This is a genomic window from Rhodovarius lipocyclicus (assembly GCF_009900765.1).
Classification (GTDB): domain Bacteria; phylum Pseudomonadota; class Alphaproteobacteria; order Acetobacterales; family Acetobacteraceae; genus Rhodovarius; species Rhodovarius lipocyclicus.
Window position 1 is genome coordinate 1 of record NZ_JAAABL010000031.1, and the last position, 47,638, is coordinate 47,638.

Genomic DNA, 47,638 nt, shown 5'->3' on the forward strand with positions numbered 1-47,638 from the left:
TTCTTCGCCAAACTCAAGGAATTCAAACGGATCGCACTGCGTAGCGACAAAACAGACAGCTCATTCGCCGCCATGATCTATCTCGCCGCAGCCGTCATACGGTCACGATGAATCTCAACAAGCCCTAAAAAAAGGCGCCCAACCTGCCAGGATGGGCGCCCACTGCTCGGGGTCCAGGGCCGCTACGGTCCTGGCGGGGATGCAAGGGGCAGAGCCCCTTGCTTGGGGGTGCAGGGGGCAACGCCCCCGCCTTCCCCCTTTACCGGAACCTCACGCCCGCGCCCTTCGGCGCCCCCTGCACCTCGTCTTCGCGCATCGCCACCTGCCCGCGGATGATCGTGGCCACCGGCCAGCCATGGCAGGTGTAGCCGGCGAAGGGCGTCCAGCCGCAGGGGCTGGCGATCCAGCTTTCCTCGATGGTGCGGGTCTTCTTCATGTCCACCACGGTGAAGTCCGCGTCGTAGCCCATGGCGATGCGGCCCTTGCCCACCGCGCCATAGACGCGCGCGGGCCCGGCCGCCATCACATCGGCCAGGCGGGACAGGGACAGCCGCCCGGCGCTGACGTGGTCGAGCATGATGGGCAGGATGGTCTGCACGCCGGTCAGCCCGGCGGCGGTGGCGGGCCAGGGGCGTTCCTTGGCGGCGCGGGAATGGGGCGCGTGGTCGCTGCCCACCACGTCGATGGTGCCGTTGGCCATGGCGGCCCAGGCCGCGTCCTTGTGGCGCGCGTCGCGGATGGGCGGGTTCATCACGGCATAGCCGCCCAGGCGGTCATAGGCCTCGTCGGTCTGGGTCAGGTGGTTCAGCAGCACCTCGACCGTCGCGATCTCCCGCGCCTGGCCCAGGAAATCCAGCTCCTCGGCGGTGGACACGTGCAGGATATGGCAGGGCCGGCCGGTCTTGCGGGCCAGCGCCACGATGCGCCGGGTGCCCAGCGCCGCGCATTCCACATCGCGCCATTCGGCGTGCAGGCGGTGCGGGCCGCCGGCCTCATAGGCGGGCTTGCGGGCCTGCAGGCGGAACTCGTCCTCGGAGTGATACGCGATCGGCCGGCGGCCGCTGCGCATCGCGCGCTCCAGGCTGGCATCGTCGGCCACCAGCAGGTCGCCGGTGGAGGAACCGGCGAAGATCTTCACCGCGCAGACATTCTCCTCGGTCTCCAGCCGGCCGAGGTCGTCCAGGTTCTTCATGCTGCCGCCGACATAGAAGCCGATATCGGCGTAGCTGCGGCCCTGGATGTAGTCGCGCTTCCAGGCCAGCTGCTCGGTGCTGGTGATGGAGGGGGTGGTGTTCGGCATGTCGAACACGGTGCACACGCCGCCCAGGATCGCCGCCTTGGTACCGGTGGCGATGGTCTCCACGGCCGGGTCGCCGGGGTCGCGCAGGTGCACATGGGCGTCGATGATGCCGGGCAGCACCGTCAGGCCGGTGACATCCACCACCTCATCGGCGCTGGCGCCCGCCAGCCCGCCGATGGCGGCGATGCGGCCATGGGTCACGCCCACATCGGCCAGGGTCTCACCCCAGGGCAGCACCAGGCTGCCGCCCTTCAGGATCATGTCGAAATGCGGCATCGGCTCACCCCTGCTCTCTGAATTCGGGGCGGAAATTGCGCCGGGTGGGGCGGAAAATCCAGCCACCGGACAGGGAAAACCCGCCATCCCGGCGAAGGGATGGCGGGTGCGGGGCCCGGCGGCCGGAACCGGATGGGGGGTGGGGAGTGCGGGAGCCCCCGGGGAGCGGGCCTCGGGCCCCGCGCTTTCCCCCGCCTGGCGGGGCCCCGGCCGGCGGTGTCGCCATTGCCGGCCGCCACGCGGGGGCGCGCGGTCGCGGCGCCCCGATAGGCGGGGCCGCCGTGAAGCCGGAGTTCACCGCATGGCGGCGATGTCGATCACCTCGGCCCCGCGCGGCAGGTTCATCACCGGGCCCAGCGTGGCCATGGCGCCGCTTTCCAGGTTCAGGGTGTGCAGCGCCCCGCTCGAGAAGACGAAGCCCGTATTGGCGGTGCCTTCGGCCAGGATGTCGAAGGCGAAGGCGGTGGGCAGGGGCATGGACAGCGCCGCGCGCCGGGCCTGCACGCCGTCATTGGGTGGGTTCTGCACGTTCAGCGCGTTGGCCGCGGCGTCCAGCGTCAGCAGCATGGTCGCGGTCGCACCCGGCTGGGAGTTGGTGTAGGCGCCGGCCAGCACGCGCGGCGCGGCATCCTGGGTGGGGCCCGGCGCGTTCTTCAGGCGGCCGTCCACCACGGCCTCACCGGTTTCCACGTTCACGCGCAGGTTCTGGCCATCCAGCCCCATCACCCGCAGGCGGTTGGCGACCGGGTTGAAATCCACGATGGCGCGGCCGGCGGGCTGGAAGGCGGTGTTGAGCTGGCTGACGCGGGTGGCGCGGCCAGTGGCGGGGTCGATCATCACGATCTGGCCGCTGTCGGTCACACCATACAGGCGGCCGTCCTGCGGGCGCTGGTCGATGCCCACCACGGCGCCGGCGGCCCCGGTGATGCGCACCGGCGCGCTGGCGCGGCGGGTGGCGCTGTCGATGCGGACCAGGCGGCTGTCGCTGGTCAGGGCCACCAGCGTGGCGGCCTCGGCGGCCGTGCCCATGGTGGCGAGGGCGGCGATGCCGGCGAGAAGCATGTTGCGGAAGCTGTTCATCTGTCTGGCTCTCCTGCTGCGCGGGGCGCGCGCGTCGCCCCGATGCGGGAATGACGGCGCGCGCGGGGCCATGGATGCAGGCGGGCGGGAATTATTCGGGCGGGGGCTGGCCGATCACCCCGGCCTCCAGCTCCGCCTCCACCAAGCTCGCGCATTCCAGCAGCAGGGCGGGCAGCAGCAGGGTGCCCTCGGCGAGCGACATGCCGGGAATGCCGGACAGACGAATGGAATCGAGTAATGCTTCGAGTTCGTCACGCAGGCGGGCGGCATAGGAGTAAGGATCGAGGGAGGCAGCGGCAGTCTCACGCATCGCGCAGAGCAGAATATCCCGGATGCGTTGAGACAGTTCTGGATCCTGCTCCGTCACATGGTCCTCTTTCCCGCTGGCGCTCAGCGTCATTCCCCATTGTGCAGCAATACGTGCCGCCAGCCCGGGAGAATGATTTCAAGGAACAATGAAGATCGGCCGAAGTTCTGCCCAGCCCGAATAGATGTCAATCGGATTTAAATGCGACTTGAATGAGTCACATTGCCGCGATCACGGTTATTACAACACGCTCACCCGCCGGCCATCACCAACCGCGGGGAGACGAAGCCCTGGGTGACAAAGACGGTGTTGCCGTAATCGCGCACCGGCGGATACCAGACCCGCACCCGGGACCAGTCATTGGCGGCCGAGACATCCAGCACCGGCTGGTCCTCCGCCACCCGCCCGCGCGAACCGCCGCCGGCCTCGGCCCAATTGGCGTGGTCCACCCGGATCTCGCGGTCCGAGATCACGCGCCGCACGACGGACAGATGCCCCGATGGCAGGCGCCGGGTGCGGGCGAAGACCAGCACGTTGCGGGGCTGGGGCTGGCGCCCGCGCAGATAGCGGCCGGAGGCGGCCTCCCACCACTGCCAGGCATCGCCGCGCAGCTCGATACCGCTGCGCGCGCGGGCATAGGGCACGCAGGAGAGGTAGCCATCGCCGTAATCGGGCACGCCCGCGATGGTGGGGGCGCGGCGCACCGGCCCGGGCCCGCCGCAGGCCGTCAGCCCCCCCGTCAGCCCCAACGTGACAAGCAGCCCCGGCATCGCCAGGGACCGGCGCGAAACCTGATCCATGCACATCCCCCGATGGCACCGCCCGCCCTTTCCCCGGCGGGTGGCGCCATGCGCTTACCCATGGCTTCCCCCGAAGCCACCGGCCCTTCCTTAGCATGCCGCGCGCGGATGATCAGGCCGTTTGTCGCGCGGGAAGCAGCAAATCCATGATGCGTTCGGCCAGCACCTCGGGCGCCACCGGCTTGCGCAGCACCTGGATGGGGCCGGTGCCGGAGGCATGGTGCAACTCATCCTCCGCCTCGGCCACGAAGCCCGTGACCAGCACGGCCGGCAGGCCGGGGCGCTGGCGCCGCGCCTCCTCGATCAGCTTCACGCCATCCATGCCGGGCATGGACAGGTCCGTCACCAGCACATCCACCCTGGGGTCGGCCGAGAGCGCGCCCACCGCCTCCAGCGCGCCAACCGCCGTGACGACCATATGGCCCCGGTCCCGCAACCCGGCGGCCAGCACCGCCAGCACTTCCGGCTCATCGTCCACCAACAGGATGTGGCAGCGCCGCTCCTGGCGGGAGGGCATCGAGCCGAGCGGGCGCGTAACGGAGCTGATGGCTGCCGCGCGCGGCAGCCACAGGGTCACGCGCGTGCCCTCGCCGGGGGCGGAATGGATTTCCATGGCCCCGCCCGACTGCTCGCAGAAGCCCTGCGCCATGGCCAGGCCCAGCCCGGTGCCCTGGCCCTTCTGCTTGGTGGTGAAGAAGGGCTCGGTGGCGCGGCGCAGCGTTTCGGCATCCATGCCGGCGCCATTGTCCGCCACCTCCAGCCGCACATAGTGGCCCGGGGCGAGGCCCTGGCGGTTGTCTTCCTCCATGATGACGGCGGCGGCGGAAAGCCGCAGCTCTCCCCCGAAGCTGGCCATCGCGTCCCGCGCGTTGATCGCCAGGTTCAGCAGCACGGTTTCCAGCTGCGAGCGGTCCGCCAGCAGCGCCGGCAGCCCGGGCGGCATGGAGACGGCGACCTTGATCGAGGCGCCCAGCGAATGGGCCAGCACCTCCCGCACGCCCTCCAGCAAGGCGGGCACGGGCACGGGCTCGGCTTCCAGATTGTCGCGCCGGGCGAAGGCGAGCAGCCGCCGGGTCACGGCGCCGCCGCGCTCCGCGGCCTCCGAGATCAGCTGCGCCAGGCGGTGCAGCGCCGGGTCCTGGCTGCGCTTGATGATCAGCCGCGCGCCGCCGAGCACCGCCTGCAGCACATTGTTGATGTCATGCGCGACACCGCCTGCCAGCCGGCCCAGCGCCTCCATCCGCTGGCCCTGGGCCAGGGTTTCCAGGGCTGCCTCATTCTCCGCCCGCGCGGCGTCCAGCGCCTCCAGCGTGCGCCAGCGCTCGGCGAACAGGACGCCGAGCAGCAGGGCGGCGGCCGACAGCAGCATGATGACCAGCGCCGCGACATAGGCCGCGCGGCGCAGCCCATCCACGGCCGCCAGCTCGGTTTCCGTGTCTAGCGCCACCACCAGCACCAGCGGCGCCTGGCGCATGACGCGATAGCCGATCAGCTGCGGGCGGCCGCCTTCCAGCGGCTCCGACACCTCCAGCTGCCCGCCGCGCGCCAGGCGGATGGCCCCCAGCACCGGATGGGCGGAGCCGATGCGCCCGGTGCGGCCCGGCTCGCGCTCCCGCGAATCGGCCAGGATGGCGCCGTCGCGCCGCAGCAGCAGCCCCACGCCCCCCTGCCCCAGATTGATCGCGGCCAGCCGGCGGGAGACCAGCAGCGGGTTCATCGAGACCATGGCGACACCGATGATCTCCCCGGCGCTGTCGCGCAGCGGGCGGGAGAAGATCAGCGCCCAGCGGTTGGTCACCCGGCTGAAGAAGGTCTCGGAGACATACAGTTCATTCACCCCCGCGCGCGGGACGCGGAAATGCTCGGCATCGCCCACGAAGGCGTTGCCCGGCCCCACGGGGGGGGTCGCGGTCCAGCGCACCACCCCGTCCAGCCCCGCGATCGCCACCTGGTTCATCGCCAGGTCCCGCCGGTGGGCCAGGTTCAGCACCTGCTGTTCCAGCGCCAGCCGGCCGGCCTGGTCGCCCGCCTCGATCATGCGCTGGCGGGCCACCAGCAGCTCGAACAGCCCCTCCACCTGGTCCACGACGCGGGACATGGACTGTTCCAGCGTCTCGGCACCCAGATTGGCGCGGGCCAGCGCGATGCTGATCGCCGAGCGTTCCTCCCGCTGGACCCAGGCCAGGGTGGCCCACCAGACAGCCACGGCCACGCCGAGCGCCGCGGCGACGGCCGGGACCAGAAGGGCAAGGCGGCGGAAAGCGGTTCTCACGCCTGCGTGTATGCCATGCCACCGGGCACAACTGCCAGGGCATCATGACGGTGAAGTCATGGCGCGGGCGCGATTGGCATGGCAAAAGAGCGGCATGCCCGAAGAAGTCGACCCCGAAGACAATTTCGTCACCGACGATGCCTACGCCGCTGGCCGCCGCGCCTTCACGGAGGGCCTGTCGGTGCTGCAGAACCCCATGGCCCAGACCGGCGACTGGGGCAAAGCCTGGTTCGCCGGCTGGCTGGACGCGCTGGCCGACGCCACCACGGGCCACGACCGGTCCCAGCACGCCTTCCGGCGGCTGCTGCGCAAGGACCGGGCGGATCCGTTCTGAAGCGCTGGCGGGGAAAGCGGGGGCTTTGCCCCCACCCCGCCATGCCCGCTCTGGTCAGCGCCTCGCCGCTGCGTCATATGCACCGCCATGCGCCGCTGGCTGAATGCTTTGTTCGTGGACCATGCCCTGTTCCGCCTGGTCTGGCGCAACTGGGGGGTGGTGGAGGCCGGGCGGCTCTACCGCTCCAACCACCCGTTGCCCTGGCAGATCCGCGCGGCGGTGCGCCGGCACGGCATCCGCACCATCATCAACCTGCGCGGCCACCGCCAGGATTGCGGGGCTGACGCGCTGAGCCGCGCCGAGGCCGCGCGGCTGGGTGTCACGCTGATCGACGCGCCCTTCGAAAGCCGGGGCGCGCCGCACCGGGACCGCATCGAGCGCCTGGTGGCGCTGCTGCCCAGCCTGCGGGAACCCATCCTGATCCATTGCAAATCGGGTGCCGACCGCACCGGGCTGATCGCCGCGGTGTGGCTGCTGCTGCAGGGCCGCCCGCCAGCCGAGGCGATGCGCCAGCTCTCCCTGCGCTATGGCCATGTCGCCGCCGCGCGCACGGGCATCCTGGATGCCTTCGTGGCGCTGTATGCCAAGGCCTGGCCCAAGCCCTTCCTGCAATGGCTGCGCGAGGATTACGACGAGGCCGCGCTGCGCCGGGATTTCCGCAGCCGCAGATGGGCGGACGCGATCACCGACGGGCTGCTGCGGCGGGAATAACCCCGGCGCACGCGCCTCAGTCCCCGCCGCCGGGCCCGCGCCCCCGGCTGCGCATGATCTCGGCGAAGCCGAACAGCAGCAGCAACTGCCCGGTCACCATCTGGATGGCGGCCAGGATGCGGATGCCGTCATCCACCGGCAGGAAATCGCCATAGCCCACCGTGGTCAGCGTCACGACCGAGAAGTGCAGCGCCTCGGAAAAGGTGAGCCAGGCGGCCTCTCCATGGCGCTGGAACAGGGGCTGACGCGAGAGGCCGTCGGCGATGCGGTAGAAGCAGCCGAAGGCCACCGCGATCATGGTGAACAGGCTGACATAGGTGGCCATCGGCACCATCAGGAAGCGCAGGCGCTTGGCCACCAGCGTCAGGATGGCGGCCACATCCACCATCAGCCGCACCACGTCGCGCACCGAGACGATGGAGATGGCCGAGATCACGCCCATCGCCAGGAACAGCGTGGCGGTCTGCACCGCCGGGCTTTCGCGGTTGAAGGGGGAGGACAGCGACAGCACCCCCACCACCCCGCACAGCAGGAACCAGCGCAGGAAGCGCGGCAGATGGGTGATGTCGGCCTCGTTCAACCCCTCCGACGCCAGGCGCACCAGGGATTGCCGCCAGTACAGGCAGGCGCCGAGAAAGGCCGCCACCGGCATCACGAACCCCACCGGGCGGGACCAGGGCAGCGCATCCGGAAAGGCGCTGCGGCCGATCACGACATACAGGCACATGTACACGGCCATGCCATTGGCCACGCCGAGCGCGAACAACATGCCCTGCGGAAAGACGAGATAGAGGGCCAGCACCGTGCCCACGGCCACCCCCAAGGCGGCCACGCTGAACAGCCAGCCCTGGTCGCCCGCGGCGGCCGCGACCAGCAGCATCAGGGAGGCCGTGACCACCCCATTCATCAGCGCCGTGCGGCGGCGCCGGCGGCGTTGGTGCCTGGCGTCAGCCACCCTGGCCCACATCGGCGGCGGGCACGGCCGGCATGGGCGCCGGGATGGCCGCGATGCCCGTGATCTCGACCTTCCAGGCCGGGTCCACCAGGGGCGCCTGGATGGTCATGCGGGCGGGCTTGTTCGCCTTGTCCATCCAACGGTCCCAGGCGCGGTTCATCAGGGGGGCGTCCTTGATGTCCGCCAGCACGCAGGTGATGGACAGCAGGCGGGACTTGTCGGTGCCGGCCCCGGCCAGCAGCGCGTCGATCTGGGCCAGGATGTCGGCGGTCTGGCCCTCGGTATCCAGCGTCGCGTCATCGGCCACCTGGCCGGCGAGGTAGAGCACTCCGTTATGGGCAACGGCGCCCGACAGGCGGGCTTCCTCGGCGAAACGCTGGATGGTCATGCGGCGCGATCCTCTGGATGGTGATGCGCCGGTTTAAGCCAGTGGGCCCACGCCCCGCCAGGGGGCCGGAAAGCAAAAAGGCCGCGCGCACCGGGGGTTGCCCGGTGCCGCGGCCCGTTCCGCAGGCAGTTGCCTGGCTTCAGCCGACGATCTCGGAGCCGGCGAAGAAGTAGGCGATCTCGATGCCGGCGTTCTCCAGGCTGTCGGAGCCATGCACGGAGTTGGCCTCGATGCTCTCGGCGAACAGCTTGCGGATGGTGCCCTCGGCGGCGTTGGCCGGGTTGGTGGCGCCCATCAGCTCACGGTTCTTGGCCACGGCGTTCTCGCCTTCCAGCACCTGCACCACCACGGGGCCGGAGATCATGAAGGAGACCAGGTCCTTGAAGAAGGGGCGCTCCTTGTGGACGCCGTAGAAGGACTCGGCCATCGCCTGCGTCATCTGGATGCGCTTCTGCGCCACGATGCGCAGGCCGTTCTTCTCGAACACGGCGTTGATGGCGCCGGTCAGGTTGCGGCGGGTCGCGTCGGGCTTGATGATGCTGAAGGTCTGCTCGATGGCCATGGTCTAGTCCTCGGTTTTCGGGGCGGGGCATAGCGGCAGGGCCGGGTTCCGGCAAGCCCGGAGGTGGGGTTTCACGTGAAACACTGAAGAAGGCTGGGGGCTTTGCCCGTTTTGGCGGCTAATGCGCCGGCGCCACAGCCCCCATCAGCTGCGTCTTCACCAGCGCCGCGAAGCGCCCGTCGGCGGCCACCAGATCCTCAAAGGTGCCGCGTTCCACCACCCGCCCGTTCTCGAACACCAGGATGGTGTTGGCCTCGCGCACGGTGGACAGCCGGTGGGCGATGATGAAGGTCGTGCGCCCCTGCATCAGGTTGCGCAGCGCGATCTGCACCCGGGCCTCGGTGGCGGCGTCCAGCGCGCTGGTCGCCTCGTCCAGGATCAGCACCGGCGGGTCCTTCAGCAGGGCGCGCGCGATGGCCAGGCGCTGGCGCTGCCCGCCCGACAGGGACGCCCCGCGTTCGCCCACCATGGTGTTGTAGCCCTGCGGCTGGCGGGCGATGAAGTCATGCGCCTCGGCTAGGCGGCAGGCGGCCTCGATCTGCTCCTGCGTCGCGTCCGGGCGGCCCACCAGCAGGTTGTCGCGGATGGTGCGGTTGAACAGCATGCTTTCCTGGAACACCACGCCGATGTTCCGGCGCAGCGATTCCAGCGACAGGTCGCGCAGGTCGTGGCCGTCGAGGGTGACGGCGCCCTCCACCGGGTCCCACAACCGCTGCAGCAGGGCCATGGCGGTGGATTTGCCGGCGCCGGTCTGGCCCACCAGCGCCACGGCTGTGCCGGGTTCGGCGGAAAAATCGATGTCGGCCAGGATGCGCGACCCGCCCGGATAGGCGAAGCCCACATGGTCGAAGCGCACGTGGCCCTCGGCGCGCGGCAGGTCCAGCGCGTCGGCCTTCTCGGGCACGGTGCTGCGGGTGTCGAGCACCTGGAAGAATTCCTCCAGCGCCGGCGCCTGGAACAGCAGGTGGGAGACGAAGGCCACCGCCCCCTCCATCCGCGCGATCAGCAGCGTGGCGAAGCCCATGAAGCTGACGATGTCGCCCACGCTGGCCTGGCCGCGGACATGCAGGATGGTGCCCAGCACGAAGATGCCGATGACGGTGATGGTGGAGCAGGCGCGCGTCAGCACATTGACCACCGCCCACCAGTTCAGCACCGGGAACTGGTGGTCCAGCACCTGGCGCATGATGTCGGAGAACATCTTGGTTTCGCTGCGCAGGCGGGTGAAGCTCTGCACCACCACCACGTTGGACAGCGCATCCTGCGCGCTGCCCGCCAGCTGCGAATGGAAGCGTTCCACCTGCATCTGCGCCGACTGCGTCTTGCGGATGACGAAGGCGGTGACGAGGGTGAACACCGCCACCAGCCCGATCAGGATCAGCCCCAGCCGCCAGTTCAGCAGCAGGGTCAGCGGCAGCAGCACCAGCGCGCTGATGAAGGTGATCAGGTGCTCCCGGAAAAAGGACAGCCACATGCCGAACAGGTTGTCGGCGCCGACCAGCATCACCTTCATCAGCCGGCCCGACTGCACATCGCCATGGAAGGCGAGCGGCAGCGACAGCACATGGCTGAAATAGCGGTTCATCATCCGCAGGCGGTTGCGATGGGCCATGCGGTCCGCCAGCAGGCTGACCGCGACATTGGCGCCGATGCCCGCAAGCCCCACCGAGCCCCAGACCACCAGCAGCGTCACCGCCTCTCGCCACAGCGCCTGCTCGCCCATGGTGCTGGAGCGCGAGAGCAGGTCCACCACCCGCCCGAACAGCACGGGTTCCAGGAATTGCAGTCCGGCCAGGGCAAGGGCCGAGAGCGCGAGCCCGCAGGCCACCCAGCGATCCGCCGCCAACAATGCCAGGACGCGGCCGTAGAGCCTGATGAACTGCACAACCATGCCCTCCTGCGGCGCGGAATCTCCGGCTCAAACGCGCCACGCAGTAAGAAGGTGCATCATGGCGCGCTCAAGGCAACTTGAAGCCCAGGCGCTGCTTTGCCACATTCCAGGTTGAAAAATAAGATGAGGGAACGTCCATGTCCGCTCCGGCCTCTAGGCCGAAGGCAGGCCTGCCGCGCCATGTGGCGCGCAGAGCGTTGCTGCCCCTGCTGGCGGCGCCCGTCCTGGCGTGCGCGCGGGGCGTGGCGCGCGCGCAGGGCGTGTGGGCGCCCTCCCGCCAGCTGCGGCTGATCGTTCCCTTCCCGCCCGGCGGCAGCACCGACATGTTGGCGCGGCTGACGGCGGAGCGCATGGGGGCTGCCCTCGGCCAGCCCATGGTGGTGGACAACCGCGGCGGCGCCGCGGGCAGCCTGGCGGCGGACATGGCGGCCAAGGCCGAGCCCGACGGCCACACCGTGTTCTTCTGCAGCGTCGGCACGGCGGCCACCAACCAATTCGTCTATCGCCACATCCCTCACCCCGGCGAGGCGCTGACGGAGGTCGCGGCGATGTTCGCCCTGCCCAATGTCGCCACCGTGCCGCCGGGCGCACCGTGGACGAACCTCGGGGAATTCATCTCCGCCGCGCGGGAGGCACCGGGGCGGCTGACCTATGGCAGCAGCGGCGCGGGCAGTTCCCTGCACCTGACGGGTGCCATGCTGGCGCACCGGGCGGGCATCGACATCCTGCACGTGCCCTATCGCGGCGGCGGGCAGATGCTGAATGAGCTGGTGGCGGGGCGCATCTCCATCGCCTTCGGCAACCTGCCCACCGCGATCGGCCTGTTGCAGGCGGGCACGCTGCGCCCGATCGCGGTCAGCGGGGCGGCCCGCAGCCCCATCCTGCCGGATGTGCCCAGCATGGCCGAGACCCTGCCGGGCTTCGCCACCACCGTCTGGTACGGGTTGCAGGTGCCGCGCGGCACGCCGCCCGCCGCCATCGCCCGGCTGAACGCCGAGGCCAATGCCGCGCTGGCAGCCCCCGAGGCCCGGGCGCGCTTCGAACCGCAGGGGGTGAGCGCCATGGGCGGCTCGCCGCAGGATTTCACCCGCTTCGTCCGGGCCGAAACCGCGCAATGGCGCGAGATCATCACCGCGGCGCAGATCACCGCCGATTAAGGGAGAACTACCGTATGACCACCACCCGCCGCCTGTTGCTGACCGCCCCGGCGCTGCTTGCGACCCCCGCGCTGACCGGCCGGGGCATGGCCCAAGGCGCCTGGGCCCCCAGCCGCTCGGTGCGGATCGTGGTGGGGTTCTCCCCGGGCGGCACCACCGATATCGCGGCGCGCATCCTGGCCGAATACCTCACGCACCGACTGGGCCAGGCGGTGGTGGTGGAGAACCGCCCCGGTGCGGGCGGCAACATCGCCAATGAGGTGGTGGCCAAGGGCGAGGCCGACGGCCACACCCTGCTGATGCAGACCATCGGCGGGGGCGCCATCAACTTCCCGCTCTACGGCAACCGCATGCCGATCAAGCCTGAGGACCTGGTGGCGCTCGGCCTGCTGCTCCGGGTGCCGAACGCGATCTTCGTCACCAACTCCCTGCCCGTGCGCACCCTGGCGGAGCTGGTGGCCTATGCCCGCGCCCATCCGGGGCAGCTGAACTACGGCTCCTCGGGCCTCGGCACCTCCCTGCACATGACCGCCGAGCTGCTGAAGATGGTGGCCGAGATCGACATCACCCATGTGCCGTTCCGCGGCTCGGGCCCGATGCTGCAGGAGGTGCTGTCGGGCCGCATCCAGATGGCGGTGGACAACCTGCCCTCCGTCGTCACGCATCTGCGTGAGGGGCGGCTGCGCCCGCTGGCGCTGACGAGCGCCACCCGCAGCCCCGCCCTGCCGGATGTGCCGACCACGGCCGAGGCGGGCTTCCCGGCGGTGGAGGCGGTGGCCTGGTTCGGCCTGCAGGGCCCGGCGCGCATGCCGGCCGCGGCCGTCGCGCGCTATGGCGCGGAGATCAACGCGGCCGTGCAGGACCCCGCCGTGTGGGCGAAGCTGGCCGATCTGGGCGGGATGAAGCCGGACCTGACGCCCGATGGCGGCACCAGCCCCGAGACTTTCGCGCGCTACATGGCCGAGGAACTGCGGAAATGGACCGATGTGGTCCGCCGCGCCCGGGTGACGCTGGAAGGCTGATACGCGAAGGGGGCCTCACGGCCCCCTTTTCTCAACCCTGGCCCAGCTCCGCCGGGGTGGCGAGGCGATAGCCCCCGCCCTCGGTCAGCAGCAGCCGGGTGTCGCCGGTGTCGGGCTCGATCTTCTGGCGCAACCTGTAGATGTGGGTTTCCAACGTGTGGGTTGTGACCGCGCTGTTATAGCCCCACACCTCGTTCAGAAGTGTCTGGCGCGGCACGGGTTTTCCGGCGGCGCGATACAGGAATTTCAGGATCGCCGCCTCCTTTTCGGTTAGGCGTATCTTCCTGTTCTTCTGCGGCTCCACCAGCTGCTTCAAAGCCGGGCGGAAGACATAGGGCCCGATGGTGAACACCGCGTGCTCGGAGCTGTCATAGACCCGCAGCTGGGCCCGCAGCCGGGCGAGCAGTTCATTCAGGCGGAAGGGCTTGGCGATATAGTCGTTGGCACCGCTGTCGAGCCCGCGCACCACATCCTGTTCGCCATCGGCGCCGGTCAGGATAATAATGGGAACCACGATGCCCTTTTGGCGCAGTTTCGCGCAAAATTCCCGACCATCACCATCAGGAAGGCCAATATCGAGCAAAATAGCGTCGAAACGCGCATTCTCCGCGACCAGGATGGACTCGGCTTCCGCGGCGGTTCCGGCGGTGGCCGGGGTGAATTCGCCATCCAGACCCAGCTGGTCCATCAGGGTCTCACGGACGGCCGGGTCATCATCCACGATCAGCACCGAACGGGGAGTGGCCATGGGTGTTCCTCGACACGGGCGGGTGGGATGTGTGTGCCCCCTCGCCCGGGCTTTTCCCGGCCAAGCAGGCGGGTTCCGATCACGCCCGCTCACGGACCAGAACCCTCGCTCACGGACTTAGCACCTATCGCGGCAGCCGTCGAATGGGTTTGTTTCGCATGCCGACACATCCGCAAGCCCCTCTGAAGCGTTACTCACACAGACCATGGACGCCGGGAGCTTCGTGCCTACATGAATGCCATGCCCTTGCCACGCCACAATCCAGGCGCTTCCTTGCAGCCTGGAATGGACCCTAACCGTATGTCTTCGCTGAGCCACGCCCACCCCAACGCCCCGGAGGCGGACATGCCCCCCTCCGAGGAGGCGTTGGCGATGCGCGCCGTGCACCGCGCAGCGGCCGATCTGCGCCGCGGCACCCCCGTGCTGCTGCATGGGCCGGACGGCGCGCTGCTGCTGGCCGCCGCCGAAACGGTCGGCGCCGAGGGCCTGCGTGAGCTTCAGGCCGCCGCCGCCGCATCCCCCGTGCTGCTGCTGGCCCCCACCCGGGCGGCCGCCGTCTTCGCCCGCCCCGTGGCGCTGAACGCGCCGGAGGAAGGGGCGGCCGCCCTGCGCCTGCCCGAATCGCTGCTGGCGCCCGACCGGCTGCGCCGCCTGGCCGACCCCACCGCCGAGCTGCTGCTGCCCGAATCGCCCGAACGCGCGCCCGTGCCCGCCATGGCGCCGCAGGCCCTGGCCCTGGCCAAGCTAGCCCGGCTGCTGCCGGCCCTGGTTGCTGCCCCCGCCCGCGATGCCGCCGCCGCCGCCCGCCAGGGCATCGTGACGCTGGAGGCCGCGGACATCGCGGCCTATCCCCCCAGCGCCGCCACCACCCTGGCCCCGGTCGCCCAGGCCCGCGTGCCGCTGGAGGATGTGCCGGAAGCGCGCATCATCGCTTTCCGCGCCGCCGATGGCGGGATCGAGCACCTGGCCATCCTGGTGGGCGACCCGGAAAAGCTGGCCGCCCAGGGCGGGGCGCCGCTGGCGCGCGTGCACAGCGAATGCTTCACCGGCGACCTGCTAGGCTCCCTGCGCTGCGATTGCGGGCCGCAGCTGCGCGGCGCCCTGCGCAAGATGGCGGAGGCCGGGGACGGCATCCTGCTCTATCTGGCGCAGGAGGGGCGCGGCATCGGCCTGGTGAACAAGCTGCGCGCCTATACCCTGCAGGACCAGGGGCTGGACACGCTCGATGCCAACCGGGCCCTGGGCTATGGCGCGGATGAGCGCAACTTCCTGGTCGCGGCCGAGATGCTGCGCCAGCTGGGCATCCCGCGCGTGCGGCTGCTGACCAACAACCCGGACAAGCTGTCGAGCCTGGCAGCCTGCGGGATCGAGGTGGTGGGCCGCGAGCAGCACCAGTTCGCCGCCAATGGCGTGAACGATGCCTATCTGGCGACGAAGGCGGAGCGCTTCGGGCATATGCTCAGCCTGAAGGAATGACGGCGGCGCTGCAGGTCGAGGCGCTGGTCAAGCGGTACAGGCCTGACCGGCAGCCCGCGGTGGATGGGCTGACCTTCACCATGCCGCGCGGCGCCACCTGGGGGCTGCTGGGCGGCAATGGCGCGGGCAAGACCACGACCATCGCCATGCTGCTGGGGCTGCTGAAGCCGTCCTCCGGCCGGATCCTGGCGCTGGGGCACGACATGGCGCGCGACCGCTTCGCGGCGCTGGCGCGGATGAACTTCTCCTCCCCCTACATCGCCCTGCCGCACCGGCTGACGGTGGCGGAGAACCTGCGCGTCTATGGCCATCTGTATGGGGTGGAACGGCTGGAAGCCCGCATTATCGAGCTGGCCGAGGAGCTGAACCTGAGCGATCTGCTGGCGCGCCCCGCCGGGGAGCTTTCGGCCGGGCAGAAGACCCGCGTGGCGCTGGCGAAATCCCTGATCAACAAGCCCGACCTGCTGCTGCTGGACGAACCCACCGCCAGCCTCGACCCCGACACCGCCGACCAGATGCGCGGCTGGCTGGAGCGCTACCGCGCGATCTCCGGCTGCGCCATCCTGCTCGCCAGCCACAACATGGCGGAGGTGGAGCGCCTGTGCGGCCATGTGCTGATGCTGCGCCGGGGCGTGGTGGTGGACCACGGCGCGCCCGCCGAGCTGATCGCCCGCTATGGCCGGGACAATCTGGAGGAGGTCTTCCTGGACATCGCCCGCGCCCCGCATGAGGTGGCAGCACCATGATGCGCCGCAGGCTTGCGCTATGATGCGCCGCATCTGGGGCCTGATGTACCGCCACCTGGCCCTCTACCGCCGCTCCATGCCCCGGCTCATCGAGCTGATGTACTGGCCCATCCTGCAGATGGTGGTCTGGGGCTTCATCACCGCCTACCTCGCGGGGGAGCAGAACAACGTCGCCTCGGCCGCCGCCGGCGTGCTGCTGGGCGGCGTGCTGCTGTGGGAGGCCGCGCTGCGCAGCCAGATGGGCTTCTCGCTCTCCTTCCTCGAGGAAATGTGGTCCCGCAATCTGGGCCATATCTTCGTCTCGCCGCTGCGGCCGCGGGAACTGGTGCTGGCGCTGATGGCGCTGGCCCTGGCGCGCACGCTGGTCGCGGTGCTGCCGGCCATGGTGCTGGCCTGGGCGCTGTATGGTTTCAACATCCTCAACCTCGGCCCGGCGCTGGTGGGCTTCTTCGCGGCCCTCGTCATCATGGGCTGGGCGGTCGCGCTCGGCGTCACCTCCCTGATCCTGCGCTTCGGCCAGGGGGCGGAGGCACTGGCCTGGTCGGTGCTGTTCGGCATCACCCCGTTCGCGGCCGTGTTCTACCCCGTCTCGGTGCTGCCCGCCTGGCTGCAGCCCGTGGCCTATGCCCTGCCGGCCGCCCATGTGTTCGAGGGCATGCGCGCCGCCCTGCTCGAAGGCCGCTTCGACGCGGGCCACATGGCCGCCGCCTTCGCGCTGGATGCGCTGTGGCTGGCCTTCATGGGCTGGGTGTTCCTCAGCCAGCTCGAAGCCTCCCGCGACAGGGGGGCCTTGCTCAATATCGGCGAGTGAGGGAACAGGGCCCATGCGTATCGTCTTCATGGGCAGCCCCGATTTCTCCGTCCCCGCGCTGCGCGCCCTCGCGGCCGCGCACCAGGTGGTGGCGGTCTATTGCCAGCCGCCCCGCCCGGCCCATCGCGGCCAGAAGGAAACCCCCTGCCCCGTGCACCGCGCGGCGCTGGAGCTCGGCATCCCCGTCCGCACCCCCGCGCGCGTCCGCAAGGATGTCGCGGAGCACGAGGCCTTCGCCGCGCTGGATGCCGATGTGGCGGTGGTCGCGGCCTATGGCCTCATTCTGCCGCGCGCGATGCTGGACGCACCGAAACGCGGCTGCCTGAACATCCATGCCTCGCTGCTGCCGCGCTGGCGCGGGGCGGCACCCATCCACGCCGCCGTGCTGGCGGGCGACGCCGAGGCCGGCATCACCATCATGCGCATGGAGGAAGGGCTCGACACCGGCCCCATGCTGCTGAAGGAAGCCATCCCCCTGCACCCGCGCATCACCACGCCCGAGCTGCACGACGCGCTGGCGGCCATGGGCGCTCGGCTGATCCTGCGCGCGCTGGCCGAGAACCCGCCGGAAATCCCCCAGCCCGAGGAAGGCGTCACCTACGCCGCCAAGCTGACCAAGGCCGATGGCGCGCTGCACTGGTCCGAACCCGCCCTGGCGCTGGAACGCCGCGTGCGCGCCATGACACCCTGGCCGGGCGCCTATTTTCAGGCCGGCGACGAACAGATCCGTGTGCATGACGCGATCGCGGAGCCCGGCACCGGCGCCCCCGGCACCCTACTGGCGCCGGACCTCGTGGCCTGCGGCCAGGGGGCGCTGCGCCTGCTGCGCCTGCAACGCCCCGGCCGCGCCGCCATGGAGGCCAGCGCCCTGCTGCGCGGCTTCTCCCTGCCGGACCGCCTGTAATGCCGCGCTACGCGCTGCTGCTGGAATATGACGGCTCGGCCTTCCATGGCTGGCAGCGCCAGCCCAACGGTGCCTCCGTGCAGCAATCGCTGGAGGAAGCGGCCGCGAAACTGAACGGCGGCATCGTGCCCGTCTGCGTCGCCGCCGGCCGCACCGATGCCGGGGTGCACGCCGTGGGCCAAGTGGCCGACGTGACCGTCAGCACCGACCTGCGCCCGGACAAGCTGCGCCTGGCCCTCAACTTCCACCTGCTGCCCGCGCCCGTGGTCGTGCGCGCCGCGGCCTATGCGCCCGAGGAATGGTCCCCCCGCTTCTCCGCCATCCACCGCGCCTACCGCTACCGCATCCTCAACCGCCCGGCCCGGCCGGCGCTGGATGCCGGGCGCGTCTGGCACCTGCCCTTCGCCCTGGACGCCGAGGCCATGCACCGCGCCGCACAGACCCTGCTGGGCCGGCACGATTTCTCGGCCTTCCGCGCGGCCTCCTGCCAGGCCAAATCCGCACTGCGCACGCTGGACCGGCTGGCCGTGTTCCGCTCCGGCGAGGAAATCCACATCGAAGCCGAAGCCCGCAGCTTCCTGCACCACCAGGTGCGCAACCTGGTCGGCACATTGGCCCCCGTCGGCCTCGGCCGCCGCCCGGAACACTGGCCACGCGAGGTACTGGACGGCCAGGACCGCCGCCGCGCGGGCGAAACCGCACCGCCGGATGGGCTGTGCTTCATGCGCGTGGAGTACCCGGAGACGCTGGACTGGCATTGATGGGCGGTTCGGGGGGCAAGGGCGATGCGAGGAGGGCTCTGCCCCCCTCGCGCTCCCCCCGCCAGGAGCCGAAAGGCCCCTGGACCCCAGAAGTTGAAAAAGCCGGGAGGGGACATCGTCCCCTCCCGGCTTTTTCAATAACTCCCGGTTTCCAAAGGCCTCCCGGCCTTTGGCGGGTGGGGGTGCGGGGGAGGGCAGAGCCCTTCCCCGCTCCGCCCTACCCCCCGATCAACCCATGGATGAACAGTCCCAGCGCCAGGTCCAGCAGCACGAACAGCACGGCCATGGCGCCGGGTGTGCCGAGTGCGGTGCGGGTCACGAACCATTCCAGCCACAGCGCGTAGCCGACCGCGACCAGGGACAGGATCTGGGCTGGCGCGCCGGGCAGCAGTTGGCCGATGGCGGTGGCGGCCACCAGGGCCGCGTACTGGATCAGGTTGGTCCAGTTCCAGGCGGCCATGAAGCGTGGCCAGGCCTTGCCGTATCCCGCGACGCGGGCCATCGCCTCCGAGGCGAGGGCGAAGCCGAGCCAGGTGGTGGTGAAGCTGAGGGCTTCGCGCAGCCAGGGCAGCGTGATGCCATCCTCCCCGCCGGCGAGGCGCGCCAGGGCGAAGAACAGCGGATAGCTGAGCAACATGGCCCAGAAGCTGCGGTGGGTTTCCTGGGGGGTGCCCTCGAACACCGAGAGGCCTTCGGCCCGTCCGCGCGCCAGCATCTGGGCGCCGAGCAGGCCGGCGATGATGTGGCGGGCGGCGGGGATGGGATGGGTCAGGCGAAGAACTCCTGGATGACGGCCGCGTAGAGGCGCGAGAGGGCCTGAAGTTCGGCCACCGGCACGCGTTCGTCCACCTGGTGCATGGTGCTGCCGACCAGGCCGAGTTCCGCCACCGGGCAATAGCGCGTGATGAAGCGCGCGTCGGAGGTGCCGCCCCCGGTGTCGAGCTTCGGCGTGGCGTTGGTGGCGCGGGTGGTGGCGCGGGCCAGCGCCTCCACGAAGGGGCCGGGCTGGGTCAGGAAGCTCTCGCCGCTGACCACCACGCGCAGGTCGTGGCGGGGCGCGTGGCGGGTCAGCACCTCACGCAGATATTCCGTCAGCTTCGCGCTGGTGTGGCGCTCGTTGAAGCGGATGTTGAGAAAGCAGCGCGCCTCGGCGGGGATGACGTTGGTGGCGGTGTTGTCCACCTGCAGGCCGGTCACCTGCAGGGTCGTCGCCTCGAACCACTCGCTGCCGGTGTCGATGGGCGTGGAGGTCAGTTCGGCCAGCGCCGCGACCAGCCGGTGGACGGGGTTGTCGGCTTTCTGCGGATAGGCGCTGTGGCCCTGGGTGCCGTGCACGGTGACATAGGCGTTCATGCTGCCGCGCCGGCCGATCTTCAGCGTGTCGCCCAGCGTGACCTTGCTGGTGGGCTCGCCCACCAGGCAGGCGTCGGGGATCTGGCCGTTGGCGGCCATCCACTCCAGCACCTTGACGGTGCCGTTGACGGAGGGGCCTTCCTCGTCGCCGGTGATGAGCAGGGAGAGGCTGCCGGGCACATCGTCCGGGATGGCGGCGATGAAGGCGGCGATGTCGCCCTTCATGTCCTGCGCGCCGCGGCCATAGAGGATGCCGTCATGCACCTCGGCGGCGAAGGGCGGGTAGCGCCATTGGGCCTCGTCGCCCGGGGGCACCACGTCGGTGTGGCCGGCGAAGCAGAAATGCGGGCTGGCGGTGCCGCGCCGGGCGAACAGATTGTCCACCTCGGCGAAGGGCAGGCGCCAGCAGGTGAAGCCCAGCGATTCGAGGGCGCCCTGGACCACATCCAGCGCGCCGTCATCGGCGGGGGTGACGCTGCGGCGGCGGATCAGCGCCTGGGCGAGGGCCAGCGCGTCGCGCGCCGCCGCCGCCCCTTCTGATTTCGCCGCCGACACCGGGTCAGTCACGCAGCAGGTCGTTGATGCTGGTCTTGCTGCGGGTCTGGGCGTCCACGCGCTTCACGATCACGGCGCAGTACAGGCTGGGGCCCGGCGTGCCGTCCGGCAGCGGCTTGCCCGGCATGTTGCCCGGCACCACGACGGAATAGGACGGCACGCGGCCAATGAAGATCTCGCCCGTGTTGCGGTCGATGATCTTGGTCGTGGCCGACAGGAACACGCCCATCGACAGCACGGAGCCCTTCTCGACGATCACGCCTTCCACCACCTCGGAGCGCGCGCCGATGAAGCAGTCATCCTCGATGACGACCGGGTTGGCCTGCAGCGGCTCCAGCACGCCGCCGATGCCCACGCCGCCCGAAAGGTGCACGTTCTTGCCGATCTGCGCGCAGGAACCGACGGTGGCCCAGGTATCGACCATGGTGTTGGCGCCGACATAGGCGCCCAGGTTCACGAAGGAGGGCATCAGCACCACATTCGGCGCGATGAAGGCGGAGCGGCGGGCGACGGCCCCCGGCACGGCGCGGAAACCCGCTTCCTTCCACCGGTTCTCGCCCCAGCCTTCCCACTTCAGCGGCACCTTGTCATAGGCGCCCACGCCCGTGTCCATCGGCGCGCTGTCGGTCAGGCGGAAGCTGAGCAGGACGGCCTGTTTCAGCCACTGGTTCACCACCCAGCCGCTCGCGGTGGGCTCGGCCACGCGGGCCTGGCCGCGGTCAAGCATTTCCAGCGCGGCCTCGACGGCCTCGCGCGCTTCGCCTTGCGTGCCGGAATTGATGGTGTCGCGGCGTTCCCAAAGGGCTTCGATGGTGGCTTGCAGGGTCATGTCTTGGTCTCCGCCGCTGTGATTCGCAGCGGCGGGGCGTTCCGTCAATCGGCGGGGGCGGGGGATTCAGCCCATCGCCAATTCGCGCAACCGCACCCGCGCCGCCGCCAGCGCGCCGTCCAGCCCCGCAGGGTCCGCGTTGGTGGCCTGGATCACCACCGCCTCGACCGAGGGGATGCCGATGAAACCCAGCACATGGCGCAAATAGGGGGTGACGAAATCCGCCGCCGCGAAGCGCGCGCCCGCCTCATAGCCGCCGGCGCCATAGGCCGCGACGACGATGGCGCGGCGCGGATGCGCGATGCCGGCGAAATCCCGCCCGTCGAAGGCCACGGTGCGGTGGATGCGCACCACATGGTCGATCCAGGCCTTCAGCGCCGAGGGCACCCCGAAATTGTACATGGCGGTGGTGATGAGCAGCGCGTCGGCGGCCTGCACCTCCGCGATCAGCGCATCCGACAGCGCGGTGGCGGCGCGCAGTTCGGGGGTCCGCGCCTCGGCGGGGGAGAAGAAGCCCGCGATGGTGGGCTGATCGATATGGGGCACCGGCGCCCGCGCCAGGTCGCGCCGGCTGAGGGCATGGCCCGGCCGGGCGGTCCAGGCGGCGGCGAAGACATCGCCGAGATCGCGGGAGACGGAGCCCGAAAGGCGGGCGCTGGCGTCAATGCGGAGCAGATGGGGCATGCGGGGTGTCCGGTCTGGAAGACCGGGAGATGGGCGCGGGCGGCGCGGGGGGTATGCCCGGGCGCCGCAAGAGATTTGTGCGGCGCACGCAACAATCAGCCCAGCAGCAGGCGCGCCGCCTCCCGCTCCAGCCGGTCGCCCTCCGCGCCCTCGGCGAAACCCGCGACGCAATCGCCGGTATCGGGCCGGCGATAGGCGATGATGGCGCTGCCCGGCCCGCCGCCGGTGTGGCCTTCCATGCGGATGCCGGGCGCGACCTCCCCCGCCATCAGCCCCAGCCCATAGGCCGGCGCCAGCCAGGGCCGGCCCGGCAGCGGCCTGCCCACCGGCAGGGCCGCGCGCATCTCCGCCAGCAGGGCGGGCGGCAGCAGCGGGCCGGTGAACAGACGGTGCAGGAACAGGGCCATCTCCTCGACCGGCCCCACCAGCAACCCATGATAGACCCAGCCGGGATCATAGGCGGGATGGCCCGGCACGCCGGGGGCGGCCGCCAGCGCCGTGGCCGAAAGCCCCAGCGGGCGCAGCACCAGGGCGGACAGCGCGGGGCCGAGCGGCAGGCCCGTCCGTGCCTCGACCAGCCGGCGCAGATGCAGGTAGCCGATGTTGGAATAGGAAAAGCCGGGCGCGGGCGGGGAAAGGCGGGCGGCGCGGGCCAGCATGGCCTCGGGCGGCCAGGCGGGGCCGCCGGCCGCCACCGCCGCATGGTATTCCGCCAGCCAGCCGTAATCCGGCAGGCCGGCGCGATGCAGCAGCAGCGCGCGCGGGGTGGCGCCGGGCCCGGGCAGCGGGGCGTCCAGATCGACCAGCCCATCGCGCGCCAGCGCCAGCACGGCGGCGGTCAGGACGGTCTTGGTCAGGCTCCACCAGGGCACGGGCCTGCCCGCGCGGCCGGGCGCGATCCGCCCGTGGCGCAGCACCACGACATCGTCGGAAACAGGCGGCGCCATCGCGGCCCCCGGGCGTTATTAATTTCGAAATCAAAACGACAAATGATCCGCCTATCGTTCCGCTATGGGCGCGTTCTCACTTGGCGCCGTTTTGAGTCGGCGGGAATCACCCAGCACGGTTTTTGATACACAACTCAAGTTTTTTGAACATCCGAATGCATGCAGAAGCATGATTACCGCCCCTTTTGCGAAATTTCGCGGAATACCCTTCTACGCATCACAGAGATGTGATTCGTTTGGGAAGTTCTACTTATGGTTGCAAAGCTCAGGGGTGAATAATGTACAATTTCAACAGCTTAGAATTAGATCATTTATGCATGCAGACGACGCCGGCCGCTGACAATCCGCAGGATGCCCTTTCAGGCATGCAGCGCTGCATCAGAATGGTCGAATATGTGGCCGCGATCTTGGACAAGGCCAATGAAATGGAAGCGAGGTTGGCAGGCCACATCCTGCAGGACGCGCTCCATCATCTGCGCAGCCTCTCGCAACCGATGACAGCCCCTATGCTTCCGGCGATCTGACACCCCGCGCAGATTGCATTTGGACAGCCCGTGATAGGCGGCGTCGAAGCGCACCAGCGTGACGAACAGGCGGATGTCGCTCTCGGTCAGGGTCTCGCCCAGTAGGAAGGGGCCGCCTTGGGCCAGCCGCGCCTCCAGTTCGGCCAGTTGGCGAAGACGTCGCGGAAGGCGGCCTCATAGGCGGGCTGGGTGGTGGCGAAGCCCGCGCGGTACACGCCGTTGTTCAGGCTGGGATAAATGCGCTCGCTCAGCGCATCGGTCGCCTGCACCGGCTGCCAGTCGGCCGCCCAGCGGCCATCGACCAGCATGGGTTACGCGGCCACCAGGGCCGGCACCAGGGCGATCGGCGTGCCCCAGGGGTCGGTCAGCGGCGCTTGCGGCAGCTTGGCGAGGGTGGCCGCCAGCCGCTCGGGCGAGAGCGCCAGGCGCAGTTCCGTGAGGCCGGTCGAGGGCATCTCCCGCACCGGGGCGCCGCGGCTGTTCCAGATATTGGTGGCGATGTGGTGGTGATAGCCGTCCACCGCGTAGAAGGTGCCGCCCGGATACCGGCAGGTGATGCCGAGCCCCAGCGTGCCGGCATAGAAGGCCTCGGCCGGGGCGATGGCGCCCACCTGCAGGTGCACATGGCCGATGGTGGAACCGGCCGGGAAGCCCTTCCATTCCCCGCCTTGCCCCGCGGCCATCAGGTTTTCCAGGTCCAGCGCCTCGGTGCTCATCGTTACCTGGCCGTTATGCCAGGTCCAGCTTTCGGCCGGGCGGTCGGAATAGATCTCGATGCCGTTGCCCTCGGGGTCCGAGAGGTAGAGCGCCTCGCTCACCAGATGGTCGGAGGCACCGACCAGCGGCGCGCGCACCCGCGCCCCATGCCCCAGCCAGCGGCCGAGATCGGCGCGGGAGGGCAGCAGGAAGGCGGTGTGGAACAGCCCCGCCTCGCGGTTGGAGCGGCGGCGGGCGGCGGTGTCCTTGCGCAGTTCCAGCAGGGTGCGGCCTTCCACACCCAGGTTGGCGGAGGCGGCATCGGCGTGCAGCAGGTGCAGGCCGATGACGCGCTGGTAGAAATCGCTCATCCGGTCGAGGTCATGCACGGTGAGCGTGACCTGGCTGATGGCGAGGGTTTTCGTGGTCATGATGGGTCTCCTCGACCGGATAGGCGTGGTGGGCGCGGTTACTTGCCGAAGGTGGGGCGCAGGGCGCGGGCGCCGTCACCGACCAGGGCCAGGGCGATCAGGCCCACGATCCAGAAGGCGGGGAATTCCCAGCCGCCATTGGCATTGCTGAAGAAGAAGCCGGCCTTGCCGTGAACAGTGAAGATGGCGCCGAGCAGGACGGGGATCAATGCGATGGCCACGGCGCGGGCATAGATGCCCAGGATCAGCGCCACGGCGCCCAGCACTTCCCAGGCGATGGTGACATAGGCCAGCCAGCCCGGCAGGCCGAGGCTGCCGAAGAAGCCGGCGGTGCCGGCGGGGGTGAAGACGAAGATCTTCAGCCCGGCATGGGCCAGGAACAGGATGCCCAGGCTGAGGCGCAGCAGAAGGGCGGCATAGGGGGCGGTGCGGGTGTCGATCATGGGAACTCTCTTTCGGCGGAGGTGGTGGTGCCTGGGGAGAAGATACGCGGTTCCGATTTGATTATTATCAATGAATTTCAGCGATATTCCCTTCCGTATTGGAAGGAATAATCTACCAGCCCCGGTCCCATGCCGGCTCGCCCCGGAAGCAGCTGGCCAGGAAATCCACCAACGCCCGCAGCTTGCCCGCCAGGTGCCGGCCGGGCGGATACAGCGCATACAGGGCGATCGGCGTGTCCTCCGCCCCCGGCAGCACCGGGCGCAGCGTGCCGGCGCGGAAGGCCTCGCCCGCGATGAAACTGGGCACCCGGGTGATGCCGAACCCCGCCACCGCCGCGGCCATGCAGGCCTCGGCGTTGGAGAAATGCAGCCGCCCCTGCACGGGGATGACCACCGCCTGCCCGCCCTGCCGCAGGCGCCAGTTGGCGGGGTCGTGGAAATTGGTGTCGATAACGCAGTCATGCCCCGCCAGATCGGCCGGGGTGGCGGGCTCGCCGCGCGCCGCCAGATAGGCGGGGGCGGCGGCCAGCACGATGCGCACCGGGCACAGCCGGCGCGCCATCAGGCTGCTGTCGGTGGGCGCGCCGATGCGGATGGCGGCGTCGAACCCCTCATCCACCAGGTTCACCACGCGGTCGGAGAAATTCACGTCCAGCTGGATACCCGGGAAGGCGCGGGCGAAATCCAGCAGCACCGGTGCCAGCTGGGTGGTGCCGAAGGACAGCGGCGCGGTCAGCCGCAGCCGCCCGCTCGGCGCGCCGGAGGCATGGCGCACCGAGGCCTCCAGCGCGTCGAACTCCTCCAGCAGGGGCTTGATGCGGGCGTAATAGGCCTGGCCCAGTTCGGTGGGGGACAGGGCGCGGGTGGTGCGCTTGATGAGCTGCACGCCCAGATCGGCCTCCAGCCTGGAGACCAGCTTGGAGGCCTGGCCGCCGCTGGTGCCCAGCCGGGCCGCCGCGGCGGCGAAACTGCCGAGGTCCAGCACCGCGACGAACATGCGGTCACAGTCGAGGCGCTCCATGGGCGGCTTTCCATCCTGGCGGGAATATGCCGCCAGCATAAGGCGTATCGCCCGGACCGGAAGCGATGACCGCGTCAGGGCGTGCCGAACAGGGCCCGCCAGCGGGCGCGCCAGCCCCGCGCGCGCCAGGCATCCCGCCCCATCGCCAGCCATTCCCCCAGCGCGATGCGCAGCGGGTTCAGGCTGGCCGGCCGGCCGGCGAGGCCATAATGCAGCGCCTCGCCGCGCGGGGCCTCGGCGAAGGTGCCGAACAGCCGGTCGAAGACGATCAGCACCCCGCCGAAATTGCGGTCCAGGCAGGCCGGGTTGCTGGCATGGTGCACGCGATGGTGGGCGGGCGTGTTCAGCACCCATTCCAGCGGGCCCAGGCGCGGCGCCAGCTCCGTATGGATGAAGAACTGATAGAGCAGGTTCAGCCCCAGCGCGGCCAGGATCATCAGCGGATGGAAGCCCAGCAGGGCCAGGGGCAGCATGAACAGCCCATGGCCCGAGAAGCCGCCGGTCCAGCCCAGACGGATGGCGGCGGTCAGGTTCATCCGCGTGCTGGAATGGTGCACGGAATGCGTGGCCCAGAACCAGCGGATGCGGTGAGAGGCCCGATGCTGCCAGTAATAGAGCAGCTCCACCCCCAGGAACACGCCGAGCCAGCTGAGCCAGCCGCCGCCCGGAATGTCGAACAGGCGGTGCCGCCAGGCGATTTCCAGCGGCAGGGCCAGCAGCCCCGCCTGGGCGGCCCGCAGCAGGTTCTGCCCCGCCGCCACCCCCAGGGAGGCGGCGCTTTCCCGCCAGTCGTGGCTGTCATGGCGCAGCAGGCGGGCGGCCGCGTATTCCAGCGCCATGAAACCCAGGGCCGCCGCGGGCACGCCCAGCCGCATGGCGGGGGAGAGCAGTTGCGCGGCGTCGGCCATGGGCTGCCTGCCTCAGCGGGTCACGCTGCCGGTGCGGGTGCGCGTCTGCCCGCCCGGGCCCGTGGTGGTGCTGGTGCCGGTGCAGCTGCCATTGGCGCAGCTGGCGCTGCCCGTGCGGTTCACGCTGTTGCCGGCGGGGCCGGTGCGGGTGATGGCGCGGCTGCAGCTGCCGCCCGAGCAGCTGCCGGAGGCATCGACGGTGGAGGTGCCGGCGGGCCCGGTGCTGGAGGCACGGCGGCTCCAGGCCTGGGCATCGGCGGCGGCACCCAGGCTCAGGGCCAGGGCCAGCACGGAAAGGGCGATCGTCTTGCGCATCAGGGCATCCCGACAATGGTGCCGCCGCCGGAATGGCGCGGCCTGGGGGCATCCTGCATCGCCGCCATGGCGGGCGTATCAACGGCGCGCATCGTTTTCCATCCATGCGTCAACGCCGCGTAACAGCTTGTCAAAAACCCGTTTTCCGCCTTGCCAAGCCCGGGGGCTGCCCTGAACCTCGGGCCATGGACACACCCGCGCCCACCCTGCTGATGGTGGAGGACGACCCGGAGATCAGCCGCCTCGCCGCCGGTTTCCTGCGCCGCGAGGGCTTCGTGACGGAGGTGGCCGAGAGCGGCCCCGCGATGGACGCGCTGCTGGCCCGCATTCGCCCGGACCTGATCATCCTGGACCTGATGCTGCCCGGCGAGGACGGGCTGGCCATCTGCCGCCGCCTGCGGGAAAGCGAGGATGTGCCCATCCTCATACTCTCGGCCAAGAGCGACGAGATCGACCGCGTGGTGGGCCTCGAGATCGGGGCCGACGACTACCTGACCAAGCCCTTCGGCCCACGGGAATTGCTGGCGCGCATCCGCGCCCTGCTGCGCCGCGCCCAAGGGCGGGTGGCGGGACGGGTGGCGCAGCCCAGCCGCCGCTTCGCCTTCGACCGCTTCGTGATCGACCTGGACGCCCGCGCGCTGGAAGTGACGGGGGGAGACGCCGTGGCGCTGACCACCGCCGAGTTCGACCTGCTGGCCTGCTTCGCCCGCCACCCGCGCCGGGTGCTGACGCGCGACCAGATCCTGGACTGGACCCATGGCCGTGCCGCCGGCCCCTTCGACCGCACGGTGGACATGCTGATCTCCCGCCTCCGGCGCAAGCTGGAAGGGGCGAGCCCGGGATCGGGGCTGATCTCCACCGTGCGGAACGGCGGGTATCTGCTCACCGCCCATGTGCGGCAGGTGACGGGATGACCCGGCTGACGCTGGCCATGCGCATCGGGCTGATCGTGGCGATGGCGCTGTCGGTGGTGTGGATCACGCTGATCGGCGTCTATTTCCGCACCAGCCTGGCGGAGCGCGAGGGCATGCGCCCCACGCCCGACCGCCTGGCCGCCCTGGTCGAGCTGGTGGAGGAGATGCCGCCGCGGCTGCGCCCGGCCCTGCTGATGGCCATGACCACGGAGAGCCTCGCCCCGCGCATCGCCGAGGCGGCCGAGGCGGCGGAGCCGCTGGACGACCCCAGGCTGCGCGACGGCTACGCGGCGGCGCTGGGCGGGCGGCCCTTCATGCTGGCACGGCCGGCGCTGCCGCCGGGGCGCTGGTTTCCGCGCCTGACCAGCAACCCGCGCAATGCCCTGCAATTGCGGGTGGGGTTGCGCCAGGGCGGAACCCTGGTGGTGGACGCGCGGACCCGGGTGCCGATCACGGCGCTGGGCATGCCGGTGGGGTTCGGCGCGGGGCTGTTCGGTACGGTGGTGGCGCTGGCGGCGCTGGTGGTGATGCAGCGCGAAACCCGCCCCCTGGCCCGGCTGGCCGCCGCGGTGGACCGGCTGGACCTGTCCGGCCCGCCCATCCCCCTGCCCGACACCCGCCGCAACGCGCCCGAGATCCGCGCCGTGGTCGGTGCCTTCGGGCGCATGCAGGAACGGCTCTCGGGGCTGTTGCAGGCGCGCATGGCGCTGTTGGGCGGCATCGCGCATGACGTGCGCAGCTTCGCCACCCGCCTGCGGCTGCGCATCGACAGCCTGCCCGACGCCGCGGAGCGCCAGCGCGCCGAGGCCGATATCCAGGACATGATCCGCCTGCTGGACGACGCGCTGCTGGCCAGCCGCGCGGGCGCGGGCGAACTGGCGCAGGAGATGGTGGAACTGCCCGCCCTGCTGCGCGCCGAGGCCGATGACCGCAGGGCCCAGGGCGCCCGCGTCTGCCTGCGGCTGGACACGCCGGAATGGCTGACCGTGCTGGGGGACCCGCTGGCGCTGCGGCGGGTGATCACCAACCTGGCGGGCAATGCCATCGCCTATGGCCATGCCGCGCATCTGAGCCTGGCCGAGGAAGGCGGGGAGGCGGTGCTGCGGGTGGATGACGAGGGGCCCGGCATCCCGCCCGCCCAGCGGCTGGCGATGCTGGAACCCTTCACCCGGCTCGATGCCTCCCGCAATCGGCGCACCGGGGGCGCGGGGCTGGGGCTGGCGATCGCACGCGGGCTGGTGGAGGCGCATGGCGGCCGCATCGCCATCGCTGACAGCCCGCAAGGGGGCGCGCGGCTGGAGGTCAGGCTGCCGGTGTTCGGGCCGGGCCAGGGTTAGCCGGCATCGCCAGCTCCGCCCCGACCCGTTCCAGGGCACGGCGGAACACCGCCTCATCCCCCAGCGCGCGAGAGAGGACGAGCGCCCCCTGGATGGCCAGCACCGCCTGTTCGGCGCGCGCCCCGGCATCGGCATGGCCAAGCCGGCGCAGCGCCCCGGCCAGGGCCTCCACCCAGTCCAGGAAATAGCGCCGGATCGGCGCGGCCAGCCGGTCGCGCGTGGCGTCCAGCGCCAGCATTCCCACCAGGCACACCCGCCCGCCGGAGCGGAAATAGGCATCCGTCTCCCGCAGCATGGTGGCGATGGCCTCGGCGGGCGGGGCCTCACGCAAGGGCCGGTAGAGGCGGGTTTCGAACCAGGCCTCGATCCCGGCCAGCACGGCGGCCGCCATCTCCTCCTTCCCGCCGGGGAAGAAGTTGTACAGGCTGCCCTTGCCCAGCCCCGTGGCCGCCGCGATCAGGCTGAGGGAGGCCCCCTCATAGCCATGCTCGCGGAACACCTCGGCGATCAGGGGAATGGCGGCGGCGCGGTCGCGGGCCATGGGCTGGGGCCTTTGGACAATGGGTTTCGGGATGGGGCTGGCGCGGGATTTTTCGTGCTGGCCAGGAAGAGGCCGAAGCCAATGCCGGGGCATTGGCGAGGGTTCTGACGCCGCCGGCGCGGAAAAGCACCGCCGGACGCGCCCGCAAGCCCATTGTCCACAGGCCCTACAGGCCCAGCTCCGTCAGGCCGGGATGACCGGCCGGGCGGGGGGCGGCGCGGTCCCAGTGGAACAGCCGCTGGTCGGCCCGGATGGGCAGGTCGTTGATGGAGGCATGGCGTTCCTCCATCAGGCCCTCGGCGTCGAACCGCCAGTTCTCGTTGCCGTAGGAGCGGAACCACTGCCCGGCGGCGTCGTGCCATTCATAGGCGAAGCGCACCGCGATGCGGTCCCCGGTGAAGGCCCACAGCTCCTTGATCAGGCGGTATTCTTGCTCGGCCGCCCATTTCCGGGTGAGGAAATCCACGATCGCCTCCCGCCCTTGCAGGAAGGTGTCGCGGTTCCGCCAGCGGCTGGCAGGGGTATAGGCCAGGGAGACCCGGGCGGGATCGCGGCTGTTCCAGCCATCCTCCGCGGCGCGGATCTTCTGGCGCGCGGTGGCTTCGGTGAAGGGCGGGAATGGGGGGCGGGACATGGGGCGGCCTTTTTGTACCAATCGGTTTATTTTTACCGATCGGTACAGAAAGGCAAGGCCCACGAGGAAAGAAGGAAGTGGCGCGCCCTGCTGGATTCGAACCAGCGGCCTGAAGCTTAGAAGGCTCCTGCTCTATCCAACTGAGCTAAGGGCGCAAATTCGCGCTCAGTGCGTCCAGTTTTCCAGCCGGTTGTTGCGGAAATTGTCCGAATAGCTCTTGGGCTTGATCGGCTTGGGCGCGGGCGGCACTTCCAGCACATAGTGCAGCCCCTCGGACTTGGCGTAAGCCTCCGCCGCCTCACGGCTGGGGAAGGTCAACCGCACCTGGCGCTCGGTCGACAGCCCGCCGGTCCAGCCCATCAGGCGGTCCACGGTGGGGCGTACATCGGGGGCGAATTCCAGCACCCAGCTGCCGGCCTTGCCGGGGCCGGACTGCATCGCGTTGCGCGAGGGGCTGAAGATGCGGGCAGCGGGCTTCACCAGGCTCATGCGGAAATCCTTTCGAGGCCTCACCCTATAGCCCCGATGGCCGCCCCCTCAAAGGGTCCTCACAGCGGCAGGTCCAGCCAGGACAGGTGCCCCCCCTTCCCCGCCCCGGTGTCCAGGAAGATCGCCTCCCCGCCGCTGCGGGCGCGGATGTGCCAGGGCCGGCCATCGGTGCTGCGCGTGTCATGCCCGACATAGACAGTGATGCCCGGCGGGATGGTCTCCACCCAATGCAGCAGCCGCTCCGGATAGCCATCGCGCTTGGGCCCGGCCACCACCTGGCCATAGATGGCGCGCGTGACGGGGGGTTCCACGCGGCGTGCCCCGGCCTCGGGCGGGGGGGCGTGGTGCAGCATGGCGGGGTGGAAGGCCGCATGGGCGAAAATGGCGTTGCCCCGCCGCAGCCAGACCGGCGCGTGGGCGATCTCGGTGATCAGGCGGGTGCGCAGGGCCTCGCCATCCGGGGCCTCGGCCAGTTCGGCGAGTGTCCGCTCCAGCCCCTCATTCATGCCGCGCAGCCGGGCGCCCAACAGGGCGCGGCGCAGCTTGTGCTCATGGTTGCCCAGCAGGAACAGGCCGCGCCCGGCATCCATCAGGCCGAAGATGCGGCGCAGCACGGCCGGGCTGTCATGCCCGCCATCGGTCAGGTCGCCCAGCTGCAGCAGGAACAGGCCCTGCGCCTCGGCGCCCGCCGCCGCGGCTTCGAAGCCGCGGGCATCGCCGTGCACATCCCCCACCACGCGCAGGCCGTTGAAGCCGCGCTGCCGCAGCTTCAAGGGATCCAGCCATGCCTCACCGTCGTCCACGCCACTCAGCCCGTTTTCAGACCACCCTGGTCCCTTCTTCCCGCAGGGCGGCATAGGCGGCAAGCGCCCGCTCCCGCCCCCTGCCATGTTCCACGATGGGGGCGGGGTAGCCGCCGGGGGGGCGCGGGGCCGTCCAGGGCTTGTGGATCACCGCATCCGGCAGGGCCGAGACCTCCGGCACCCAGCGCCGCACATAGGCGCCGGCGGGGTCGAACTTCTCGCCCTGCAGCACCGGGTTGAACACGCGGAAATAGGGGGCCGCATCCGCCCCGCACCCCGCCACCCATTGCCAGGAGGCCGCGTTGGCCGCGAGATCCCCATCCACCAGCGTGTCCCAGAACCAGGCCTCGCCGGCCTGCCAGGGTTGCAGCAGGTGCTTCACCAGGAAGCTGGCGACCACCATGCGCACCCGGTTGTGCATCCAGCCCGTGCGCCACAGCTGCCGCATGCCCGCATCCACGATCGGGTAGCCGGTGCGGCCCTGCTGCCAGGCCGCCAGCAGGCGGGGCTCCGGCTGCCAGGGGAATTCCGCGAATCGGGGCTGAAGGGGCGCTTCCGGCATCTCCGGCCGGTGCCACAGCAGGTGATAGGAGAACTCCCGCCACAGCACCTCCTTCAGGAAGGTGTGCTCACCGGTGGCGCCCATCGCGCGCGCCGCGTGCCACACCTGCCGGGGCGAGACCTCCCCGAAGCGCAGATGCGGCGAGAGGCCGGAGGTGCTGGCCTCGCCGGGGATGTTGCGACGGTCTGGATAGGCGCGCAGGGCCTCCGCGCCGAAATCGGCCAGGCGCCGGGCGGCGCCGGCCTCGCCGGGCTGCCAGTGGCGGGGGAATTCCTTCCACCAATCCAGGCGCGGCAGCAGGCCCAGCGCCTCCAGCGCCAGGCCGGGCTGGGCGGGGGCGGCGGGGATGCGCTCCGGCGCGGGGATCGGCGGCGCGGGCTCCCCCAGCGCGAAGACGGCGCGCGAGAAAGGCGTGTAGACCGAATAGGGCTTGTCCTGCCCGGTGCGCAGCCGGTGCGGTTCATGCAGCAGGGAGGAGGTGTGCGGCACCAGCCGGCGCCCCGCCCCGGCCAGGGCGAGGTGCAAGGCCTCATCCCGCTTGCGGGCCCAGGGTTCGTACAGCCGCCCGGCATGGATGGCATCGGCCTGGACGGCCTCGGCCAGGCGGGGCAGCAATTCCAGCGCGCTGCCTCGCAACAGCAGCAGCGGCGCGCCCCGCGCGGCGAGGTCGGCCCCCAGGGCGGCCAGCGAATAATGCAGCCACCAGCGCTGCGCCCCGCCATGCGCCCAGGCGCCGGCCGCCGCGTCGTCCAGCACATAGACAGGCAGCACCGGGCCGGCCTGAAGCGCCGCGTGCAAAGCCGGATTGTCCGCCAGGCGAAGGTCCTGGCGGAACCAGAGGATGGTGGTCATGCGCCTAGTATGGGCATGCGGGGAAATTGTTGAACGGGGAAGTCGGGATTTTTCCGGGCCGGCTGAGGAAGGCGCCGCCCCGCGCCTTCACCCCAATTCCTGCCGCACCACCGCGACCAGCGCCGCCGCCCCATAGGGGATGGCCTCGTCATTGAAGTCATAGCGCGGGTGGTGCAGGTCCGCCCCCTGCTCGCCATTGCCCACATTGATGAAGGCACCGGGCACTTCCTGCAGGAAATACGCGAAATCCTCGCCGCCCATGCTGGCGGGCATGTTCCGCTCCACCTTGGCCTCGCCCACCAGCCCGGCCACGGCATCGGCGAAGCGCGTGGCGTGTTCGGCGCTGTTGATCAGCGGCGGCGTCAGCACCCGGAAATCCAGAGCGGCGCGGCAGCCGAAGCCGCTGGCCACCGATTCGGCCAGGCGCTCCATCCGCTCCCGCACCAGCTCCGTCACCTCGGGCGCGAAGGTGCGCACCGTGCCGAACAGCCGCACCCCGTCCGGGATCACGTTGTAGGCCCGGCCGGTTTCCATGCCCGTCACGCTCAGCACCGCCTGCGCGTGGGGGGAGACATTGCGCGCCACCACGCTCTGCAACGCGGAGATCAGGGCGGCGCCGCACACCACAGGGTCATGCGTCACTTCGGGGCGGGCGGCATGGCCGCCCTTGCCCTGCACATGGATGTCCCAGAAGGTCACGCCCGCCAGCATCGGGCCGGGGCGGATGCCGTAATGGCCCACCGGCATGCCGGGGCGGTTGTGCAGGGCATAGACGGCATCGGCCGGAAAGCGCTGCAGCAGCCCATCCTTCTGCATCGCCGGGGCGCCGGCGCCCAGCTCCTCGGCGGGCTGGAAATACAGGTGGACGGTGCCCTCGAAATCCCGGTTTTCCGCCATGTGGCGGGCGGCGGCCAGCAGCATGGTGGTGTGGCCGTCATGGCCGCAGCCATGCATGCGGCCCGGGTTCTGGCTGGCATGGGCGAAGCTGTTGGCCTCGGTCAGCGGCAGGGCGTCCATGTCGGCGCGCAGGCCCACGGTGCGGGGCGTGTTGCCGGTGGCCTTGCCGCGGATCACGCCCACCACGCCGGTGCCGCCGATGCCGGTGTGCACCTCGATGCCCATGGCGGTCAGGCGCTCGGCCACCAGGGCGGCGGTGCGGTGCTCCTCGAAACCCACCTCCGGGTGGGCGTGCAGGTCGCGGCGCCAGGCGGTGTATTCCGGCAGATGCTGGGCGATGCTGTCCACCAGGCTCATGCGTCTCTCCGTAAAAGCGCGCGCGCCAGCGCGTCGAATTCCGCGATGCTCAGCGTCTCGGCGCGGCGGTCGCTGGCGATGCCGCAGCCGCCCAGCAGCCCCTCCGCATCGCCCAGCGACTTCAGGCTGCCGCGCAGCATCTTGCGCCGCTGGCCGAAGGCGGCGGCGGTCAGCCGCTCCATGGCGGCCAGCAGGGCGGGCTCGGGCTGCGCCGCGCGCGGCACCAGGTCCACCACGGCGGAATAGACGCGCGGCGGGGGCGTGAAAGCCCCGGGCGGCAGGCGCATCAGCACCCGGCACTCGCAAGTCCATTGGCTCAGCACCGCCAGCCGGCCGTAATGTTCCGTGTCCGGGGCGGCGCAGATGCGCTCGGCCACTTCCAGCTGGAACATCAGCGTCATGCGGTCGAAGGCCGCGGCGTGACGCAGCCAAGCGATCAGCAGCGGCGTGCCGACATTATAGGGCAGGTTCGCCACGATCTGGCGCGGGGCCGGCAGGGCCGCCACGGCATCCAGCTTCAGCGCATCCTGGTGCAGCACGGTCAGGCGCGGGTCGCCGATCTCGGCCAGCGCCGCGATGGCGCGGTCGTCCAGCTCGCAGGCCAGCAGGCTGGCCAGGGGGCGGGCCAGCAGGGCGCGGGTCAGGCCACCGGGGCCCGGGCCCACCTCCAGCACATGCTTGCCGGTCAGATCCCCGGCCAGGGCGGCGATGCGCCCGCACACCCCTTCATCCAGCAGGAAATGCTGGCCGAGCGATTTGCGCGGCGCCAGCCCGTGCCGGGCCACCACATCGCGCAGGCTGTCCGCCATGCCGCGCGCCCCGGTCAGGCGCGGTTGTCGATCACGGCTCGGCGCCGCAGCTCCCGCTGCAACTGGCGGGACAGGGTCTCGATCCGCTCGCGGCGGATCTGCTCACGCGCCGCGTCGGCGCTGATACCCTCGGGCGCCCGGCGCTCACGCGAGCACACCATGATCAGCGTGACGCCATCGGGCGAGATCAGCGGCTGGGAGGTGCGGCCGAGCGGCAGGCTGGCCAGCAGGCTGCGCAGCTGGGGCGGGTTCACCGCCTCCAGCGTCACCGGCCCCGGGTCCGCCGGCCGGTCGGAGCCGGAGCCGCGCGCCTGCTGCTCGAACGCCTCGCAGCTGCGGACGGACTGGCTGATGCGCATGGCGCGTTCCACCACGGCGCGCTGGGCGTCGGTGGGGTTGTTCGGGTCCAGCCGGCCGGGGAAGGCGAAATTCACCTGCCGCAGGGTCAGCTGGGTGGAGGCACCGGCCGGCCCGCCCTCACGCCGCTGGCGCATGGCGATGATCTGGAAGCCACCCGGCACGCGGATGGGGTTGGTGATGGCGCCGGGGGGCATGCGGGGCACGATGGCCGCCACCTCCGGATCCAGCCGGTTCAGCCCCACCCAGCCCATGTCGCCGCCCTGCACGGCGGTCTGGGCCTGGCTGAACTGGGTGGCGGCCACCGGGAAGGGCAGGCCGCGGCGCAGCTGCGTCACCACATCGTTCACGAAGGTCGTCACCTCGCCCTCCTGGGCGGGGTTGTCCACGGGGATGAAGATTTCGCCCAGCAGGTATTCGGCCTGGTTCTGCCGGGCACGGTTGGCCGCGATCAGCTCCTGCACCTCGGCCTCGCCCACCTCGAACTGGCTGCCCAGCAGCACGCGCATCAGCCGGCCCCAGCCGATCTGCACGCGGATCTGGTCGAACAGGCTGCGCGGCTGCACGCCGGCCTGGCGCAGCTGCTGCGTCAGCGCGCCGCGCGGCAGGCCGTTGCGCTGCTCGATATCGCCCAGGGCGCCGGCCACATCGGTGTCCGCCACCGGGATCTGGCGGCGCTGCACTTCCTGCATGCGCAGCTTCTCATCCACCAGCAGGCGCAGCACCTGCGGCTCCATGCGCTGCAGCATCTCGCCGGAGGCGGCGAAACCGGCATTCAGCGCGAACAGGCGGGTGCGGCTCGTCACCTCCGCCTGGGTCACGACATCCCCGTTCACCACGGCGACGATGCGGTTCACATTCCCGCGTGGCGCCTGGGCGCCGGGCGCGGGCGCGCCTTCAGGCTGGGCGGCGGCCGCGGGCGGCCGTGGCGCGCGGCCCTGGGCCAGGGCATCCGGGCTGCCGGCCACCAGGCAGAGCCCGGCCAGCATCATGGGGCGAAGCCCTGCGGAAAAGGCAGCGGCGAACCGCGAGGGGACCAGCGAGGGCGAGGTGCGACGAAGCATGGGCGCCTGTTTAGCCTCCGGCCTCGGCCATGGCTATGGCTTCCAGGCAGCCATGAAGGTATCCGATGGCCCGGGCGGCCGCCCCGGGGCCATCCGGCAGATAGTCGAAGCACTCCACGCCGCAGCGGCCGGAATAGCCGCTCTCCCGCAGGGCCCGCAGGATGGGGATGAAACTGTCCTCCCCCTGGCCCGGGCCACGGCGGTTGCGGTCGTTCAGATGCACATGCGCGATCTGCCCGCCGGGCACATAGCGGCGCAGCAGGGCGGGCACGGATTCGCTCTCGGTGTTTCCGGCGGCCGCGACGTCCAGCATGGTGGCCAGATGCGGGTTGCCGTCCTGCGCGGTGAAGGCCACCGCCTCCGCGATCGAGGACATCCAGTTGGTCTGGCCGGGGTCCAGCGGCTCGATCACATAGGTCACGCCGACGGCGCGGGCCCATTCGCCGGCCAGGTGCATCGCCTCATTCGCACGCCCGGCATCGCCGGGGGCGGAGACGACGCGCTGGCCCGGGCTGCCATGCACCAGATATTCGGCGCCCAGATCGGCGGCCAGCGAGATCAGCCCCTGCATCACACCCAGGGTGCGGGCGCGCAGGTCCGGGTCGCTGTTGGTGATGGACAGGCCCGCGGGGGCGGCCAGCAGCCAGTGCAGGCCCAGGATGGGCGCGCCCGCGTCCTCGGCGGCGCGGCGCAGCGCGCGGCGTTCATGCGCGGGGATATGGTGCGGCGCGTCCGGGTCCAGGGTGAAGGGCGCCACCTCCAGCCCGGCATAGCCGAGCGCCGCGGCCTGGTCCGCCTGTTGGGTAAAGGGCAGGTCCCGCAGCAGTTCGTTGCACAACACGAATTCCATGGGCGGGGGCTTACAGCAGGGCCACGACCAGCGGAACAGCGCCCCGTCGCACAAATTGTAATCGAAGGTTGTACCTGACGGGGTGCCGAACGCCCCTCACCGCCGAAAAAACCGGCATATGCCCCGCCTTTAATCTCCCTCCTCCTCCAGCCCCACCAGATGCAGGGCGCGGGCGCGGATGCCCATGGCGCCCAGCGCGTGGCCCAGCGCGTCCTCCCGCCCATGGGTGATCCAGATCTCGGGGGCCTGCACATCCCGCGCCGTCTGCAGCAGTTCCGGCCAGTCCGCGTGGTCGGAGATGATGAGCGGCAGTTCCACGCCGCCCTGCCGCGCCCGGGCGCGGATGCGCATCCAGCCCGAGGCCATGCAGGGGATGGGGTCATGCAGGCGCCGGGCCCAGCGGTCCGCGATGGCCGAGGGCGGCGCCAGCACCATCGCCCCCGCCGCCAGCGCCGCGCGGTCCTTGACCGTGGCGGGCTCCAGCGGGCCCAGGCGCACGCCCAGCTCCTCATACAAGGCGCACATGGGCATCAGCGCGCCATGCAGATGGATGGGCCGGTCCCAGCCCGCCCGGCGCAGCAGCGCGATCAGCCGTTGCGCCTTGCCCAGCGAATAGCAGCCGATGACATGCGTGCGCTCCGGGAACATCGCGACGGAACGCATCAGGCGCGCCATCTCATGCTCCGGCTTCGGGTGGGTGAAGACAGGCAGGGCGAAGGTGGCCTCCGTCACGAACAGGTCGCAGGGCCAGGGCTCGAAGGGCGCGCAGGTGGGGTCGGGGGTGCGCTTGTAGTCGCCGCTGACGATGGCGCGGCAGCCCTGCCATTCCATCATCACCTGGGCGCTGCCCAGCACATGGCCCGCCGGCAGCAGCGTCACGCGCACGCCGCCGATCTCCAGCGCCTCATGATAGGGCAGCGGCTGCTGGGACAGCCCCGCGCGCTCCGGGCCCATGCGCAGGCGCATGATGGCCAGGGTCTCGGGCGTGGCCAGCACCGCCTGATGGCCCGGGCGGGCGTGGTCGGAATGGCCATGGGTGATGACGGCGCGCGGCACCACCCGGTGCGGGTCGATGAAGAACCCGCCCGGTTCGCAGAACAGACCGGCCTCCGTCACGCGAAGCCAGCTTTCGGGGTGGGGCGCCACGGTGTAGAAGCCTCGCTCAGTGAGAACATTGCCGGAACCTTTACAGGGTTGGTTCGATCGGCGCGGCTGGCAACCCCGGCGGCACCAGATCGCCATGCTGGACGCCGCGCGGGCCGGGGAAAGCACCCTGCTGATCGCCCCCACCGGCGCGGGCAAGACGCTGGCGGGCTTCCTGCCCAGCCTGCTGGAGCTGGCGGCCGCCCCGCGCGAGGGGCTGCACACCCTTTACGTGTCGCCGCTGAAGGCGCTGGCGGTGGATATCGCCCGCAACCTGACCGCCCCGGTCACGGAGATGGGCCTGTCCATCTCCATCGAGACCCGCACCGGCGACACCCCCGCCAACCGCCGCGCCCGCCAGCGGGAGGCACCGCCGAACATCCTGCTGACCACGCCCGAAAGCCTGACCCTGCTGCTCTCCCTGCCCGACGCCGGGGAGATGTTCGCGGGCCTGTCCTGCGTGGTGATCGATGAGATCCATGCCCTGGCCGGCACCAAGCGGGGCGACCAGCTGGCGCTGTGCCTGTCCCGCCTTTCGGCGCTGGCACCCGGGGCGCGGCGGGTGGGGCTGTCCGCCACCGTGGCCCACCCCACGGCCTTGCGCGCCTATGTCGCCCCCAGCGGCATCCCCGCCGATGCCCGGCTGGTGGAGGTGAAGGGCGGCGCCCTGCCGGAGCTGGATATCCAATTGCCCGAGGGGCATCTGCCCTGGGGCGGGCATATGGGCCTGGCCTCGGCGCCCGAGATCTATCGCCGGATCGAGGCCGCGCGCGTCACCATCGTCTTCGTCAACACCCGCGCCCAGGCGGAGCTGATCTTCGCCGCCCTCTGGCGGTTGAACGAGGCGGTGCTGCCGATCGCCCTGCACCATGGCTCCCTGACCGTGGAGCAGCGCCGCAAGGTGGAGGCCGCGATGGCCGCGGGCAAGCTGCGCGCCGTGGTGGCCACCTCCAGCCTCGACCTCGGCATCGACTGGGGGGATGTGGACCAGGTGATCCAGGTGGGCGCGCCCAAGGGCGTCTCGCGCCTGTTGCAGCGGGTGGGGCGGGCCAACCACCGGATGGACGAGCCCTCCCGCGCCACGCTGGTGCCCGCCAACCGGTTCGAGGTGATCGAGTGCGTGGCCGCCCTGGGCGCCGTGCGCGCCGGCAAGCAGGATGGCGACCCGCCGCGCCCGGGGGGCCTCGACGTGCTGGCCCAGCATATCCTGGCCATGGCCTGCCACGGGCCCTTCATGCCCGATGACCTGTTCGCGGAAGTGACGCGCGCCGCCCCCTATGCCGCGCTCAGCCGCCGGGATTTCGACGACACGCTGCGCTTCGTGGAGGATGGCGGCTACGCGCTGCGCGTCTATGACCGCTACCGCCGCCTGTTCCGCGACGCCGAGGGGCGGATGCATGTGCGCGGCCCGGCCGTGGCGCGGCAGTTGCGCATGAACCTCGGCACCATCATCGAGCAGCCGCTGGTGAAGCTGCGCATGCGCGGCGGGCCCATGCTGGGGGAGGTGGAGGAATGGTTCGTCGCCAGCCTCCGCCCGGGCGACAATTTCCTGTTCGCCGGCCAGGTCCTGCGCTTCGAGGCGATGGAGGGGGTGACCGCCGTCGTCCGCCCCGGCGGCGGCCCGGGCGAGCCGCGCGTGCCCGCCTATAGCGGCAGCCGCATGCCGCTCTCGACCTACCTTGCCTCCGAGGTGCGGGAGATTTTGCACGACCCCACCCGCTGGCACGCCCTGCCGGACCCGGTGCGGGAATGGCTGGACATGCAGCGCCTGCGCAGCGAACTGCCCGAACCCGACGGGCTGCTGGTCGAGACCTTCCCGCGCGGGGGCCGCTGGTTCCTGGTCGCCTATACCTTCGAGGGGCGGCTGGCGCACCAGACGCTGGGCATGCTGCTGACCAAGCGCATGGAACGGCTGGGCTATGCCCCCATGGGCTATGTCAGCACCGATTACGTGCTCTCGGCCTGGAGCGCCTTCGAGCCCACCGACATGGACACGCTGTTCGCCGAGGACATGCTGGGCGAGGATCTGGAGGAATGGATGGCGGAAAGCTCCATGCTGCGCCGCACTTTCCGCAACATCGCCATGATCGCGGGGCTGATCGAGAAGCATCACCCCGGGCTGGAGAAATCCGGCCGGCAGATGACCGTGAATTCCGACCTGATCTATGACGTGCTGCGCCGGCATGAGCCGGACCACGTGCTGCTGCGCGCGACCCGGGCCGAAGCCGCCTCCGGCCTCACGGACATCTCGCGCATCGCGGCGCTGCTGGCCCGCGCGCGCGGGCGCATCCGGCACCGGGTGCTGGATTGCGTGTCGCCCCTCGCGGTGCCGGCGCTGATCGAGGTCGGCCGCGAATGGGTGGCGGGCGGCGCGGAGGACGCGCTGCTGGCCGAAGCCGCCGCCTTGGTGGAGGAAGCCACCGGCGGCACCGAACATTTCCATGAGGCGTTGATCGACGTGAACGAAGCTTTGCCCGCCCGCCCGCGGGAACCCCGCGCCGCGAGGAGGAGCCGCCGATGATCGCGGCCCCCCTGCATATCGTGAACGAACGCCTGATGCTGTGCCCCACCGGCGTGCTGCTGTGGCCCGCCCAGCGGCTGATGGCGGTGGCGGACCTGCATCTGGAGAAAGCCAGCCATTTCGCGGCGCGCGGCCGCATGCTGCCGCCCTATGACACGCGGGAGACGCTGCGAAAGCTGGCCTTCGCCCTGCGCCGCTACGCCCCCCATCACCTGGTGCTGCTGGGCGACAGTTTCCACGACGCCGAGGGCCATTCCCGCCTGGCCGAGGAAGACCGCGCCACGCTGCTGGGCCTGCTGGCCGGCCTGCGCGTGACCTGGGTGCTGGGCAACCACGACCCCGCGCCCCCGGAAAACCTGCCCGGAGAGGCGGTGGAGGAGCTGGCGCTCGGCCCCATGCGGTTCCGCCACATCGGCGGCGGGCCGATCCTGCGCCATAAGGAAGGGGAGATCAGCGGCCACTACCACCCCAAGGCCAGCCTGGAGACGCGGGCGGGCCGGGTGTCGCGCCCCTGCTTCCTGACCGGGCCGCAGCATGTGGTGCTGCCGGCCTTCGGGGCGCTGACGGGGGGGCTGGATGTGCGCAGCCCGGTCCTGGCGCCGCTGGCACCCCGCAACGGGCGGGTGTTCCTGCTGGGGACGGACAGGCTGCACAGCGCGCCGGTGTCGTTCGTGATGCCGGAAGGCACTGGGACGAAGATGCCGGCCCCGGCCGAGGACGATCTCCTGCCGGCCGGGCATCGCCCCCCGCCCCTGGAGACCGTCAAGGTCAGACGGCGGCTGTAGGCACAGGCGGCACGGCGGGCAGCGGCCTGCCGCAATTCCGGGCGATCATGCCTTCCGGTTATGGGAACAGTGTCTCAAGGCATTTGACGCCCCCGTCCCACCCGGGTGTGAATGCGCCATGGCGATCCGCAACCCAGCATCGGGCGGTTACCGTCCGGCGGGCGCGGCCCCCGGCGGCGGCGCGCCGTGGCTTGCGGCGCATCAGGACACCCACCCATGACCAACCCCGCCTTCCACCCGGATTTCCGCGCCGAGCCCTATTGGTGGGAAGCGGCGCCGCCCGAGGATTCGCGCGACGCCCCCCTGCCCGACAACATCGACGTGCTGATCATCGGCAGCGGCTTCGCCGGGCTGTCGGCGGCGCTGGAGGCCGCGCGCGCCGGTGCCTCCGTCGCGGTGCTGGATGGCGGGCCGCTGGGGGGCGGCGCCTCCTCGCGCTCTGGCGGCATGGTCAGCTCCGGCCAGAAACTGGTGCTGACCGAGGCGCTGAAGGGCCTGCCCGCCGAAAAATCCGCCGCCGCGCTGGAGGACAGCAAGGCCACCTTCGAATTCCTGAAGGACCTGGTCGCGCGGGAGAAGCTGGACGCCGACCTGCAGCTGGTCGGCCGCTTCTTCGGCGCCTTCGCCCCCAGCCACCTGGAAACCCTGAAGCGCAACGCCGAGACCCTGCACCGCAAGACCGGCGTCACCATCCGCATCCTCTCCCGCGCCGAGCAGCGGGAGGAGGTGGGCAGCGACTATTTCCACGGCGGCTTCGTGGTCGAGGATTACGGCGGCGTGCACCCGGCCAAGCTGAACCAGGCCCTGCGCGGCGCCGCGCGCGGGGCCGGCGCCACCCTGCACAGCCACGCCCGCGTGCAACGGACGGAGCGCGTGCCGGGCGGGCACATCGCCCACACCGAGCGCGGCCAGGTGCGGGCCAGCCACATCCTGTACGCCACCAATGGCTACACGGATGCCGCCAGCCCCTGGCTGGAAAAGCGCGTGATCCCGGTGATGAGCTTCCAGATCGCCACCGAGCCCCTGCCCCCCGGCATGCTGGCCCGGATGATCCCGAAGCTGCGCATGGTGACCGACAGCCGCAACGAGCTCAGCTACATGCGGCCCTCGCCCGACGGCACGCGGCTGCTGTTCGGCTGCCGGCCGCGCGCGCTGCGGACCACGCCCGAACAGCTGGCGCCCCTGCTGCGCGCCCGCATGCTGCGCGTCTTCCCGGAGCTGGAGCCGATCCGCCTGACCCATGCCTGGGGCGGCTATGTGGGCATGACCGCCGACCGCCTGCCGCATGTGGCCGAGCAGGACGGCGTGCTGCACGCGGTCGGCTGCAACGGTAATGGCGTGGCGCTGATGAGCTTCCTGGGCTGGCACGCGGCACAACTCATGCTCGGCCGCACCAACCGCCGCGCCTTCTTCGCGGACATCCCCTTCCCCGCCGTGCCCTTCGCGCCGCTGCGCCGTGCCCTCGTGCCCGCCGCCTCGGCCGCCTACCATCTGGGGGATTTCATGGCCAACCCCGGCGAGGTGATCGCCGAGCGGCTGGGCCGCATCCCCGGACAATCCTGAGACAACAAGGAGGCTGACCATGAAGACCCTTCGCCGTACCCTCTGTACCGCCCTGATGGCCCTCGGCCTCGCCACCCCCGCTGTGGCGCAGGAGATGCCGCCCCTGCCGCAATCCATCCGCGCGCCGGGCGTTCTGCGCGCGGGCGTGCGCTGCGACCAGCCGCCCTACGGCTTCCGCGGCCCCGATGGCGGCTTCGCGGGGGTCGAGGTGGATATGGCCCGCCAGATGGCCGTCTGGGCCTTCGGTTCCGCCGACAAGATCGAACTCTCCTGCGTGACCGCCGAGAACCGCATCCCGCAGCTCAACTCCCGCCGGGTGGATTTCCTGATCGCCACGCTGGGTGTCACGCCGGACCGCGCCCGCGTCATCGACTTCTCCGAACCCTATCGCTGGGGCGGCTCGGACATGCTGGTGCGGCGGGACAGCCCGATCCGCCGGCTGGACGATGTGGCCAACCGCACCGTCATCATGCTGCGCGGCTCCACCCAGGCGCAGTGGTTCGAGCAGAACATGCCCAACCTGAACGCGCTGCGGCTCAACACCGCCTCCGACGCGCTGCAGGCACTGATGCAGGGCCGCGGCGATGCCTATGCGCATGATGCCGCGACGCTGGTGGTGGTGGCCGCGCGCGATCCCTCCCTGCGGCTGGTGGGTGAGGCGTTCTCCGTCTCCGACGCCGCCGTCGGCGTGCGCAAGAACGAGGCCGAATGGCTGGCCTGGGTGAACGCCGCCCTGGCGCGGATGAAGCGCGAGAACCTGTTCAACACCTGGCTGGAGCGCTGGGTGCCGGCGGAGACGCGGCCCTTCTACTCCTCCTCGTTCAACGAGCCGCGCCCGCAGGCGCGGTAGGCAACGACCCGCGCCCGAGCGCGCGCTGATCCACGCGCCCCCCGGCACCGGGCCGGGGGGCTTTCCCTGGGGGCGGGTGACGCATCGTGGAATTCGATATCGCCTATCTGCTGCGCTACCTGCCCTCTCTGCTGCGCGGGCTGGCGCTGACGGTGCAGGCCAGCGGCATCGCCATCCTGCTCTCCATCCTGGTGGGGCTGGTGGGCGCCTGCATCCGCGTGGCCCGGGTGCCCGTGCTGTCGCAGCTCATCGTCGCCTATGTGGAGTTCATCCGGAACACGCCGCTGCTGGTGCAGCTGTTCTTCGTGTTCTTCGGCCTGCCGGCGCTCGGCCTCACACTGTCGCTGTTCTGGTCGGGCGTGCTCTCCCTCACGCTCTGGGCCGGGGCCTTCCAGGTGGAGAACGTGCGCGGCGGGCTGGCCGCCATCGCGCCCGGCCTGAAGGAAGCCGCCCGCGCCCTGGGGCTGAACCAGGCGCAATACCTGCGCCTGGTAGGGCTGCCTCTGGCGGTGCGGGTGGGCCTGCCCTCCATGCTCAACACCTGCGTCTCGGTCATCAAGAACAGCGCCTACCTCTCCGCGATCGGCGTGCAGGAGCTGACGGGCGTGGCCTTCGACCGCATCGCCTCCGATTTCCGCGCCTTCGAGATGCTGGCCGTGCTGCTGGCGGGCTATCTCTCGGTGGTGCTCAGCCTCTCGGCGGCCGTCCGGCTGCTGGAACACCGCTTGCAGGCCCCGTTCCGCCGATGAACCTGATCCTCGAAAACCTGCCCCTGTTCCTGATCGGGCTGCGCGCCACGCTGCTGCTGGCGGTGGTCACGCTCATTGCCTCCACCGCCATCGGCGTGGTGCTGGGCAGCCTGGCCACGCTGAAATCGCGGCCCCTGCGCATCCTGGTGGCGCTGTATGTGGAAACCTTCCGGGACATCCCGCTGATCGTCACCATCTTCGCCATCTTCTTCGGCGCGCCCTACCTCGGCGTGCCGCTGGAACCCTTCCCCTCCGTCGCCCTCGGCCTGTCGCTGTGGGGCGGCGCGAATGGGGCGGAGATCGTGCGCGCCGGCATCAATTCCGTCCCGCATGGCCAGCCGGAGGCCGCGCGCGCCCTCGGCCTGCACACCGGCCAGATCTACCTGCTGATCCTGTGGCCGCAGGCACTGCGCGCGGTGCTGCCCGCCTATACCGGGCTGCTGGCGCTGCTGTTCCAGTCCACCTCGCTGGGCGCGCTGGTGGGGGTCACGGAATTCCTCAAGGCCGGCGGCCTCGTCATCGAGCGCAGCACCGTGATGCTCGGCATCAACCCCGCCTTCCAGATCTATGCCTTCGTGCTGGTGGTGTATTTCGTCATCAGCTCCTCGCTCTCCCTCCTCTCGCGCCGGCTGGAACGCCGGCTGGCCCGCGGAGGGGAGCGCAACATCGTGGCCGCGCGCGACGCGGCCTCCGTTTAGGACAGCACGGCCATGAACGATTTCTCCCGCGTCAGCCGCCGGCTGACGCAGTCCATCGCGCCCGAGGTGGTGGACAACATCTATCGCCCGCGCCTGGCCGGCGAACTCGCGGCCGCCTTCCCGCTGCTGTCGGCGCTGAACCAGGCGCATCTGCTGATGCTGGCCCGGCAAGGCATCCTGACCCCCGCCCAGGCCCGCGACATCGCCGCCACCCTGCTGCGCATGGACGCCGAAGGCCCCGAGGCCATCGACGCCGACCCGCTGCGGGAGGACGCCTATTTCAACATCGAGGCCCGGCTGATCGCGCTGATCGGCGCGGATACCGGCGGGCGCCTGCACATCGCGCGCAGCCGCAACGACCTGTCGGCCGCCATGGACCGGCTGCGCGCCCGCGACGCCCTGCTGGCCCTGCTGGACGGCGCCAACACCGTGCGCCGCACCCTGCTGGACCGCGCCGAACTGTTCGCCGAGGTCGTGATGCCCGGCTACACCCACCTGCAGCCCGCCCAGCCCATCACCTTCGGCTACTACCTGTCCGGCATCGCCTCCGCCCTGCAGCGCGACACCGCGCGGCTGCGGGATGCCTGGAAGCGCGTCAACCTCTCGCCCATGGGCGCCGCAGCCCTCGCCACCACCAGCTTTCCGATCGACCGCCCGATGGTGGCCGACCTGCTGGGCTTCGACGCCGTGCTGGAACACGGCCTCGACTGCGTGGCCAGCCGCGACTTCGCGCTCGAAATCACCGCCGCCGCCGCCTCGCTCTGCCTCACCCTCTCCCGCTTCGCCGAGGACATGCACGTCTTCGTCAGCCACGAATTCTCGGCGGTGGAATTCCCCGATTCCATCTGCGGCACCTCCTCCATCATGCCGCAGAAGAAAAACCCCGTGGTGCTCGAACACCTGAAGGCCAAGGCCTCCCACCTCATCGGCGCCTTCACCTCCGCCGGCTGCTGCATCCGCGGCAGCCACTTCACCAACACGCTGGACGCCCACCGCGAAGGCCTCTCCCAGATCTGGGGCGGGCTGGTCGAGGCCCAGCGCGCCCTGGCGCTGGCCAACATCGCCGCCGGCGGGGCTGAGCCCAAGGCCGAACTCCTCCTCGCCCGCGCCCAGGCCAACCACTCCACCGCCACCGACCTGGCCGACCTGCTCGTGCGCCACGGCGCCATGGACTTCCGCACCGCCCACCACGTGGCTGGCGCCGTCGTGCGCCGCCTGATGGATGCCGGCCTCGGCGCCCACCAGGCCACGCTGGCCATGGTCGAGGACGCGGCCCGGGAGGTCGCGGGCCACGCCACCGGCCTCACCGCCGCACAGATCGCCGAAGCCCTGGACCCCACCCTGTGCGTAAACAGCCGCACCACCCTGGGCGGACCCGCCCCCACCGAAGTGCGCCGCATGATCGCCAGCCTGCGCCACACCCTGACCCAGGACGAAACCCAAACCGCCACCTGGCACACCACCCTGGCCACCGCCACCACCACCCGCCTGCACGCCATGCGGACCTTGGCGGGGGTGTGAGGGCGAGACGGCCGTCAGGCGCGCGGGCGGGAAAGGCGATGCGAGAGGGGCTCTGCCCCCCTCGCGCTCCCCCCGCCAGGAGCCGAAAGGCCCCTGGACCCCATCAGTTAATTGAAAAAGGCCGGAGGGGACGAT

49 protein-coding genes, 1 tRNA gene and 3 pseudogenes are annotated in these 47,638 nt (G+C 70.8%); 20 read left to right on the forward strand and 33 right to left on the reverse strand.

Features of this window, described 5'->3' with window-relative positions; translation table 11 throughout:
- Positions 1 to 111: pseudogene (locus GT007_RS22535) on the forward strand (IS5/IS1182 family transposase); the annotation flags it as partial.
- Positions 112 to 259: 148 nt separating this feature from the next.
- On the opposite strand, the gene GT007_RS16595 reads toward GT007_RS22535, so the two are convergent.
- From GT007_RS16595 to GT007_RS16615, 5 genes are all read right to left on the reverse strand, one after another.
- On the reverse strand, positions 260 to 1,576 hold the full coding sequence (locus tag GT007_RS16595) for a dihydroorotase (RefSeq protein ID WP_160122775.1): 1,317 nt from the start codon (positions 1,574 to 1,576) through the stop codon (positions 260 to 262).
- 294 nt (positions 1,577 to 1,870) lie between these two features.
- Positions 1,871 to 2,656 (reverse strand): DUF4394 domain-containing protein, encoded by a 786-nt coding sequence (locus GT007_RS16600; RefSeq protein WP_160122776.1) that lies wholly within the window; start codon positions 2,654 to 2,656, stop codon positions 1,871 to 1,873.
- A 91-nt stretch (positions 2,657 to 2,747) separates the two neighbouring features.
- Entirely contained in the window at positions 2,748 to 3,056 is a 309-nt protein-coding gene (locus tag GT007_RS16605) for a hypothetical protein (RefSeq protein ID WP_160122777.1), read from the reverse strand.
- A 158-nt stretch (positions 3,057 to 3,214) separates the two neighbouring features.
- On the reverse strand, positions 3,215 to 3,763 hold the full coding sequence (locus tag GT007_RS16610; RefSeq protein WP_236571709.1) for a CHAP domain-containing protein: 549 nt from the start codon (positions 3,761 to 3,763) through the stop codon (positions 3,215 to 3,217).
- A gap of 112 nt (positions 3,764 to 3,875) precedes the next feature.
- Positions 3,876 to 6,035: an ATP-binding protein gene (locus GT007_RS16615; RefSeq protein WP_160122778.1), complete on the reverse strand. Its 2,160-nt coding sequence runs from the start codon at positions 6,033 to 6,035 to the stop codon at positions 3,876 to 3,878.
- A 94-nt stretch (positions 6,036 to 6,129) separates the two neighbouring features.
- On the opposite strand from GT007_RS16615, the gene GT007_RS16620 reads away from it, so the two are divergent.
- Positions 6,130 to 6,369 (forward strand): hypothetical protein, encoded by a 240-nt coding sequence (locus GT007_RS16620; RefSeq protein ID WP_160122779.1) that lies wholly within the window; start codon positions 6,130 to 6,132, stop codon positions 6,367 to 6,369.
- A gap of 87 nt (positions 6,370 to 6,456) precedes the next feature.
- On the forward strand, positions 6,457 to 7,080 hold the full coding sequence (locus GT007_RS16625) for a fused DSP-PTPase phosphatase/NAD kinase-like protein (protein ID WP_160122780.1): 624 nt from the start codon (positions 6,457 to 6,459) through the stop codon (positions 7,078 to 7,080).
- A gap of 16 nt (positions 7,081 to 7,096) precedes the next feature.
- Here the strand turns inward: GT007_RS16625 and GT007_RS16630 are convergent, their stop codons facing one another.
- From GT007_RS16630 to GT007_RS16645, 4 genes are all read right to left on the reverse strand, one after another.
- A complete protein-coding gene (locus tag GT007_RS16630; RefSeq protein ID WP_160122781.1) occupies positions 7,097 to 8,035 on the reverse strand; it encodes a potassium channel family protein in 939 nt (312 codons plus the stop codon).
- A complete protein-coding gene (locus tag GT007_RS16635) occupies positions 8,028 to 8,423 on the reverse strand; it encodes a RidA family protein (RefSeq protein WP_160122782.1) in 396 nt (131 codons plus the stop codon). Before GT007_RS16635 ends, GT007_RS16630 begins: the two co-directional genes overlap by 8 nt.
- A 139-nt stretch (positions 8,424 to 8,562) precedes the next feature.
- Complete coding sequence (gene ndk / locus GT007_RS16640) at positions 8,563 to 8,985, reverse strand: nucleoside-diphosphate kinase (protein ID WP_160122783.1); 423 nt, start codon at positions 8,983 to 8,985, stop codon at positions 8,563 to 8,565.
- 118 nt (positions 8,986 to 9,103) lie between these two features.
- Entirely contained in the window at positions 9,104 to 10,876 is a 1,773-nt protein-coding gene (locus GT007_RS16645) for a glucan ABC transporter ATP-binding protein/ permease (RefSeq protein WP_236571710.1), read from the reverse strand.
- Positions 10,877 to 11,013: 137 nt separating this feature from the next.
- Between GT007_RS16645 and GT007_RS16650 the strand changes: the two genes are divergently transcribed.
- Positions 11,014 to 12,033 (forward strand): Bug family tripartite tricarboxylate transporter substrate binding protein, encoded by a 1,020-nt coding sequence (locus GT007_RS16650; protein ID WP_160122784.1) that lies wholly within the window; start codon positions 11,014 to 11,016, stop codon positions 12,031 to 12,033.
- A gap of 14 nt (positions 12,034 to 12,047) precedes the next feature.
- On the forward strand, positions 12,048 to 13,055 hold the full coding sequence (locus GT007_RS16655; protein ID WP_160122785.1) for a Bug family tripartite tricarboxylate transporter substrate binding protein: 1,008 nt from the start codon (positions 12,048 to 12,050) through the stop codon (positions 13,053 to 13,055).
- 31 nt (positions 13,056 to 13,086) lie between these two features.
- Here the strand turns inward: GT007_RS16655 and GT007_RS16660 are convergent, their stop codons facing one another.
- Positions 13,087 to 13,803, reverse strand: a complete 717-nt coding sequence (locus GT007_RS16660; protein ID WP_160122786.1) for a response regulator transcription factor — start codon at positions 13,801 to 13,803, stop codon at positions 13,087 to 13,089.
- A gap of 285 nt (positions 13,804 to 14,088) precedes the next feature.
- On the opposite strand from GT007_RS16660, the gene ribA reads away from it, so the two are divergent.
- From ribA to truA, 5 genes are read left to right on the forward strand one after another with little or no spacing between them, the layout of a single operon-like run.
- Positions 14,089 to 15,279 (forward strand): GTP cyclohydrolase II, encoded by a 1,191-nt coding sequence (gene ribA / locus GT007_RS16665; RefSeq protein ID WP_408015558.1) that lies wholly within the window; start codon positions 14,089 to 14,091, stop codon positions 15,277 to 15,279.
- On the forward strand, positions 15,276 to 16,025 hold the full coding sequence (locus GT007_RS16670; protein WP_160122787.1) for an ABC transporter ATP-binding protein: 750 nt from the start codon (positions 15,276 to 15,278) through the stop codon (positions 16,023 to 16,025). The genes ribA and GT007_RS16670 overlap by 4 nt, the downstream gene beginning before the upstream one ends.
- A gap of 19 nt (positions 16,026 to 16,044) precedes the next feature.
- A complete protein-coding gene (locus GT007_RS16675; protein WP_236571711.1) occupies positions 16,045 to 16,836 on the forward strand; it encodes an ABC transporter permease in 792 nt (263 codons plus the stop codon).
- 13 nt (positions 16,837 to 16,849) lie between these two features.
- Positions 16,850 to 17,740, forward strand: a complete 891-nt coding sequence (gene fmt / locus GT007_RS16680) for a methionyl-tRNA formyltransferase (RefSeq protein ID WP_160122789.1) — start codon at positions 16,850 to 16,852, stop codon at positions 17,738 to 17,740.
- A complete protein-coding gene (truA, locus tag GT007_RS16685) occupies positions 17,740 to 18,501 on the forward strand; it encodes a tRNA pseudouridine(38-40) synthase TruA (protein ID WP_160122790.1) in 762 nt (253 codons plus the stop codon). Before fmt ends, truA begins: the two co-directional genes overlap by 1 nt.
- Positions 18,502 to 18,718: 217 nt before the next feature.
- On the opposite strand, the gene GT007_RS16690 is transcribed toward truA, so the two are convergent.
- From GT007_RS16690 to GT007_RS16710, 5 genes and pseudogenes are all read right to left on the reverse strand, one after another.
- Positions 18,719 to 19,216: a hypothetical protein gene (locus GT007_RS16690; protein ID WP_160122791.1), complete on the reverse strand. Its 498-nt coding sequence runs from the start codon at positions 19,214 to 19,216 to the stop codon at positions 18,719 to 18,721.
- Positions 19,217 to 19,269: 53 nt separating this feature from the next.
- Positions 19,270 to 20,421, reverse strand: a complete 1,152-nt coding sequence (dapE, locus tag GT007_RS16695; protein WP_236571712.1) for a succinyl-diaminopimelate desuccinylase — start codon at positions 20,419 to 20,421, stop codon at positions 19,270 to 19,272.
- Positions 20,414 to 21,238 (reverse strand): 2,3,4,5-tetrahydropyridine-2,6-dicarboxylate N-succinyltransferase, encoded by an 825-nt coding sequence (dapD, locus tag GT007_RS16700; RefSeq protein ID WP_160122792.1) that lies wholly within the window; start codon positions 21,236 to 21,238, stop codon positions 20,414 to 20,416. Before dapD ends, dapE begins: the two co-directional genes overlap by 8 nt.
- A 66-nt stretch (positions 21,239 to 21,304) precedes the next feature.
- Positions 21,305 to 21,922, reverse strand: a complete 618-nt coding sequence (locus tag GT007_RS16705; protein ID WP_160122793.1) for an FMN-dependent NADH-azoreductase — start codon at positions 21,920 to 21,922, stop codon at positions 21,305 to 21,307.
- A gap of 95 nt (positions 21,923 to 22,017) precedes the next feature.
- Positions 22,018 to 22,872, reverse strand: a pseudogene (locus GT007_RS16710) (serine hydrolase domain-containing protein); the annotation flags it as partial.
- 314 nt (positions 22,873 to 23,186) lie between these two features.
- Here GT007_RS16710 and GT007_RS22540 point away from each other — a divergent pair.
- On the forward strand, positions 23,187 to 23,393 hold the full coding sequence (locus tag GT007_RS22540) for a hypothetical protein (protein WP_236571713.1): 207 nt from the start codon (positions 23,187 to 23,189) through the stop codon (positions 23,391 to 23,393).
- A 30-nt stretch (positions 23,394 to 23,423) separates the two neighbouring features.
- Here GT007_RS22540 and GT007_RS23045 read toward each other — a convergent pair.
- The 7 genes and pseudogenes from GT007_RS23045 to GT007_RS16740 form a co-directional block, all read right to left on the reverse strand.
- Positions 23,424 to 23,531 (reverse strand): annotated as a pseudogene (locus tag GT007_RS23045) (glutathione S-transferase C-terminal domain-containing protein); the annotation flags it as partial.
- Positions 23,480 to 23,701, reverse strand: a complete 222-nt coding sequence (locus GT007_RS22225) for a hypothetical protein (protein ID WP_201451957.1) — start codon at positions 23,699 to 23,701, stop codon at positions 23,480 to 23,482. The pseudogene GT007_RS23045 and the gene GT007_RS22225, both read right to left, overlap by 52 nt.
- A 3-nt stretch (positions 23,702 to 23,704) precedes the next feature.
- Complete coding sequence (locus GT007_RS16720; RefSeq protein ID WP_160122795.1) at positions 23,705 to 24,520, reverse strand: VOC family protein; 816 nt, start codon at positions 24,518 to 24,520, stop codon at positions 23,705 to 23,707.
- Between the two features lie 38 nt (positions 24,521 to 24,558).
- Positions 24,559 to 24,963: a DoxX family protein gene (locus GT007_RS16725; protein WP_160122796.1), complete on the reverse strand. Its 405-nt coding sequence runs from the start codon at positions 24,961 to 24,963 to the stop codon at positions 24,559 to 24,561.
- A 112-nt stretch (positions 24,964 to 25,075) separates the two neighbouring features.
- Complete coding sequence (locus tag GT007_RS16730; protein WP_160122797.1) at positions 25,076 to 25,984, reverse strand: LysR family transcriptional regulator; 909 nt, start codon at positions 25,982 to 25,984, stop codon at positions 25,076 to 25,078.
- Between the two features lie 74 nt (positions 25,985 to 26,058).
- Positions 26,059 to 26,892, reverse strand: a complete 834-nt coding sequence (locus GT007_RS16735) for a sterol desaturase family protein (RefSeq protein WP_160122798.1) — start codon at positions 26,890 to 26,892, stop codon at positions 26,059 to 26,061.
- 12 nt (positions 26,893 to 26,904) lie between these two features.
- A complete protein-coding gene (locus tag GT007_RS16740; protein ID WP_201451958.1) occupies positions 26,905 to 27,207 on the reverse strand; it encodes a hypothetical protein in 303 nt (100 codons plus the stop codon).
- A gap of 185 nt (positions 27,208 to 27,392) precedes the next feature.
- Here GT007_RS16740 and GT007_RS16745 point away from each other — a divergent pair, with 185 nt between their 5' ends.
- Both GT007_RS16745 and GT007_RS16750 read left to right on the forward strand, forming a co-directional pair.
- Positions 27,393 to 28,121, forward strand: coding sequence for a response regulator (locus GT007_RS16745; protein ID WP_160122799.1), 729 nt, complete (start codon positions 27,393 to 27,395; stop codon positions 28,119 to 28,121).
- On the forward strand, positions 28,118 to 29,458 hold the full coding sequence (locus GT007_RS16750) for a sensor histidine kinase (RefSeq protein WP_160122800.1): 1,341 nt from the start codon (positions 28,118 to 28,120) through the stop codon (positions 29,456 to 29,458). The genes GT007_RS16745 and GT007_RS16750 overlap by 4 nt, the downstream gene beginning before the upstream one ends.
- Here the strand turns inward: GT007_RS16750 and GT007_RS16755 are convergent.
- The 11 genes from GT007_RS16755 to GT007_RS16805 all read right to left on the reverse strand — a co-directional run bounded on the left by GT007_RS16755 (position 29,424) and on the right by GT007_RS16805 (position 38,819).
- On the reverse strand, positions 29,424 to 29,999 hold the full coding sequence (locus GT007_RS16755; RefSeq protein WP_160122801.1) for a TetR/AcrR family transcriptional regulator: 576 nt from the start codon (positions 29,997 to 29,999) through the stop codon (positions 29,424 to 29,426). The genes GT007_RS16750 and GT007_RS16755 overlap by 35 nt on opposite strands.
- 166 nt (positions 30,000 to 30,165) lie before the next feature.
- Positions 30,166 to 30,633: a nuclear transport factor 2 family protein gene (locus GT007_RS16760; protein WP_160122802.1), complete on the reverse strand. Its 468-nt coding sequence runs from the start codon at positions 30,631 to 30,633 to the stop codon at positions 30,166 to 30,168.
- Positions 30,634 to 30,711: 78 nt separating this feature from the next.
- Positions 30,712 to 30,788 (reverse strand) — tRNA-Arg (locus GT007_RS16765).
- 10 nt (positions 30,789 to 30,798) lie between these two features.
- Entirely contained in the window at positions 30,799 to 31,122 is a 324-nt protein-coding gene (locus GT007_RS16770) for an NADH dehydrogenase ubiquinone Fe-S protein 4 (RefSeq protein ID WP_160122803.1), read from the reverse strand.
- 59 nt (positions 31,123 to 31,181) lie between these two features.
- Complete coding sequence (locus tag GT007_RS16775; RefSeq protein WP_236571714.1) at positions 31,182 to 31,925, reverse strand: metallophosphoesterase; 744 nt, start codon at positions 31,923 to 31,925, stop codon at positions 31,182 to 31,184.
- A 16-nt stretch (positions 31,926 to 31,941) separates the two neighbouring features.
- Entirely contained in the window at positions 31,942 to 33,339 is a 1,398-nt protein-coding gene (locus tag GT007_RS16780; protein WP_160122804.1) for a cryptochrome/photolyase family protein, read from the reverse strand.
- A gap of 87 nt (positions 33,340 to 33,426) precedes the next feature.
- A complete protein-coding gene (locus GT007_RS16785) occupies positions 33,427 to 34,593 on the reverse strand; it encodes a M20 aminoacylase family protein (protein WP_160122805.1) in 1,167 nt (388 codons plus the stop codon).
- The gene (gene rsmA / locus GT007_RS16790; RefSeq protein ID WP_160122806.1) at positions 34,590 to 35,402 is read right to left on the reverse strand and encodes a 16S rRNA (adenine(1518)-N(6)/adenine(1519)-N(6))-dimethyltransferase RsmA; all 813 of its coding nucleotides are present in this window, start codon (positions 35,400 to 35,402) and stop codon (positions 34,590 to 34,592) included. Before rsmA ends, GT007_RS16785 begins: the two co-directional genes overlap by 4 nt.
- A 14-nt stretch (positions 35,403 to 35,416) precedes the next feature.
- Positions 35,417 to 36,823: a peptidylprolyl isomerase gene (locus GT007_RS16795; protein ID WP_160122807.1), complete on the reverse strand. Its 1,407-nt coding sequence runs from the start codon at positions 36,821 to 36,823 to the stop codon at positions 35,417 to 35,419.
- A gap of 10 nt (positions 36,824 to 36,833) precedes the next feature.
- A complete protein-coding gene (locus tag GT007_RS16800) occupies positions 36,834 to 37,673 on the reverse strand; it encodes a sugar phosphate isomerase/epimerase family protein (protein WP_160122808.1) in 840 nt (279 codons plus the stop codon).
- A gap of 129 nt (positions 37,674 to 37,802) precedes the next feature.
- A complete protein-coding gene (locus tag GT007_RS16805) occupies positions 37,803 to 38,819 on the reverse strand; it encodes a ligase-associated DNA damage response exonuclease (RefSeq protein ID WP_236571715.1) in 1,017 nt (338 codons plus the stop codon).
- 19 nt (positions 38,820 to 38,838) lie between these two features.
- Here GT007_RS16805 and GT007_RS16810 point away from each other — a divergent pair, with 19 nt between their 5' ends.
- The 7 genes from GT007_RS16810 to argH all read left to right on the forward strand — a co-directional run bounded on the left by GT007_RS16810 (position 38,839) and on the right by argH (position 47,503).
- The gene (locus GT007_RS16810; RefSeq protein ID WP_160122810.1) at positions 38,839 to 41,337 is read left to right on the forward strand and encodes a ligase-associated DNA damage response DEXH box helicase; all 2,499 of its coding nucleotides are present in this window, start codon (positions 38,839 to 38,841) and stop codon (positions 41,335 to 41,337) included.
- Positions 41,334 to 42,122, forward strand: a complete 789-nt coding sequence (gene pdeM / locus GT007_RS16815; RefSeq protein ID WP_160122811.1) for a ligase-associated DNA damage response endonuclease PdeM — start codon at positions 41,334 to 41,336, stop codon at positions 42,120 to 42,122. The genes GT007_RS16810 and pdeM overlap by 4 nt, the downstream gene beginning before the upstream one ends.
- Before the next feature lie 216 nt (positions 42,123 to 42,338).
- Positions 42,339 to 43,685 (forward strand): NAD(P)/FAD-dependent oxidoreductase, encoded by a 1,347-nt coding sequence (locus GT007_RS16820; RefSeq protein WP_160122812.1) that lies wholly within the window; start codon positions 42,339 to 42,341, stop codon positions 43,683 to 43,685.
- 19 nt (positions 43,686 to 43,704) lie between these two features.
- Complete coding sequence (locus GT007_RS16825; RefSeq protein WP_201451959.1) at positions 43,705 to 44,535, forward strand: transporter substrate-binding domain-containing protein; 831 nt, start codon at positions 43,705 to 43,707, stop codon at positions 44,533 to 44,535.
- Positions 44,536 to 44,621: 86 nt separating this feature from the next.
- Positions 44,622 to 45,284 (forward strand): amino acid ABC transporter permease, encoded by a 663-nt coding sequence (locus GT007_RS16830; RefSeq protein WP_160122813.1) that lies wholly within the window; start codon positions 44,622 to 44,624, stop codon positions 45,282 to 45,284.
- Positions 45,281 to 45,982 (forward strand): amino acid ABC transporter permease, encoded by a 702-nt coding sequence (locus GT007_RS16835; protein ID WP_160122814.1) that lies wholly within the window; start codon positions 45,281 to 45,283, stop codon positions 45,980 to 45,982. The genes GT007_RS16830 and GT007_RS16835 overlap by 4 nt, the downstream gene beginning before the upstream one ends.
- 12 nt (positions 45,983 to 45,994) lie before the next feature.
- A complete protein-coding gene (gene argH / locus GT007_RS16840) occupies positions 45,995 to 47,503 on the forward strand; it encodes an argininosuccinate lyase (RefSeq protein WP_160122815.1) in 1,509 nt (502 codons plus the stop codon).
- Positions 47,504 to 47,638 lie beyond the last annotated feature (135 nt).

What these genes read in the sequence shown, in the direction of transcription:
- GT007_RS16655 (WP_160122785.1), top strand. Translation starts at nt 12,048, where the DNA reads ATGACCACCACCCGCCGCCTGTTGCTGACCGCCCCGGCGCTGCTTGCG.
- GT007_RS16755 (WP_160122801.1), bottom strand. Translation starts at nt 29,999, where the DNA reads ATGGCCCGCGACCGCGCCGCCGCCATTCCCCTGATCGCCGAGGTGTTC.
- GT007_RS16825 (WP_201451959.1), top strand. Translation starts at nt 43,705, where the DNA reads ATGAAGACCCTTCGCCGTACCCTCTGTACCGCCCTGATGGCCCTCGGC.
- GT007_RS16705 (WP_160122793.1), bottom strand. Translation starts at nt 21,922, where the DNA reads ATGCCCCATCTGCTCCGCATTGACGCCAGCGCCCGCCTTTCGGGCTCC.
- GT007_RS22540 (WP_236571713.1), top strand. Translation starts at nt 23,187, where the DNA reads ATGCAGACGACGCCGGCCGCTGACAATCCGCAGGATGCCCTTTCAGGC.
- GT007_RS16770 (WP_160122803.1), bottom strand. Translation starts at nt 31,122, where the DNA reads ATGAGCCTGGTGAAGCCCGCTGCCCGCATCTTCAGCCCCTCGCGCAAC.
- GT007_RS16675 (WP_236571711.1), top strand. Translation starts at nt 16,045, where the DNA reads ATGATGCGCCGCATCTGGGGCCTGATGTACCGCCACCTGGCCCTCTAC.
- GT007_RS16760 (WP_160122802.1), bottom strand. Translation starts at nt 30,633, where the DNA reads ATGTCCCGCCCCCCATTCCCGCCCTTCACCGAAGCCACCGCGCGCCAG.
- truA (WP_160122790.1), top strand. Translation starts at nt 17,740, where the DNA reads ATGCCGCGCTACGCGCTGCTGCTGGAATATGACGGCTCGGCCTTCCAT.
- GT007_RS16720 (WP_160122795.1), bottom strand. Translation starts at nt 24,520, where the DNA reads ATGACCACGAAAACCCTCGCCATCAGCCAGGTCACGCTCACCGTGCAT.
- GT007_RS16740 (WP_201451958.1), bottom strand. Translation starts at nt 27,207, where the DNA reads ATGCGCAAGACGATCGCCCTTTCCGTGCTGGCCCTGGCCCTGAGCCTG.
- ndk (WP_160122783.1), bottom strand. Translation starts at nt 8,985, where the DNA reads ATGGCCATCGAGCAGACCTTCAGCATCATCAAGCCCGACGCGACCCGC.
- GT007_RS16600 (WP_160122776.1), bottom strand. Translation starts at nt 2,656, where the DNA reads ATGAACAGCTTCCGCAACATGCTTCTCGCCGGCATCGCCGCCCTCGCC.
- GT007_RS16605 (WP_160122777.1), bottom strand. Translation starts at nt 3,056, where the DNA reads ATGACGCTGAGCGCCAGCGGGAAAGAGGACCATGTGACGGAGCAGGAT.
- GT007_RS16750 (WP_160122800.1), top strand. Translation starts at nt 28,118, where the DNA reads ATGACCCGGCTGACGCTGGCCATGCGCATCGGGCTGATCGTGGCGATG.
- GT007_RS16785 (WP_160122805.1), bottom strand. Translation starts at nt 34,593, where the DNA reads ATGAGCCTGGTGGACAGCATCGCCCAGCATCTGCCGGAATACACCGCC.
- GT007_RS16745 (WP_160122799.1), top strand. Translation starts at nt 27,393, where the DNA reads ATGGACACACCCGCGCCCACCCTGCTGATGGTGGAGGACGACCCGGAG.
- dapD (WP_160122792.1), bottom strand. Translation starts at nt 21,238, where the DNA reads ATGACCCTGCAAGCCACCATCGAAGCCCTTTGGGAACGCCGCGACACC.
- fmt (WP_160122789.1), top strand. Translation starts at nt 16,850, where the DNA reads ATGCGTATCGTCTTCATGGGCAGCCCCGATTTCTCCGTCCCCGCGCTG.
- rsmA (WP_160122806.1), bottom strand. Translation starts at nt 35,402, where the DNA reads ATGGCGGACAGCCTGCGCGATGTGGTGGCCCGGCACGGGCTGGCGCCG.
- argH (WP_160122815.1), top strand. Translation starts at nt 45,995, where the DNA reads ATGAACGATTTCTCCCGCGTCAGCCGCCGGCTGACGCAGTCCATCGCG.
- GT007_RS16670 (WP_160122787.1), top strand. Translation starts at nt 15,276, where the DNA reads ATGACGGCGGCGCTGCAGGTCGAGGCGCTGGTCAAGCGGTACAGGCCT.
- GT007_RS16625 (WP_160122780.1), top strand. Translation starts at nt 6,457, where the DNA reads ATGCGCCGCTGGCTGAATGCTTTGTTCGTGGACCATGCCCTGTTCCGC.
- GT007_RS16645 (WP_236571710.1), bottom strand. Translation starts at nt 10,876, where the DNA reads ATGGTTGTGCAGTTCATCAGGCTCTACGGCCGCGTCCTGGCATTGTTG.
- GT007_RS16835 (WP_160122814.1), top strand. Translation starts at nt 45,281, where the DNA reads ATGAACCTGATCCTCGAAAACCTGCCCCTGTTCCTGATCGGGCTGCGC.
- GT007_RS16725 (WP_160122796.1), bottom strand. Translation starts at nt 24,963, where the DNA reads ATGATCGACACCCGCACCGCCCCCTATGCCGCCCTTCTGCTGCGCCTC.
- ribA (WP_408015558.1), top strand. Translation starts at nt 14,089, where the DNA reads ATGGACCCTAACCGTATGTCTTCGCTGAGCCACGCCCACCCCAACGCC.
- GT007_RS16635 (WP_160122782.1), bottom strand. Translation starts at nt 8,423, where the DNA reads ATGACCATCCAGCGTTTCGCCGAGGAAGCCCGCCTGTCGGGCGCCGTT.
- pdeM (WP_160122811.1), top strand. Translation starts at nt 41,334, where the DNA reads ATGATCGCGGCCCCCCTGCATATCGTGAACGAACGCCTGATGCTGTGC.
- GT007_RS16650 (WP_160122784.1), top strand. Translation starts at nt 11,014, where the DNA reads ATGTCCGCTCCGGCCTCTAGGCCGAAGGCAGGCCTGCCGCGCCATGTG.
- GT007_RS16800 (WP_160122808.1), bottom strand. Translation starts at nt 37,673, where the DNA reads ATGGAATTCGTGTTGTGCAACGAACTGCTGCGGGACCTGCCCTTTACC.
- GT007_RS16795 (WP_160122807.1), bottom strand. Translation starts at nt 36,823, where the DNA reads ATGCTTCGTCGCACCTCGCCCTCGCTGGTCCCCTCGCGGTTCGCCGCT.
- GT007_RS16620 (WP_160122779.1), top strand. Translation starts at nt 6,130, where the DNA reads ATGCCCGAAGAAGTCGACCCCGAAGACAATTTCGTCACCGACGATGCC.
- GT007_RS16595 (WP_160122775.1), bottom strand. Translation starts at nt 1,576, where the DNA reads ATGCCGCATTTCGACATGATCCTGAAGGGCGGCAGCCTGGTGCTGCCC.
- GT007_RS16610 (WP_236571709.1), bottom strand. Translation starts at nt 3,763, where the DNA reads ATGGATCAGGTTTCGCGCCGGTCCCTGGCGATGCCGGGGCTGCTTGTC.
- GT007_RS16690 (WP_160122791.1), bottom strand. Translation starts at nt 19,216, where the DNA reads ATGCTGGCGCGCGGACGGGCCGAAGGCCTCTCGGTGTTCGAGGGCACC.
- GT007_RS16660 (WP_160122786.1), bottom strand. Translation starts at nt 13,803, where the DNA reads ATGGCCACTCCCCGTTCGGTGCTGATCGTGGATGATGACCCGGCCGTC.
- GT007_RS16735 (WP_160122798.1), bottom strand. Translation starts at nt 26,892, where the DNA reads ATGGCCGACGCCGCGCAACTGCTCTCCCCCGCCATGCGGCTGGGCGTG.
- GT007_RS22225 (WP_201451957.1), bottom strand. Translation starts at nt 23,701, where the DNA reads ATGCTGGTCGATGGCCGCTGGGCGGCCGACTGGCAGCCGGTGCAGGCG.
- GT007_RS16820 (WP_160122812.1), top strand. Translation starts at nt 42,339, where the DNA reads ATGACCAACCCCGCCTTCCACCCGGATTTCCGCGCCGAGCCCTATTGG.
- GT007_RS16730 (WP_160122797.1), bottom strand. Translation starts at nt 25,984, where the DNA reads ATGGAGCGCCTCGACTGTGACCGCATGTTCGTCGCGGTGCTGGACCTC.
- GT007_RS16780 (WP_160122804.1), bottom strand. Translation starts at nt 33,339, where the DNA reads ATGACCACCATCCTCTGGTTCCGCCAGGACCTTCGCCTGGCGGACAAT.